This window comes from Hyphomonas sp. UBA3195, assembly GCF_002366485.1.
Taxonomy (GTDB): Bacteria; Pseudomonadota; Alphaproteobacteria; order Caulobacterales; family Hyphomonadaceae; genus Hyphomonas.
Map to the genome: position 1 here is coordinate 1 of NZ_DEXB01000001.1, position 57671 is coordinate 57671.

Below are 57671 nucleotides of genomic sequence, written 5' to 3' on the forward strand. Positions count from 1 at the left end.
TCATAGCGCATGTTCTCTTCCATCTTCAGCTCAATATAAGCATCGATCTGGTCGTCATCGAACACGCCGCCCTTAGTAAGGAATGTACGGTCTGCGTCGAGCGCTGCAAGCGCTTCTCGCAGTGAGCCGCACACTTGCGGGATCGATTTCGCCTCTTCAGGCGGCAGATCGTAAAGGTCTTTATCCATGGCGTCGCCCGGATGGATCTTGTTTTCGATACCATCAAGACCAGCCATGAGCAGGGCGGCGAATGCCAGGTACGGGTTTGCCGTAGGGTCCGGGAAGCGTGTTTCGATACGCTTTGCTTTCGGATTGGAACCGAACGGAATACGGATTGAGGCAGACCGGTTGCGCGCAGAATAGGCGAGCATGACGGGGGCTTCGTAACCGGGGACGAGGCGCTTGTAGCTGTTCGTCGAAGGGTTGGTGAGGGCATTCAGAGCGCGCGCATGCTTGATGATGCCGCCGATGTAATACAGGCACTGCTCAGACAAGCCAGCATATTGGTCACCGGCAAAGAGCGGCTTGCCACCGGACCAGATAGACTGGTGGACGTGCATACCGGACCCGTTGTCGGCAAACATCGGCTTCGGCATGAAGGTTGCCGTCTTGCCGTAAGACGCTGCCACATTGTGGATTACGTATTTATAAAGCTGAAGACGATCTGCCATCGTGGTGAGCGTCGAGAATTTCAGCCCCAGTTCGTGCTGTGCTGGCGCCACTTCGTGGTGATGCTTCTCAGGATCAAGGCCGATGTCGGCCATCACGGAAAGCATTTCAGAGCGCATGTCCTGTTCGGAGTCGACCGGCGGAACAGGGAAATAGCCGCCTTTAGGTCCTGGGCGATGGCCCATATTGCCCATCGGGTACTCTTTGTCGGTGTTCACCGGCAGTTCGGTCGAGTCGAAGCTGTATCCGGTCTTGTGGGGCTCAGTGGACCAGCGAACATCATCGAACACAAAGAACTCAGCTTCGGGGCCAAAGAATACCGTGTCGCCCACGCCGCTCGACTTCACATATGCTTCGGCCTTCTTGGCCGTTGTGCGTGGGTCGCGATTGTAGGCCTGCCCCGTGATCGGGTCGAGGATATCACACATTACAGCCAGCGTGGTTTGCTGGAAGAATGGGTCAATCATGGCCGTGCTGGTGTCAGGCATCAGCACCATATCGGACTCGTTGATGGCCTTCCAGCCAGCGACGGATGAGCCGTCGAACATCTGACCTTCGGTGAAGAAATCATCTTCGACCATGTTCTTGTGAAAAGAAACATGCTGCATCTTCCCGCGAGGGTCGGTGAAGCGAAGGTCGACGTATTGGACGTCCTCATCCTTCATAAGTTTCAACAGGTTATCGGCCATTGGAATTTGCCCTCCAGTAAACAGCTTCTGTAGTTTTTGGTATTCAACGACCTAGCCTTTAAAGGGCTGCGTCGCCGGTTTCGCCCGTGCGGATTCTTACCGCATCAGTGATGTCAGAAATGAAGATTTTGCCGTCACCGATCTTGTCAGTATGAGCAGCTTTCTTGATCGCGTCGACTGCGCCTTCTACCGCACTGTCGGCAAGCACAATTTCAATCTTAAGCTTGGGCAGGAAGTCGACCACGTACTCCGCACCGCGGTAGAGTTCCGTGTGTCCGCGCTGGCGCCCGAAGCCTTTGGCTTCAACAACGGTCATTCCTTGCAGACCAATCTCTTGCAGCGCCTCCTTAACATCATCCAGTTTGAAAGGTTTGATGATCGCCTCAATTTTCTTCATGGCCCGTATCTCCCAGCCGTTTGGTTCGTGTAGTCAACGGGTATGCGCCTTCTGCGATGGAAGCGAGACCCAGTATGAGAGTTAGCATCAGGTTGATAGGGCGTGATCGAATTTTGGACTTTGCTGCCCTTATTTTGTGCGAAACACCTTCTGACCTCTAATGCATATTGCAGATCCGGCAAAGGAATTGCCTGTTCGTACGTCGCTGCAGTTCAAGGCGCGACCTTAGAGTATCGTTGGGTGAATGATTGAATCTGTTGGATATTTGCGCGAAGCAGGTTTGAAACCATCTCGCACCGGTTCCCTTCCTCAAGGGTGATCGGACTTACAATTATTGAAAGTCGGAACAGCCGCTGGCTTTGGAGGATTCATGCTCTATCTCGTCCGTCATGGGGAAGCTGCCGCGAGTTGGGGCAACCATCCCAACCCGGGTTTGAGCGATCTTGGGCACCGTCAGGCCGAATCTGCTGCAACAGAACTTCACGCTCTGGGCGTGAGCCACATTGTCAGCAGCCCGATGCAGAGATGCCGCGAGACGGCGCGCCCGCTGGAGGCACGTCTTGGTCTAACCGCAAGTATCATTGAGGAAGTGTCGGAAATTTCGACCCCGAAAGACATACACGATCGCGTTGAATGGCTGCGCGTTTTCATGGGCGGCACATGGGAAAATGAAGCCAGCACACATCGTGCCTGGCGAGATGCCATGATCGCTCGCCTGGAAGGCCTTCCCGACAATACAGTCGTCTTCACACATTTCGTGGCAATCAATGCAGTCGTCAGCAAGCTTCAGCAACGTGCCGAGACGCTTGTTTTCCGCCCAACCTATTGCTCAGTTACCACTCTGGAACGCAGCGCCGAAGGTCTGAAAATTCAGCAGCTGGGCAGCGAATCCGATACGCGCGTGCTATGAGCCTGCACTATGGGCAGACCTATTCTTACTCCGCAGGAAATGCGGGCCGCAGAAGAAGCACTTTTTTCCAGCGGCACTGACAGCTTCGACCTCATGCAACGCGCTGGAAACGCCGCAGCCGAGTTCGTCCATGCACAATGGCCGGAAGGCCGCATCCAGGTTCTGTGTGGCCCAGGTGGCAATGGCGGAGATGGGTTCATCGCTGCGGCGAAACTGGCAAAGCTTTGGCGAGACGTCGAGGTTTTTTGCCTTGTGGACACGCAATCTCTCAAAGGAGATGCTGCCAAGGCAGCGGCCGAGTGGGAGGGTGAGATCAAGCCACTCAATGCCGCATTGGAGGACCCACACGATATAGTTCTGGATGCTCTGTTTGGTGGCGGCCTTTCCCGACCGCTTGAAGGCGTTCCAGCAAAGCTGGCGGAGCGCGGCGGCCGCGTTGTCTCGATTGATGTGCCTTCTGGTATTCATGGAGAGTCGGCCAAACCACTTGGCGTGTGTTTCCGAGCAGAAGGAACCATCACATTCGCAGCATTGCGGCCGGCACACGTCCTGTTGCCGGGTGCCGCATATTGCGGAGGCATATTCGTCGCAGATATTGGTGTGCCGGTTCAGACCAAACTGCTCGAAAACAGCCCCATATTGTGGGGACGCAATCTACCTCAGCCGGGGCAGGGCAGCCACAAGCATGCCCGAGGTCATTTGGCCGTAGTCAGTGGAAATGTCGCATCGACGGGCGCGGCGCGTTTGGCCAGCCGCGCGGGGCTGAGGGCCGGTGCCGGGCTCGTGACTCTGTTGTCTCCGCCGGATGCTGTTGCGGTAAATGCCAGTCATCTGACTGCTGTCATGCTCAAGGAAGTGTCGGATGCTGAGCAGCTGCGCGAGAGTATTGAATCCGCCAGCACGGTGATCCTCGGGCCTGCCGCGGGCATCACGACCGGCACAAAAAAGAATGTTGAGTGTTTGCTTTCATCGAAATCGAAGGCTGTTCTCGACGCAGATGCCTTGACCGTCTTCGCCGATGATAAAGATGGCTTCTACAGACAGCTGCGGTCAGATGACCTGATTACACCTCATATCGGTGAGTTCAATCGACTCTTTGGTGACCTGCTGGACTCAGAAGTAAACAAGGTCGAAGCGACGCGCAAAGCGTCCCGAATGACTGGCTGCGTCGTCCTGCTGAAAGGCCCAGACACCGTTATTGCCAAACCAGACGGTATGGCCATTGTGAACACACACGCAACGCACTGGCTTGCAACGGCTGGATCTGGCGATGTTTTGGCGGGCATTGCAGGCGGTCTCATGGCGCAGGGTGTTGATACGTTCACCGCGGCGGCCATGGCCAGTTGGCTGCATGGCGAAGCCGGACGCCGCGTTGGGGCAGGGCTGATCGCAGAAGACCTGGAATCTGAACTTCCCGATATCCTGAGCGCCTTGCACGGCGAACAGCAATAAATTCGCAGCCCCTGCGTGGGTTTGGTGTTGAAGCGTGGTCACGGCTCGCGTAGGAAAACCCGTCATGCGGATGTGGCGGAATTGGTAGACGCACTGGATTTAGGTTCCAGCGCTGCAAGGCGTGGAGGTTCGAGTCCTCTCATCCGCACCACCCACTCAAAAATCAAACTCTGACCGTGCGGCAAGAGGCCGTTTGCCCGATGGACAATCCTGTGCTCGCCTGCCAGCAAGGCATTCAGAAAACACGGAGGATTTCCAGACATGTCGATCGTGACAACAGAGAAGCGCGGATCCATCATGATCTTGACGCTGAACCGCCCCGATAGCCTCAATGCGCTGGGAGCGGAGGGCGATGGTTTGGCCATCGCAGCTGCATGTAATGAGATTGTTGCGGACGCTGAAATCCGCTGCGTGATTTTGACGGGCGCTGGCCGGGCATTCTCCGCCGGCGGCGACGTGAAAGCGATGAAAGAGGGCACCGGCGCGTTCGGCGGCGCGCCGCATGACATCCGTGAAGGTTATCGCCGAAACATCCACTTGATTGTGAAATCGCTCTACAATCTTGAAGTACCGATGATCGCGGCCGTAAATGGGGCCGCGATTGGTCTTGGTTGCGACGTCGCCTGCATGGCCGATATTCGCATAGCCTCCGACAAGGCCAAGATGGGCGTCACCTTCCTGAAGCTTGGCCTGATCCCCGGTGATGGCGGCGCATGGCTGCTGCCCCGACTGATCGGATCATCCCGCGCAGCTGAGCTTCTGTTCACGGGCAAAGTCATTGATGCCGCCACAGCAGAAGACTGGGGTCTCGTCTCGAAAGTCGTCCCGGGCGATACACTGATGGACGAAGCCATGGCGCTGGCCGAGCAGATTGCTGCGCAGCCACCTCAAGCCTTGCGCCTAGCAAAAACTCTCATGCGTCATGGCACCAATGCTTCCTACGAAACGATCATGGAAATGTCCGCCGCCTCTCAGGCCCTCATGCACAAGACTGAGGACCATATGGAGGGAGTGGACGCGATCCTTGAAAAAAGGACGCCCGAGTTCAAGGGCCGCTAAGAAACAATTCCGTCTGTATAGAGACTCGCGATGGCGTCGTCCGTCAGGCCCAGTTGATCGAGTACATCCCGAGTGTGCTGACCCAATGCGGGCGAGGGGCCTTTAGGCCCGTCGTCTGCGCCGGGAAAACGAACTGGCGAGGCTGGCGAAGCATAAGTTGAGCCATCGCCCTTCGCGCTCGGTGTCTGAACAATCGCGCCTGCAGCGATGGCTTGCGGATCTTTGGCCACTTCGGCCAAAGTCTGGACAGGCGCCCAGGCGAGGGATTCCGCATCCAGCCGTTTGGCCATCTCGGCCTTGTCGTATTTTGCGAACCCCTCATCTAGAATGTTTACGACTTCGGCCCTGTTCTTCCGGCGCGCCTTGGCGGAAGTGAACCGCTCATCTTCAATCAATTCCTCCCGGTCGATCGCTCGACAGATCGGGGCCCAATCGACTTCACCTTGCCGGGATACGAGACACATCCAGCTGCCATCTCTGGTTTCGAAAAAATTGGTGATGGGGACATTTTGCTCATGGCGGGATTTTGTTGACGCAACCCGGTCAAAAAAGAGCTGGATCGCAAAATCGGAACCGAGTGCGTACAGACCGGCGCGAAAGAGGGAGGCTTCAACCAAACGCCCCTTGCCTGTCCGCCCAGCCTCAACCAGCGCCGCGCAAATTCCGGCTGCAGCCGACATCGAGGTCGTATGGTCTCCGAATGCCGTGCGATTGGCGAACAGATCTTCGCCTTTCGGAACGGTCAGTCTGGCAACGCCCGTGCGGCTCCAGAAGCTCGCAATATCAAAGCCGGGGCGATTCGCATCAGGCCCTTGCAGGCCGTATCCGGTAAGGGAACAGTAGACCAGTTTCGGGTTTAACTCCTTCAGGCTGTCATAATCCAGGCCGGACCGTTCGAGGCCACCGGGGCGGACATTGGTCAGAAACACGTCGGCATCGGCCACGAGCTTGCGTACGAGCTCCTGCCCCTCTGGCTTGGACGTGTCGACCACGATGGATTTCTTGCCGCGATTATCGAAATCGAACACAGGATTGTCGGTTATGTCCGTCCCGATCGTCTTGAAGAAAAGTCGGATCGGGTCACCACCCGGCGGCTCTATCTTGACCACATCGGCGCCCCAATCGCTCAAGATCGATCCTGCGCCTGGCGCTGCCATATAAGTCGCATATTCTACGACCTTGATACCTTCGAGCATGTATCCTCCTGATGTTCTGGTTTTGCCAAAGTTTTGCAGGAAGCGCTTGCCAATGGCCAGCCTGACCAAAGGTCAGCTCTCGAAACCCACGCATACTGTAAGGCCACATGGCGGAGGAAGAGGGATTCGAACCCCCGGAGCCCGCGAAGGCTCAACGGTTTTCAAGACCGCCGCATTCAACCACTCTGCCATTCCTCCGGCGCCCGGTATGTCCAACAGAGGAAGTGGTTTTGCAAGCCCTCATCTGCGAATGCTGACCGCTCGCAAATCGTGAATCGATCACTAAGAGGCATTTGCGGTTTCGTGAGAGAAGGTTCATCCTGCATCCACCTTGGCGTGGTATACAAGCCAGGTACGGCAGAAAAGCCGGACGTTCAGGCGCAAAGCGCCGAATAGAAACTCAGAATGAGGTTACATCGCGAATGCGCGCGCCATCGACCAAAATCACCGATCGCCTTCCCGCCTTTATTGTTGCCACTTTTGCCGCTGCTTTCGTATCAGCGCCCGCATGGGCCGATCCCGCACCAATCGTCTTCAAGTCGCAAGAGCCAAGCGCCCGAATTTCAACAGAACGTCAAAACGTCTTCATTGCACCAAGCCAGGCCCAGCCCAGCCCAGAGAAAGCCAAAGCACGGGTCCAGTTCAGTTATCCGGGAACGTCGCCGAAGCCTGCGCCTGTACAGTCTGCCTCAAACTCCTCAAATTCGGTGCCGAGATTTTCGAACCCGGCAAGCGGGACAAGAGAATATGCCAGCATAAGCGCACCAATAAGTGGCACACCTGCGCCTGTCGCAACACAGCCAACATCCGCAAAACCATTTGATCCGCAAGCCGCCGCTCAACGTATCGCTGCAGAACGAGCACAGTCCGAAGTCCTGACAGAATCTCTGCCAAATCTCGCAGGCGCTCCCGAACCTGTCGCAGAGCAGGGGGCCGGTGCCCCAACGGCAACAGATGCGCGTCGTGTTGCCACCAGCCTGACACCCGCTGCAACGCATTCGGTTCAGCCTGAAACCGTACCCGTCTTCGATGAAACCGGCGCGGCCATCATCTATGGTGACGAATTCCAGGGCCTGCCGACCGCAAATGGCGAAACCTTCGACCAATCTGCGCTTATGGCCGCGCATCCGAACCTGCCTTTGCCGAGCCTGGTTCAGGTCGTGAATCTTGAAACAAACACAGAAATTGTTGTGCGCGTGAATGATCGCGGACCTTTTGAAGATGGCGCCATGTTGCAAGTCTCCGAGCGCGCCGCTGTGGAACTCGGCATGACCGGGGCAGGGCGCGCCAATGTGCGAATTCGTTATCTGGGCCCTGCTCCTGTCATGGCTCCAAAACCGCAACCGATTCTGGTTTCTGACAATAATGAAACGCGCGCGCCCTCAGTCACCACAGCTTCTGCGCCAAGTCCTGTTTACGCCGCGAGCCGGAGCAGCACGCCAAATTATGAGCCTGTTTCGGTCGGGAATTACTTTGTTCAAGTTGGCGCATTCTCGCAAATTTCGAACGCTGAGAGCCTCATTCAGTCCATGCCGACCAATATGAGCGCCCAAATTGATCCGGCACGCGTAAATGGCGCAGACTTTTTCCGGGTGCGCGTTGGCCCCTTCATGAACCGGGATGCTGCTGATCGGATAAACAATGATCTTCACCGCTACGGCATATCCAACGGTCGGGTGGTTTCCCAGAACTGACCTGACGACCGCATAGCCACCATTGACGCTGACCACAAACCGGCCCTTTTTCCTGTATAAACGGGAAAAAGGGCCGTATTGGTTTCGGCCAACCGTTCAGCACATTTCGGAGGCTTACAATGCTGCCAAAAACCCAGATCCTCACCGCCATTCTGATGGCAGTCGCAGCGACGGGTTCGGCCCAGGCACAGATCATGGATACGCCCGCCAGTCATGCTGTGATCATGGATCACGAGACGGGCACAATACTCTTCTCCAAGGATGGCGCGGAACCCATGATCCCCGCCTCCATGACAAAGATGATGACGGCCTACCTCGTGTTCGAACTGATTGATCGGGGGGAGATTTCCCTGACCGACAAATTCACCGTCAGCGAAGACGCGTGGCGCCGAGGTGGTTTCCCGTCTGGTACATCGACAATGGGACTTGCGCCCGGCGATACGCCAACCGTTGAAGAACTTCTGCACGGCGTAATCATCATGTCTGGCAATGACGCCTGTATCGTGTTGGCTCAGGGTATATCGGGATCAGAGGAAGCCTTTGCACGGCGTATGACCTCCCTCGCCCATGAACTCGGCATGAGTTCTGCGAACTTCCAGAACACGACCGGCCTTGAGGCCGTTGGCCACGTTATATCTGCAGAAGACCTCGCCAAGATGGCGAAGCTCACTATCGACAAGTATCCGCAATACTACGACTGGTACGACATGCCGTCATATACGTGGCGCGAATATACGCAGGCAAATCGCAATCCATTGCTCAGTATTGAAGGCACTGATGGCCTCAAGACGGGTCACCTCGAGGTTTCGGGATATGGACTCACCGCCTCCGCCGTTCGTGACGGCGTACGGCGTACAATCGTCATCAACGGTCTTGAGAGCATGGCGGCGCGAGCCCAGGAAGGCGAACGCATGATGCGGATGGCATTCCAGAGCTATGATCTGAAAGTGATCACGCCGGAGAGCGTCGAGCTACCGGAAGTCAAAGTCTGGCTCGGCCAACAACAATTGGTGCCGGTTTCGCTCGCCAGCAAGATGACGATAGCCGGCCACAAGGCTGCGCTTGAGAAAGCGACATCGGAGATAGTTCTTGATGGTGCGCTCGAGGCGCCTATCCGCGCTGGCGACACGGTCGGAAAACTGGTCGTGACTGTAGAAGGTCAGGTTCCAACCGAAGCGCCTATCGTTGCTGAGGCAACGGTCAAGAAGCTCGGCTTCTTCGGCCGAGCAGTCGAAGGTCTCAGCCAGATGATCGGCGGCAATGATGGCTGAGGTCTCGCCCCTCAGATTCATTACGCTCGAAGGCGGTGAAGGTACAGGCAAGTCCACGCTTCAACACGCTTTGGCAGAGCGCTTGCGGGCTGAGGGCTTTGACGTCGTCACAACGCGCGAGCCCGGCGGCACTCCACTGGCAGAAGCTATTCGCGAACTTGCATTGCATCCGCCCGCTGGCGCGGACTGGTCGCCAATGAGCGAAGCCTTGCTGATGAATGCCGCCCGCAGTGACCATTTGGAAAAATTGATACGGCCTGCACTGGCTGAGGGAAAATGGGTGATCTGTGATCGCTTTGCGGACTCCACGAGCGTGTATCAAAGTGTCAAAGGCGGCGTCTCGTCCAATGTCCTCAAATCGATGGAAAGCACCGTCTTGGGAGACACGGTACCAACACTGACGCTCGTTCTTGATGCCCCCCTCGAAACCACCGCAGGCCGCAGATCTGCGCGCAATGGTCCGGACGATGCCTTTGAAAAGCGCGCTACTGACTTTCATCACGCAGTCCGTCAGGGATTTATTTCGCTGTCGCAAGAAGAGCCTCTGCGTTGCAAACTGATAGATGCTTCTCGGGATATCGCCACCGTGTACGCAGCAGCCTGGCGCATCGTGTCTCAAACTTATGCATTGAATGAGATGGCAGGATGAGCATCGCCTGGCCTCTGTATGGGCACGATACGGCTGAGGCTTCGTTTCTGGCATCGGCAACAACCGGCAAGCTACACCATGGCTGGCTGATCGAAGGGCCATCAGGAATCGGTAAGGCCACAATGGCAAACCGGCTCGCCGCTTACATGCTCGGCGCTCGCGGCCGGGAAGCAGCGCCGCTTGATGCAGATTCTTCTGACCCGGTTGCGCGAACCTGTCTTACCGGCGCTCATCCCGATTTGCGCGTGGTACATCGCGAGTTGAACGACAAAGGCAAGCTACGCCAGGATATCTCGGTCGATCAGGTGCGTGAGCTGATCCAGTTCTTTTCCCTCAAGCCCGCACAAGGTGGGTGGCGCGTCGGCATTATCGACTCGCTGGACGAATTGAATCGCAATGGTGCGAATGCCTTGCTCAAGACACTTGAAGAGCCACCGGAGCATAGCATCCTGTTTCTGGTGAATCATGGAACGACACCTATCCTGCCAACCATTCGGTCGCGCTGCAGAGTCCTGCGAGTCTCGGCACTGGGTGATGAAGATACAAAACGCGCATTGGAAACCGCCACCGCGCCGGCTGAAGCCGCGTCTTTGTCCAAGGGGCGACCAGGCTTGGGAGTACAGTTATCTACGCCGGCAGGTCTCGCGGCATCTCACGCGGCCAAGGTCCTTTTGCGCAGCCTGCCGAGACCGAATGACGGGCTAGTGACGGACGCGCTCCAGACAGCAAGTGCTGACGATACCGCCATGCAGGCGTTTCAGGAGGAAATTCTGACATGGCTGGCGCAGCGCGCAGAACAGGAGCCCGCCGCAGCCAAGGCTTGGCTGGAAGTATCCCGGCTCGCTGGCGAAGCGCGCGCCCTGAAGATGGATCCTGCTCAAACGGCATCCAAGCTGATTGCAGGGCTTTATAGCGCTGCAAAGGCGCATTAAGTCGTCAGCTATGTTTGATACGCATGTGAATTTGCACGGCGAGACGTTTGCCGACGATCTGGGCGACGTGCTCACACGGGCTGACGAGGCCGGTGTGAAGCGTATGCTCGCAATCTGTGATCGTCTCGACAATTTCGAGGCAGTCAGGTCGATTGCGCAGGCACATCCGGGCATCTGGTGCTCGATCGGCGTCCATCCTCATCACAGCAAGGATTTCACCGATCTGTCGGTCAATGATCTGGTCAACGGGGCGGCGGATCCCAATGTGGTTGCCATAGGCGAAACCGGCCTCGATTTCCATTATGGCTACAGCGCAGAGGATGCACAGATAAACAGTCTGAGAACGCATGTCGAAGCGGCCAGACAGACGGGCCTGCCGCTCATCCTGCACACACGTGAAGCTGATGAAATGATGGGCGATATCCTTGAAGAGGAGTTCGAAAAGGGAAGTTTCGTCCCGCTGTTGCATTGCTATACGGGTGGCGCGCGGCTGGCCCAGCGCGGCCTCGACCTTGGAGGATTCGTGTCCGTATCAGGCATACTGTCCTTCAAGAGCGCGCGGGAAGTCAGGGAAGTGATTACAGATGTCCCGATGGACCGCCTGATCCTTGAAACTGACTGTCCTTATCTCGCGCCGGTGCCGATGCGCGGCCGACGCAATGAACCCTCCTATCTCATTCACGTTGCTGAAGCGCTCGCGAGCCTAAAGAGTATTCCACTCGACGACGTCCTGAAAACAACGACCGACAACGCCATGCGCTTTTTCTCGAGAATACCGAACTGATGGCGACAGGTATCTTCACACTGCTGGGCACGGGCTCATCCGGCGGCGTTCCACGCGTCGGTGGCGATTGGGGCGCGTGCGATCCAACGGAACCAAAAAATCGCCGCCTGCGATGCTCGGCGCTCGTTCAGTCGTTCGACGCTCATGGCGCATCCACAAATGTCCTGATCGATACGTCGCCAGATCTGCGAGAACAGTTGCTTGCCGAACAGATCGGCCACCTGGACGCGATCCTGTATACGCATGACCATGCCGACCAGAGCCACGGAATTGATGATGTGCGACCGATCTGCATTCGCCAACGCAAGCCAATACCCACTTATCTGAGCGCTGAAACTCGCGGCACTCTGACAGAACGGTTTTCATATTGTTTCGAGGGGAAGGGTGGTTACCCGTCGATCCTGGACCTGCAAGATGAACTTGTGCCGCTCGAGTTGGTTAAGATTTCCGGTGCCGGCGGCGGTATTGAATTCTTGCCACTCGATATGGAGCATGGCCGCATTCGCTGCCTCGGTTTTCGTATAGGTAATCTCGCCTACTGTAATGACGTTAACGGACTACCAGAAGAAACGCTGGAAGCACTGAAGGGGAGTGATACACTCATCATCGACGCATTGCGGTACGCGCCGCACCCATCGCATGCAAATCTTGATCAGGCATTGGAGTGGATCGCGGATATATCGCCGCGCCTGGCAGTACTGACGAACATGCATGTCGACATGGATTACCAAACGCTCTGCAAAGAACTTCCGACCGGCGTGATACCTGGGCATGATGGCTTGCGCCTTGATTTCATTAAATAATACATCAGCATCATTTCCCATAATGATGATTATGCGATTCATGGATTAGCATTCCACGACAACTTGGCGGACCGGCATCAACGTTCATTGGCGCGATGCTCAGAGACGGCGCACATCATGTACTGATCGCCTTCCATGAACGGCTCCCGGAAATTGCACAACACCCTCTATCAAGGTTTTGTTTACACTTCGAACGTGCGGCCAGCTCGGCTACACTCGGAACCCACCGATCCAGGATGCAATCAATTTCTGCTTCTTTATCAGATCGTCGGCCGCTTGCTCCCGCGTCCTGTGCAGGAACAAGATAGAATCGCCGGGCCGGATCTGACCCAGTAGGTGTCGGTCAGACCGGTTAACCTGCAGAATGTGCGGATAACCTCCTGTGGTCTGACAGTCTGGTAATAGTAGGAACCCCCTTCCCTGCGGCGGCAACTGCAATGCGCCAGGGAAAATTCCGGCGCTCGGCAGGTTTTCGATGGAATCTATTTTGGGAAACGCGCCATCCAGCTCGATACCAATTCTGCTAGCTCGGCGTGTTGCCTTGTATTGCTCCGTCCAAAGATGAGTGCAGTCGTCTGTATAGTCAGGCCCTTCGCTCGCCCGCAGAGCAAAACTGTTGCCGAGTGGAAACAGCAGCGTTTCAGGTGTCGTTTCCCGGCGGGGTTTTGTGCGGGGGCTCGTTTCAACCACATCCCCAGACCGGAGCGCCCGGCCATCAAAACCACCCAAGCCTGCAGGAATATAGGTGGACTCGCTCTCCAGGAACTCATCACCCACAACTCCACCAGAGATCGCCAGATAGGTTCGCAGCCCATGGTCCGGACGGCCGACTTCCAGAAAATCGCCCTGCTTGACGAAGAGTGTCTCGTGAAATGAAACCACACGACCATTCAAGCTGGTCGGAGCCACCGCTCCGGTAAGCGCGATTGCTGCGGATGCCTGAAACTCTACCGAGAAGGGTCCATAGGTGATCTCGATTCCGGTCGTGCTCGCGTGATTCCCAACCAGATGGTTTGCGATCGCATGGGAAACGGGGTCAGCAGGCCCGGATGACGGAATACCAGAATAGCGATATCCCGCTCTCTGGTTGCCCTGCAGGGTCGCCTGTGGCCCGGCATTCATGATGCGAAGCGTCACGTCAGACCCACTCTATTTGAACTTCGGCACCCGGCGAGAGGACAAAAGGATCTCGCGCCGTTTTGTCGAAGAGCATCGCATCGGTCCGGCCAATAATTGGCCAGCCCCCTGGCCCGTCCAGAGCATAAATGCCGAGATAGCCTTTGATAAAGCCAATAGAACCGGCTTTGACCCGCTGACGGGGGTGATCCAGCCTACCCCCCAACAGATTTGGATCGACACCCGACAGATACGCAAAACCGGGCGCGAATCCGAGCATGTCGACACTTAAATTCGAGCGAACCAAGATATTTAGAAACTCATTGCTAGAGCAGTTGTTCGCCGCCGCACAGTCCGCAAGGTCGGGCGCATTGGCCTCATCAGACCGTACCAGCAACTTTAAATTCGGCGCGTCGACAACTGCCGCGTTAATGTCAGCCATTACCGCTTGTTTCAACATGGCCAGCGCCTTGGCTGGGCCTAGGGCGGAAGGGTCAAATTGAACCGTTACACTTTCCCGACCGATCACAACCTCATCCCAAATGCGGCTGCCACGCAGGGCGCGTGCAATAGCCTGACGGTCTTCCGTCGCCCGCATGACAAGCCTCAGCGCATCGTCACCGCATGGCACGATAACCGGTGCCTTCACGGCGCGGCCTGTGCCTTGATTTCGATACCCCGTGAGTGAAGCGCTTCTCTGAGTGCGAGTGCGGATTGGACTGCTCCTGCAGTATCTCCGTGAAGACAGATTGTGTCCACTTGGAGAGAAATCACTTGGTTGTCCGCGGCTATGACCGTGCTGTCCTCGATTATGCTTATTACCTGCGCTGCTTGAGCATCCGCCTCGTGGATCACTGCACCTGACTCACCTCGCGCGAGTAGCGAGCCATCGCGGGCGTATGTGCGGTCCGCAAAGCCTTCGGCCAGAAAATCAGTGCCCGTAGCGTGGGCAATCTTGGCCAGCATGGAATCAGGCGGCCCAATTACGGCCCGTATGCGTGCTTCACGTGTGAGGCGCACGATGAATTCTGCAAGCGTGGGATCCCGCGAAGCGTCATTGTACAATGCGCCATGGGGTTTGAGATGGTCGATCGCTATGCCTTGACCTCTCGCAAAACTGCCAAGCGCTCTCACCTGCTGACGGAGCGATGATTCCAGTACATCTTGCGGCATCTTCATGCTTTTGCGCCCGAAGTTTTGCCTGTCCGGATAAGATGGATGCGCACCGACGACCACGTGGCGCGCCTTGGCAGCTTTCAGCGTCGCTCGCATACTATCATCGTCACCAGCGTGGCCGCCGCAGGCGATACTGCACCGGCTGACCACATCAAGGATTGCACGATCCATTGCGCGACCAGTTTCGCCCGGCAATTCCCCGATATCAGAGTTCAGACAAATTGTGCGGCTCATGACCACACATTTAGGGCTCTCAGGATAAGGCGCAAGCCAAGGCCAAAGGTAATTACGACGACTGCCATGCCCAGTAAGTTGGTCAGCCATGAATTGACGTGGTCACCCAACAATCTGCGTCGGTTCATTGCGATAAGCAGGAACACTGCGATAATTGGCAATATCAGCCCATTCGCAATCTGCGCGAAAAGTATGATGCTTATGGGGCGGACGCCTAGCAAAGCGACAGCGGTCCCAACGATTAGAACGGTGAGCGCAATGCCGCGAAACACGCGACCATTACGTGGGAAGCCGCCGAACTCGGACAAGGCATAGGATGTCGCTAACGGCGCGGTAATTGATGACGAAAGTCCGGCGCCGAATAGGCCGACGCCAACCAGATATTTTGCAAACGGCCCGTAGGCTGGCTCGATTGAAGATGCCATATCAGCGGCAGAACTGACAGCTATGCCTGATCCGAACAGGCTAGCCGCTGCGGTCGACAAAACCAGAATGGAGACGATCCCGCCCAAACCGATTGATATAGCCGTGTCCGTTCGCGCCGCTCGCAACGCCGTCGCAGACCTGTCTGGCCACTTGTCACGAACCGTCGAGGCGTGGAGAAACAGATTGTACGGAACGATGGTCGTGCCAATCAAAGCGATGGCTGCCAGCAATCCAGAATCGGGTACGGTCGGCCACAGACCTCCAAACCATGCGGACATATCAGGTCGCGTGATGAGGACACTGCCTGCAAAGGCGACGCTCATGAGCAGAACCAGGCTAATCAGCAGTTTTTCGATATGCCGGTAGTGTCCAAACAGAAGAAATCCGCCAGAAACTGTGCTTAGAACCAATACAATCAGTTTGTGTGAAATGCCGAAGGATCCCACCAGAGCCTCAAGCCCCAACGCTCCACCAGCAAGATTTCCTGCCTCGTAAGCTGAATTACCGACAGCGAGTGCCGAAACGCCAAGAACTATTATGGACCATCTGATGATCGGCCCATTTTCGGGGGCGGTCATGGCGGCTGCCAATCCCTTGCCGGAAACGATGCCAAGTCGGGCCGCCATCTCTTGCAAGATGATTGTGGCAAAGGTGGCGAAGACCAACGCCCAGATGAGGGCATAGCCGAAATTTGCGCCGGCGAGCGTGCAAGCAGTGACCGTGCCAGGTCCAATGAAGCCCGCGGCGACAAGAGCACCCGGACCGATTTTGAGTTTCATGGAACGCCCCCGCGACCGTCGCACGGTGCGACTGGTCCCTAGATATGTATCACACGGCCTTCGGCATCCAGAACGGATTCATGCATGCTCTCCGAAATGGTCGGATGCGGGAAGATTGTGTGAGCGAGATCCTGCTCGGTCAACTCACCCTGGCGCGCGATAACATAGCCCTGGATCAGTTCGGTGACTTCTGCGCCGATCATGTGCGCGCCGAGCAATTCCCCGGTCTTCTTGTCGAAGATGGTTTTTACGAGGCCTTCAGAGGCGCCCATTGCTATGGCCTTGCCATTGCCGATGAAGGGGAAGCGGCCAACCTTGATATCGTAGCCTTTTTCCTTTGCGGCTTTTTCAGTCAGACCGACGCTGGCGACCTGCGGGTGCGCGTAAGTGCAGCCTGGAACGTTCCAGGGATCAAAGGGTTCGGCATGATTGGCCCCGGCGATACCTTCCACACAAACCACACCTTCATGAGAGGCCTTGTGGGCCAACCATGGCGGGCCCGTCAGATCGCCGATTGCGTATAGACCTTTGACCCCGGTACGGCCAAAATTGTCCACGGTCACATGGGTCTTCTCGACCTTTACGCCCAGATCTCCGAGGCCAAGATCTTCAACATTGCCGACAATCCCAACTGCGAGAATCGCCCGGTCGAATTCCTTGTTTTCCTTCTTGCCGGACTTGTCTGTAATTTCTGCTGTAACGGTGGACTTGCCCGCTTTCAGATTTTCGACTTTCGCGCCTGTAACAATGTTCAGGCCTTGCTTCTTGAAGTCCTTTTCCGCGAGTTTCGAAATTTCCTCGTCTTCCACCGGCAGAATGCGATCCATCACTTCAGCGACTGTCACCTCTGCACCCAGTTCATGATAGAAACTAGCGAATTCAATGCCGATCGCACCTGATCCTATGACCAACAGCCGCTTTGGCATGACATCCGGCGTCATGGCTTCACGATAAGTCCAGATCAGTTTCTTGTCTGCAACCAGACCGGCTTGCGGGATGTCCCGCGCCCGCGCGCCCGTCGCCAACATGACGTGCTTGGCTTGGAAGGACGTTTCCTTGCCATCTTTGCCTTTGACGATGACTTTTGGTGCCTGCGTACCTTTTTCGAGACGGGCGGTGCCTTCGATAACGTCGATCTTGTTTTTCTTCATCAGGAATTTGACTCCGGTCGATAGCTGGTTCGCCACGCCGCGTGAACGCTTCACGACAGCATCGAGGTCAAAATCGGCCTTGTCGATTTTCAGACCGAATTCCTTTGCGTTCTTGGCCAGGTGCAGGACTTCCGCCGACCGCAGCAGCGCTTTGGTCGGGATACAGCCCCAGTTCAGACAAATCCCACCGAGGCTTTCACGTTCGACGATGGCCGTCTTCATGCCCAGCTGCGACGCGCGAATGGCCGAAACATACCCGCCGGGCCCGGATCCGATCACGATGAGGTCGTACTGCGTACTCATTGGGTAATTCCTCTCATTTCATCCCATGCCAGAAGCGCCTGGGAGACGCGCAAATCCGCGCTCTCGAACATTTCAGGCGTGCAAATGTATTCCGGTTCTTCCACAGAAATCTTGTTCATCAGAACAACGCTGTCAGCGGCAACATCTTCGCGAAGCTCCCGAGCTAGTCCTTCGTAGCGCAGGTCTTCCATGTACTCCGAAAGCTGGTCTGTAGCCTCCCTGTCGCACAAAAGGCTGATGCCTTTCTGGATCGCAAGCTCGCCAGCGATCATGCGAATATCCGCCTCATTCATGCCCGACGAATTGTCCGTGGAAACGCTTTCCTCGGAGCATCCGGCGAGGAGGGTCAGGCTGACAAGCATCATCCCGAGCCGCGTCATCAGAGCAGCATGGCTTCGGGGGTTTCAACATACCGTTTGAAAGCCTGAAGCCATTTGGCTCCCTCCGCCCCACCAACCACGCGGTGGTCACAGGTGAGCGTTACCGTCATGACGGTACGGGCAACAATATTTCCCTTGGCGTCGACGATAGCGCGCTTTTCACCCGCGCCGACTGACAGGATCATGCCTTCAGGTGGATTGATAATTGAGGCAAAGCTCTTGATTCCGAACATGCCGAGATTGGAAATACTAAATGTGCCGCCGCTATATTCCTGCGGCTTCAGCTTCCGCTCCCGCGCCCGGGTCGCAAGATCCTTCATCTCTTCCGATATCTCTGCCAGGCCTTTGGTCTCCGCGCTGAACACAACTGGCGTGATCAGGCCTCCTTCAATCGCGACAGCAACCGAAACATTGGCATGCTTGTGATAGGCGATACCTTTGTCGGTATAGGATGCATTGCAATCCGGCTCGTCCATCAGAGCCATGGCGGCAGCCTTGATGAGCATATCATTGACCGAAACCTTCACGCCTTCGCGTGCCGCAGCATTGATCGCAGCACGGCTCGCAAGCAGATGATCGAGCTCAAGATCGATATTCAGCGGGAAATGCGGAACCTGCATGAAGCTGGTCGTCAGACGCTTGGCGACAGTCTTGCGCATGCCGTCCAGTGGCACGAGTTCATAACTGTCAGGCGCATAGACCCGATCGTCCAGGACCTGCGGCAGGATTAGGCCATCCGGTTGGGTTGCAGCCCCCGCGCTCGCGCCAGACGGTGCGGCTTTGGCGTTCTCGACGTCGCGCTTGATGATCCGGCCGCGCGGACCAGTCCCCGTCAGTCCCGAAAGGTCTAGACCTTTCATCTCCGCAATCCGGCGTGCCAAGGGGCTGGCCTTGATGCGGCCATCTGATGAGGTTGCGGATGGCAGGGGTGACTTGGAAGGCGTAGCTGCGCTGTCCGCTTTCTTTGCCGGGGCAGTAGTCTCTACCATGGCGGCCGGTTTCGGTTCTTCCGGTTTAGGCGCGGCTTCTGCCTTGTCTTTCGGTGCATTTGACTTGGCGGGCGCTTTGACTGAGGAGGCGTCTTCACCTTCCTCGGCAAGGATGGCGATCACTTCATTGACCTTTACGCCTTCCGCACCGGCCTCAATGAGGATCTTGGCGACAACACCTTCATCCACTGCCTCGACTTCCATCGTAGCTTTGTCGGTCTCAATCTCGGCAATGATGTCACCGGAGGAAACGGTGTCACCTTCCTTTACCAACCATTTTGCAAGCGTACCCTCTTCCATTGTCGGAGACAGGGCGGGCATGGTGATATTGATAGCCATATCAGTCCCCCATCTTTTGGACATCGCCCGGTGATTTCGGGCCGAACTGGATGCGATTCAGGAAGCCGGTCACGATCTCCTTGATGATCTCTTCCTTTTCAGGGCCGTCTGGATGATGATCCTTGAAAGCGTCGGTGACATGCTTGGCGATGTCGCCCAGGATGAAGCCCCACATGGTTGGCTCCGTCGCCGGATCAGCTGCTTCGCCGACACGCAGGCTTACATGGTCTGTATTGTCTGCGATCCAGAACCGGATCATTTCCTGAGCGATGTCAGCGCCCTCAACAGATGGCGGCGATTTGAGTTCTCGTTTCTCAGTCGACATAGCAAACTCTCCGCGCAGCTTCGACAATATCATCGGCATTCGGAAGGCTCATCGCCTCCAGATTGGCCGCATAAGGCAGGGGCACATCCTTTTGATGGACACGGGCAGGTGGTGCGTCGAGATAATCAAACGCTTCGGCCGTCACTGTGGCCGCAATCTCCGCCCCGACGCCGAAGAAACGCCAGCCTTCTTCACAACAGACAATGCGATTGGTTTTCTTCACGCTTTCGATCACTGTTTCTGTGTCGAGCGGACGGATTGTACGCAGGTCTATGACTTCTGCGTCAATGCCTTGCTCTGCAAGCGTCTCGGCGGCCTGCAGCGCAAATCCAACCATTCGGGAATGCGCGACGAGCGTTACGTCTGAGCCGGATCGCTTAATGGCCGCCTTGCCGATAGGCAGGACATGATCGTCGAGATCAGGAACCGGGAAACTGTTTCCGTACAGTAGCTCATGTTCAAGGAATACGACCGGGTTCGGATCGCGGATAGCCGCCTTGAGCAGGCCTTTCGCGTCGGCGGCGTCATATGGCGCAACCACTTTCAGCCCAGGGATCTGGCCATACCATGCCGAATAGTCCTGACTGTGCTGTGCGCCCACGCGCGATGCGGCGCCGTTGGGGCCACGGAATACGATGGGACAGCCCATCTGGCCACCTGACATGTATAGGGTCTTGGCCGCCGAGTTGATGATCTGGTCGATGGCCTGCATGGCGAAATTGAAGGTCATGAATTCGACGATGGGTTTGAGTCCTGCAAAGGCGGCCCCTACCCCAAGCCCGGCAAACCCATGTTCCGTGATCGGTGTATCCACCACACGGCGTGCGCCGAATTCCTGAAGCAGTTCCCGTGTGACCTTATAGGCACCTTGATACTCGGCCACCTCTTCACCCATTACGAAAACGGATTCGTCACGGCGCATCTCTTCAGCCATGGCGTCGCGCAATGCGTCCCGCACCGTCGTGTCGGTAAAGGAAGTGCCTTCGGGGATGCTCGGGTCTGACAAAACGGCAGCCTTCGGAGCCTCGACTTCGTCGCCCGTCTCCTCTGTTTTCATACCCTCACCAGAGTCGGCCGGCTCTTCGGTGGCCTGGCCGCCAGCATCGCCTTTGGCTTCCACCTTGGCGGCATCTTCGCCTTCCTCTGCGAGCACGGCAATGACGGCATTGACCTTTACGCCTTCGGTGCCTTCGGGAATGAGGATCTTGGCCAAAACGCCCTCGTCCACCGCTTCGACTTCCATTGTGGCTTTGTCAGTTTCGATTTCGGCAATGATGTCGCCGGAGGAGACAGTGTCCCCCTCCTGCTTCAACCATTTCGACAATGTGCCCTCTTCCATGGTCGGAGACAGGGCGGGCATGAGAATATCTACGGACATTAATGTGCTCCGGAAAACAGGATGGCGGACAGTCGAGGTGCTTTCTTTCCTGGCATCAGGCGACCTCGACGTCTTTCAGGACGTCAGTCCAGAGTTCGGATGGATCGGGCTCCGGGCTCTCAAGAGAATAGTCGGCGGCTTCCTTGACGATGCCCTTGATCTCTTTGTCGATGTTCTTGAGTTCGTCTTCGCTTGCATGTCCCAGTTCAAGAAGCTGGCCCTTCAGGCCCTCGATTGGATCGTGGTGCGATCGGATGTCGTCGACTTCTTCCCGTTTCCGGTATTTGGCAGGGTCCGACATGGAGTGGCCGCGATACCGATAAGTCTTCATTTCCAGTATGTACGGACCTTTTCCGGAACGAGCATATTTGACGGCTTTTTCGCCTGCTTCGCGCACAGCCATGACATCCATGCCATCGACTTCCTCGCCTTCGATTTCGAATGAAATGCCGCGCTTGTAGAGTTCGGTTTCCGAGGCGTGCCGCGCCACACTTGTGCCCATCGCGTACATGTTATTCTCGATGACATAGACGACTGGCAGATCCCAGAGCGACGCCATGTTGAATGCTTCGTAGACCTGCCCCTGATTGGCGGCGCCGTCCCCGAAATATGCAAGGGCAACGTTGTCCGTTCCGCGATATTTGTTGGCGAATCCAAGGCCGGTGCCAATCGGAACCTGAGCTCCAACGATCCCATGGCCTCCATAGAAATTCTTTTCCTTGGAAAACATGTGCATCGATCCGCCCTTCCCTTTGGAAAGCCCGCCGATGCGACCTGTGAGTTCCGCCATCACACCACGTGGGTCCATGTCGCATGCCAACATGTGACCATGATCGCGATACCCTGTGATGATCTGGTCGCCATCCTTCAAACAGGCTTGCATGCCCGTCACGACCGCTTCCTGGCCAATGTAAAGGTGACAGAAACCAGCAATCTTGCCCATGCCGTAAAGCTGTCCGGCTTTTTCCTCAAACCGGCGTATCAGGAGCATGGCCCGATAATATTTCAGCATCTCCGCCTTGCTGGTCTTTGAAGGTGCCTTTTTGGTACTTCTTGCTTTAGTCGCCATAAGTTCGCTCCAACCCTTTTCCAGACTTATGTATGCGCGATTACGCAACGACAAGTCAGAACAACTATGTCAATTTGCAGAGCTTGGTTCCGAAGAGACGAGAACAATTTCATTCGGATAGACAAAAGCCAGCTTGTCCCGCGCCATGGCTTCCACGAAATCAGGATCCACCGATCCCGGAGTCAGGCGTCTGATATCGACCTGGAGACGATTCAAGTCGCTCTCGAGGTTGGCGAGTTCAGCCTTGCGATCCTCCAACTCCATCTGGGCATCGGACCAACGCCCAAGCCCCTTCTCCCCCGCAAACGCGTGGTAGGCGAAATAAAGCACAAGAAGAGACAGGCCGGCGGCCTCGAGTCGCGATTTCATAACCTCACCTAATCCGGTTATGGTTAAGAGAGCGTGATCGCCGCCGGCCCGATTGACGGGCCCAGACCGCTAGGCAGCGTTGATGCGCGAGCGGCCGGCAAAGATACCAACAGGTCCCAGCTCTTCTTCTATGCGAATCAGCTGGTTGTATTTGGCAATACGGTCGGAACGAGAAAGAGACCCCGTCTTGATCTGTCCGCAATTGGTCGCAACGGCGAGGTCTGCGATCGTTGCGTCCTCTGTCTCGCCAGAACGGTGGGACATGACCGCCGTATAGCCATGAAGATGCGCCAATTCGACCGCGTCGAGCGTTTCGGACAATGTGCCGATCTGATTGACCTTCACCAGAATGGAGTTCGCCGCGCCTTTTTGAAGGCCGATAGACAAACGATCCGGATTGGTTACGAACAGATCGTCGCCCACTAGCTGAACCCTGTCACCGATTGATTCGGTCAAGGCGACCCAGCCATCCCAATCATCTTCGGCCATACCATCTTCAATGGAGATGATGGGATAGCGGGCGCAAAGATCGGCCAGGTAGGCTGCGAATTCGTCGGAGCCGAGGGATTTCCCTTCCCCGGCAAGCTCATATTTGCCGTTCTTGTAGAACTCTGTAGAGGCCGCATCGAGCGCCAATGCCATGTCCTCTCCAGGTTTGTATCCCGCCTTCTCAATAGCCTTCATCACAAAACCGATGGCTTCGTCAGTAGATGCCAGATTGGGTGCAAACCCGCCTTCGTCGCCGACATTGGTATTGTGGCCTGCATCACTCAGGGTTTTCTTCAGCGCATGGAAGACTTCGGCACCCATGCGCACGGATTCAGAGAGGCTCTCTGCGCTGACTGGCATGACCATGAATTCCTGGATGTCGATCGGATTGTCAGCATGCGCGCCGCCATTGATGATGTTCATCATCGGCGTCGGCAGAACGCGGGCATTGGGTCCACCCACATATCGGTAGAGGGGCATAGCCGAGCTCTCGGCAGCAGCTTTTGCAAGTGCCATGGAGACGCCCAGAATCGCATTCGCGCCGAGGCGGGACTTGTTTTCCGTTCCATCCAGATCGATCATCAACATGTCGATCATGCGCTGTTCGGTTGCGTCCAGACCAGCCAGTTCGTTGAAGATTTCACCATTCACGGCGTCAACGGCCTTCAGCACGCCCTTGCCGAGATAACGCGCCTTGTCCCCATCACGCTGTTCATGGGCCTCATACGCACCCGTAGAAGCGCCAGAAGGGACTGCCGCGCGGCCGAGAGAGCCATCTTCCAGCGTCACATCAACTTCGACGGTTGGGTTGCCTCGGCTATCCAGGATTTCCCGGGCATGGATGTCGATGATCTCGCTCATGAGTGGCTGTACCTTTGCGCCTAGAAATAAAAAAAGCGCCCCCTGCTCTGGCAGGAAGCGCTCGCACCCTTAAGGCTGCGCGCTCAAAAGCGCAACAGCGGGTCGTTTAGATATCGTCACGTGGCTCAAGAACCTGACGCCCGCGATACATGCCGGTTTTCAGGTCGATGTGGTGCGGACGGCGCAGTTCACCGGATTCCGCATCTTCGATATATGTGTTCATATCCAGCCGGTCGTGCGAGCGGCGCATGCCGCGGCGCGACTTCGAGATCTTGCTCTTTGGAACTGCCATAACAGGTATCCAGTGGTTTGGCGCGAAATGCGCGTGAATTGGAAAGAGGCCTCATACATAGAGGTCTGTCTCTTTGCAAGACTCCAACGTCACCGCTGGTCGAATTTCTTCAGTCCGGCCTGATGAGCCTATTGGGCCTTTGCTGCCTCGGCCTGGCGCATGATTCGAAGCAGGTTTCCGCCCCAGATATTCTCCAGGTCAGCTTCTGTATAGCCCTCTTCCAGCAGGCGTTCCGTCACCTTTGGCAAGAGAGAGACGTCCTCCATGCCGGCAACGCCGCCGCCGCCATCCCAATCTGCGCCCATACCGACATGTTCCGGTCCAACGATCTCAAGCGCATACAGCATTTGCTCCATGAACACTTCAAACGAGGAAAGCGGCATTGGATAGGCCGAATCGATTTCGCCACGGCGTTCCATGTACTGCTTGCGCTCTTCGTCGGTAAGGTCGAAAGGCGAACGTCCCTCATACGAGGCAGCCAGTTCTTCCAGCGCGGTCGTGCGTTCTGCAGGGGGCTCGAGATTCTCGATATATGATCCAAGGGCATTCATCTGGATAACGCCGCCGTTTTCCGCGACACGCCGCAACAGATCATCCGGAATGTTCCGGGGATGGTCGTACAGGGCTTTCACGCCGGAATGTGACAGCACGATCGGAGTCGTGGAGATTTCCATGATGTCTTCAACGGCCGAGTCGGCGGCATGCGAGCCATCCACCATCATGCCGAGCCGATTGGCCTCCCGGACCAATTCTTCTCCAAGCGGAGTTAGCCCACCGAGGTCCGTCGCTGACAAATCTGTGGCGCTGTCCGCAAATTGGTTGTCCCGAAAATGCACCGGCCCAACGAGTCGCACACCACGTTCATAGAAATCCTCAAGCACGGTCAGGTCAGTGCCGAGCGGGTAGCTGTTCTCGATCGACTGGAAGACGATCCGCTTGCCCTCCGCAACGATGCGCTCAGCATCATCAGCCGTGTAGGCCAGTTCGAATGCGTCCGGATGGGCCTCGACCATTGCGAGGATATCGTCTGATCGTGTGAACGCTGCCTGTTTCGCCGCCTCATACGACGCTTCATCCAAAGGCCCCTGCGGGGTGAATATCACCCAGAACCCGCCATCAAGCCCCCCTCGCTCCATTTTGGGCAGGTCGACTTGAACTTGTCCAATTCGCGAAGGGTTGTCAGCGAGAATATCGAAGTCCGGTTTTGAGAAATTTGCGGGCGTGTCCAGATGCGAATCCATCACAAGAACGCGTTCATGAATTTCGCGCGGTGTGGCCGGTTCTTCCGGTTGGATGTCCGCGCCACAGGCCCCCAGCAGCAGAGCGGGCAGAATATAGGGAAGATGTTTCATGACGCCTCGTTCTTCTTGATGCTTTTTTCGCAAGCGTAAGGACAATGCCACCTGGCGCAAGAAAAATGGTCGTCCCGCAGGACGACCAAGTTCAGCAAGAAGGACGTTGAGCAGACGTCCAGACAAATTGCCCAGGACCTGTGCCCAACAAGACATTCACTAGCAGGGTCAACCTGAACGGCTTGCAGTTCGTCCGGTTGCCTCCCATTCATCTATGAGGCGAACTCGGTCTATTGAATTCCCCAATCTTTGAGGATCTCACCAGAATGTTCCCCCAATCCAGCTGGCCGCCCCTGGATGGCCCCGGGCGTCGCGGAGAATCGCGGTGCGGGCGCAGGCTGAACCACTCCCTCGATCTCCACAAACGTCTGACGGTCCACATTGTGCTTATGGGATGGCGCTTCCGACATGGAGAGGACTGGCGCAAAACAGATGTCAGTGCCTTCCATTATCTCACACCACTCATCGCGCGTTTTGGTCTTGAACACCGCCATGATCTTTTGCTTCAGATCAGGCCACTTCGAGCGGTCCATTTGAGCTTGAAAGCCGGGATCGGTCAGACCCGCTTTTTCCAGTAGCAGAGCGTAAAATTGTGGCTCGATCGATCCGATCGATACCCATTTGCCATCGCTGCACTCATACGTGTCATAGAAATGCGCTCCGCCATCGAGAAGGTTTGCCTCTCTGTCATCAGTCCAGAGACCCATCGCTTTCATTCCGTAGAACATGGTCGCCAGTGAAGCCGCACCATCAGACATCGCCACATCAATAACTTGGCCTTCGCCGCCATTTTTCACATTCACGATGCCAGCCAGCAGGCCCATCGCCAAATAGAGCGCGCCGCCTCCATAGTCGCCAACAAGATTGAGCGGCGGACGCGGGCGACCGTCGCCATCGCCCATCGCATGAAGTGCACCTGTAATGGCGATATAGTTGAGGTCATGTCCCGCAGCATGCGACAGCGCGCCGGTCTGTCCCCATCCCGTCATGCGCCCGTAAACCAGCTTCGGATTGCGGGCGAGCGCGACATCAGGCCCGAGACCGTTGCGCTCCATGACGCCGGGTCGGAAACCCTCGATCAACCCATCAGCTTTCTCGATCAGCTTCAACGCAGTTTCGACATCAGCAGAATCTTTCAGGTTGAGTCCGATGGACCGGCGCCCCCGGCTCATCACATCAGCTGCGCGGCCAGGGCGACCATCACCCTTCCGATCAATCCGAATCACATCTGCGCCAAGATCAGACAACAGCATGCCGCAAAAGGGTCCAGGTCCAATACCTGCGAACTCTACAATCCGAACGCCATTCAACGGTCCTTGAGCCATGACATATCCTACCTTTTATTTTTGTCTCACCGGGTCAATTTAGCGGATCATTAAGCCGGCGCGGCTCAAAAGGAAGGGGTACCGCAACGTCGCCCGACACAATCCTTACGAGCCATATGAACCACCTCGCATACCTTGACCCACCGATAGAAGTATTGGCTGCAGGTGCGCGTCTGGAGATGATCCTGTCACGCCTCCGGTCGGGTCGCATGCGCCCGTTTCGGGCAGACTTACCGATCTCATATTCGTCATCGGAAGCATTGCTCCTGGATACACAAAGCCTCGATGAGAACACGTTGATCCAGTTTATCAAAGACATTGGCCAATCAATTCGGCCAATTCTGATTCTGGGTGACCCGGCTTTGGCTGGATATTTTGCCAATGCTGTCTTCATCCCGCGTGACCGCGATTTATCCGTCCTGAGAGGGAGGCTCGACGCCATCACACGGCGCAGCGCCCGCATGTCGGAATTGCGCTTGCGCCGGGAAACGGCTGCTACTTTCGGAGTGACATTGCCCGAGCCCTCCGCTGAGACGGTGCCGGACCTCCTCTATCTCGGGGATGGGTCTTCACGCTTTCTTGCATTGCAGGCTGCGCTCGGCGAACGCGGAATTACCGTCACGGCTGCCTTCAGTGCCCATACTGCGGCAGACTATGTCAGGCAAAGAGCCTTTGCAGCCATCTTGCTCGATATCCCGTCGGAACCTCGAAGCCTGCATAAGCTCGCCAACTGGGTGACGGCTTCCATTGAGCATTTTGAACATACGCCTCTGCTCGGATTACTCAGTGAAGGCACAGAACCCTCGCATAGTTTGGAAACTATCATTCGATACATGTCTCACGTGTTCGAACCCTGCACGCCCGCCCATGATCTGGCGGCTCATGTCGACGCCTACGGTCGACGTGCCGCAGTGCAATCGCTTAAAGTCAAAGACAACATGTCCATGTCAGCAATTTGCCATTCAGAAACCGGTCTCTTTTCCCAGACCTTTTTTGAGGCGCATCTTCAGAACCAGATCGAGCTTTCAGCAGACCGAGGGGATCCGCTGTCTCTTCTGGTCATTTGCGATCCGCAACATGATCGCCTTGCACATCGCCAGAAAAAACTCGTCGCCAATGTAGTCCTGTCAAACATGCGAGAAACAGACCTACCTGTGACCATCGACCCGGACACGTTTGCCATCAGCTTGTCCGCGACAGGCTACAAAGGTGCTGTCCAAATCTGCGAACGCTTGTTTCGAGAGTTGGAAGCGGTGGCACCAGACCTTGCAGCACGTCTTGGCTGGCGCATTACCGAAAAGCGCGCTTATCATGACGCTCGCAGACTGTTGTCTGAAGCTCGGTCAGGTGTCTACCAAAAAGCCAGAACCGCCTAGGCCGGAACCAGGCCAGCCGCAGCCTCGAGCTCTTTCAGAAAGCTACGAATTCCCGACAAACGCTGTTCGGGTGTGCCGCCAAGTCCTGAGTGAACCAATTTGGAGTCCGGTCTGATCCGCAACTGGGACGGCCGACTGCGTACAACGTCCAGCAAACGCGCAGGATCGAGTGCCGTATCTTCGCGGAAGGCAAAGACCGCGCCCTTCTGCCCGGCATCCAGTTTGGAAATACCCAGAACTTTGCACTGTACCTTTATTGCGGTGACTTCGAGCAACTGCCTCGTTTCATCTGGCAACGGACCAAACCGGTCAATCAGTTCAGCGGCGAAGGATTCGCGCTCCGCAGCCGTCGAAATCTCAGACAGGCGTCGATACAGGGAAAGCCGAATGTTCAGATCTTCTACATAGCTTTCCGGAATCAGCACGGCCGCTCCGGTATTGATCTGCGGCGACCAGTCATCCGCAAAGTCTTCGTCATCTCTGGCTCCGGCCTTAAGCGCATTGACGGCATCTTCCAGCATGGACTGGTAGAGTTCCACGCCAACTTCCTTCACATGACCAGATTGCTGGTCGCCAAGAAGGTTTCCAGATCCGCGCATGTCCAGGTCATGGCTGGCTAGCTGGAAGCCCGCGCCCAGAGAGTCCAGCGACTGCAGGATTTTCAAACGGCGGTCAGCCGTCTCGGTGATCACCTTGTCGCGCGGCGTCGTGAAATAGGCATAGGCGCGCAGCTTCGATCGGCCGACCCGGCCGCGCAACTGATACAGTTGAGCAAGACCGAACATGTCGGCCCGGTGTATGATCAATGTGTTGGCACGTGGTATGTCCAGTCCGCTTTCAACAATCGTCGTCGACAGCAGCACGTCATACTTGCCCTCATAGAAGGCTGTCATGATGTCTTCGAGTTCGCCTGCCGCCATCTGGCCGTGGGCAACGATATAGGAAACCTCAGGCACATTGTCGTGAAGGAAGCGTTCCAGCTTGTCCAGGTCCTGAATGCGCGGCGCCACGAAGAAGGCCTGTCCGCCACGATACTTCTCGCGAAGCAAGGCCTCCCTCAGAGTAACCGTGTCTTCTTCAGTGATGTAAGTCCGCACTGACAGGCGGTCGACCGGCGGCGTAGCGATGATCGACAGATCGCGAATTCCTGTAAGTGCCATTTGCAACGTACGCGGAATAGGCGTGGCCGACAGCGTTAGGACGTGAACGTCGGCTTTCAACTCTTTGAGTCGTTCTTTGTGCTTTACACCGAAGCGCTGCTCTTCATCCACTACCAACAGACCGAGGCGCTTGAACTCAATAGTCTTTGTGAGCACTGCGTGTGTGCCCACCACCACATCTACACTGCCATCAGCAATCCCATCGCGCGTTTCCGCAGCCTCTTTCGCACCGACAAGTCGTGACAATTGGCGAACCTTCAAAGGCCAACCTGCAAAGCGCTCAGCAAATGTCTTGTAGTGCTGACGCGCGAGCAGCGTAGTCGGCGCAATCACCGCGACCTGCTTACCGCTCATCGCTGCAACAAACGCACCGCGCAATGCGACTTCCGTCTTGCCGAAACCGACATCGCCACAAACCAGTCGATCCATAGGCTTGCCTGACGCGAGATCGCCAATGACATCTTCGATCGCATTCAACTGATCATCAGTCTCTTCATAGGGGAAGCGTGCTGCGAATTCTTCATACAGGCCCTGCCCGGCATTGACGGCATCTGCTCGTTTCAACTCGCGGGCGGCGGCGATATGCATTAGCTCAGCTGCCATCTCGAGAATGCGCTTCTTGGCTTTGGCCTTACGCGTTTGCCAGCCTGCCCCACCGAGACGGTCGAGTTGGTTTTCCGAATCTTCGGCTCCGTACCGGCTAATTAGGTCGATATTCTCTACCGGGAGGAATATTGTGTCACCGCCCGCATATTCCAGATGAAGGCAGTCATGCGGCGCGCCGGTAAGGTCCAGCGTCTTGAGGCCTACATAGCGCCCCACCCCGTGATCAATATGCACGATCAGGTCGCCAGGATTGAGTGCGGCGGCATCTGATATAAAGTTCGCTGTCTTCCGCTTGCGCCTAGGCCCGGCCAGCCTGTCGCCCAGAATGTCGGCTTCCGAGATCAAAGCCACGTCCGGCGTCTCGAACCCTGACTCCAGAGGGATTTCCACAACCGTGAAGTCAGTCTTCTTTGCCGCGTCGAGAGAATGCACCAATGCCAAGTCTGTCAGGCCGTGATCCGCCATGACATTGATCAGGCGATCTGCTGAACCAACCGACCATGCCGCAAACACAACCGGGCGACCGTCAGATTGGAGACGCTTGGCATGAGCAATCGCCGCTTCGAATACATTGATATCTGCGTGCAGGCGTTCCGGGGCGAAATCACGGCCAGCACGGCCTCCCAAGTCAAATGCTTCGGCGCTGGGTTCGGATGGATAGAAACGTGCGGTGGCTCGCGAAGCGAGCCCGGCCTCCAATTCCCTTGGAGTCAGGTAAAGCGAATCCGGCGGCAACACTTTCGCCTGTCGTACATCTCCTTCACCCGCCTCCAAACGGGCGGCATGATAGTCTTCAGCTTGCGACAGGCGTTCTGCGGACGCTTCACCGGCGAGATGGCCCATGCCTATAAGCGGGTCTGAGCCCACATAGTCGAATACTGTTTCCAGGTGGTCATGAAACAATGGCAGCCAGCCTTCCACGCCCTGCCGCCGGATGGATGCGCGCGCGGCTTCATAAGCCGGGTCGCCCGAAGGCGGTCCGAACGCGGCCAGGTACTTCTCGCGAAACCGCGCCAGCACATCATCGTCGAACAGGATTTCGCTGACCGGTGCAAAGGCGACGCTTTTCGCATCCCCTGTAGACCGCTGCGTTTCGGTGTCGAAGGTGCGGAGGGTTTCCAATGTGTCGCCGAAAAAGTCGAGACGATACGGTTCAGGAGAGGTCGGCGGGAAAATATCGATGATCCCGCCCCGAATCGCGAACTCCCCATGCTCGCGCACGGTGCTTGATCGCAAATAGCCATTTACGGCAAGATACTCGGTAAGTTCTTTCTGGTTCACGGACTGGCCGAGCGTGACCGCGAATGAAGACCGGCGTAGCACGCTAACAGGAGGCACCCGCTGAACCAGCGACGATGCGGTGGTGACCACCAGGATTGGACCCTGCTCCGGGTCATAGCGAGATAACCGCGCAAGTGCGGCGCATCGGCGAGCGGAGACTCCCGCTGTCGGGCTGACCCGATCATAGGGCAGCGTGTCCCAACTTGGCAGGTCGACCTGCTCCAGACGGGGCTCGGCAAACTGCGCCACCCGCCGCGCTGTGGCCGCTGTCTTGTCATCACGGGCGACATAAACTCCCGCCCCGCCGCGCTTCTGTAATGCGGCACAAAAGGCAATCAGGTCTGCACCAAACGGCGCACCAGAGATGGCGGCCGGACCGCTGAGGGATTTCAATAGCTCTACAGGAGTCATGGGCACGATGTATTCGACAGAAATGGGAAGAAAGGCTGACTTAACCGCCTTGGGCGGCGTATCGGAATGCGATGAGTTGGTCCAGCACGGGACCGCGATGAGTCTCAGGCACAGGCTTTTGGCCAATCAGCCACGCATAGACCTCCCAATCCGGAACTCCGAGCAGACCCTCGAATTCATCAAGTTCTGATTCACCGAACGAACCAATATGCGCATCTGCGAACGAACCCATGAGAAGGTCCATTTCCCGGAATCCGCGTCGCCAGGCCCTGAATTTGAGTTTTCGGCGACGTGCTTCCATTCTTCGGCTCCTTTGATTTGCCAAACCATATAGAACGCGCAGCTGGAATAAACAGCGGCGATTGTGCAGCGCACCGCGCGCGCATAGTCTGGTTGGGATGCGGGACGAACGACTCTTTCCTTTGTTTGAGGGCCTGGACAGTTTGTCTGGTGTCGGCCCGAAGCTGAAGCCTGTGCTGGAGCGCCTGACAGGTGGCGACAGTATTTGGGAATTGTTGCTTCATTTGCCGGAGCGCTGGGTGGATCGTCGGGTAAAAGAATACATTGATGATGCGGTGATCGGCGAGGTCTCGACCCTTCGCGGCGAAGTACATGCTTATAACGCACCCTATTCTGATCGATCTCCGCACAAGATCGTTCTGTACGATGGCACCGGATTTCTCACACTTGCCTTTTTCCGGGCTGACGGCAGATGGCTGCAAGGCCAATTTCCGATCGGCAAGGAGCGTGTCGTGTCTGGAATGGTCGAAGAGTTCAATGGCGAGCGCCAGATGACCCATCCCGATCACATTGTTGATCCCGCCAAAGGCCCAATGCCTCCTGCTGTCGAACCCATCTATGGTCTTACAGCGGGTTTGACGAACAAACGTGTTCACAGCTTCGCCGTTCAAGCGCTGGATCATATCGCCGATGATTTACCGGAATGGGCGGATCCCGACTTGGTCAAGGCGCGAGGTTGGTTGAGCTTCAAAGCGGCCCTGAGCTGCCTTCATGGACCGATAGAGTATGATCCCGAACTGTTTGAAAGGGCGCGCGAGCGATTGGCATATGACGAAGCGCTTGCGCGTGAATCAGCATTTGCGCTGGCTCGCGCAAGCCGCGCCAAAAGAGCGGCGCCCTCTGTCCCGGTGAGTGCTGAATCTCACCGAGCACTCTTGCGCGCGCTCCCCTACAAGCCGACCGGCGCCCAGACGCGTGCATTCAAACAAATCGCCGCCGACATGTCGTCCACCTCCCCCATGCGCAGGATGCTTCAGGGTGATGTTGGCGCGGGCAAAACGCTGGTCAGTGCCATGGCCGCGGTTCAAGCTGCGAGCGCTGGTTTCCAGACGGCATTCATGTCTCCCACGGAAGTCTTGGCCCGTCAGCAATATGAAACCATGGATCGACTTCTGTCACCGCTAGGTTACACCGTCGCCGCGTTGACGGGGCGAGACAAGGCATCGACGCGCGAAAGCATATTGATGGGACTGGCCGACGGGAGCATCCACGTCGTTTCTGGCACCCAAGCCCTCTTCCAGCAGTCCGTCGCATTCCGCAATCTGGGTCTGGTCATCGTCGACGAACAGCACCGCTTTGGCGTGGCTGACCGCATGCGCCTCGCTGGAAAGGCCCTCAGTCCGCATATGCTTGTCATGAGCGCGACACCGATCCCTCGAACCTTGGCACAGGCGGTTCACGGAGATCTTGACGTGTCGATACTGGATGAGAAGCCACCCGGCCGCGTCCCCGTCGAAACCCGTGCGATCCCAGACACACGTCTGGATGAGGTAGTAGATGCCGTGAGTCGGGCGTTGCGTCGGGGCGAGCGCGCTTTCTGGGTATGCCCCAAGGTTGATGTCGACGACGATGACTCCACTGCCGTTGGCCGTCATGCGGCTCTGACCGACCAATTGAATGTGGCTGTGGGGCTTGTCCATGGTCGCCTCAAGCCTGCAGAGAAAGACGCCGCACTGGAAGATTTCCGCGCAGGGCGTACCAGGTTATTGGTCGCAACAACGGTGATCGAAGTAGGCGTCGATGTGCCAGAAGCCACGATCATGGTGATCGAGCGCGCAGAGGGGTTTGGCCTCGCCCAACTCCATCAGTTGCGAGGTCGCGTCGGTCGGGGTGATCGTCCGTCCTATTGCCTGTTGCTCTACAGGCCGCCTTTGGGCGAAACAGCGCATGAGCGGCTCGACACGCTCCGGCGCACAGAGGACGGGTTTGAAATTGCTGAAGCGGATTTCAAACTTCGTGGCCCCGGCGATATGCTGGGCTTGAAACAGGCTGGGGCCACAGATTATCGGGTACTCGATCTAGCGCGACACGCCCCGCTGCTCGAAATCGCAAAAAAGGACGCCGAAGCCATCGTAAGTCGCGATCCCCAGCTTTCTGGTGAACGGGGCCAGGCACTTCGGCTCGTTCGGGAACTCCTTACGCCCCGGATTCAGGCTCCGGCGACGGAGTAGATTGAGTCGATGTTGCATCGCCCTCTTTGATCGGCAGATGCTCGGGAACCACCAGACCGGCCGAAAGGATCATTTTAGCGCCCTCCTCAACCGTCATGTCGAGGCGTACGACTTCGCTCGATTCCACATACATCAAGAAGCCCGACGTGGGATTCGGAGTCGTCGGCACGAATACTCCTATAAATGCGGGCCCAAGAACCGTTTTCAGCTCGCCCTTCGCAGGGCTCGACACGAACCCAAGACACCAGGTGCCCTTCTTCGGGTACTCGATCAGAACACACTCGCTGAACTGTTCGGTATTGTTACTCGCAAAGACTTCAACCAGTTGCTTGAACGCCGAATAGACCGAACGGACGAAGGGAACACGGGTCAGAATGCGATCAGCCAGACTGATGACGGAACGACCGATGAGATTCGTCGCAATGCCGCCCAGCACGGTAAGAAACACGACGAGCACGATCAGTCCGAAACCGGGAACTGCGTAATTGAGATAAGTTTCAGGTTTCAGTGCCGCCGGCAGTAAGGGCACAACGCGCTTGTCGATTTCACTGATCAAGAATTGCAGAATCAGGAATGTCACGACGACTGGCAAGGCGATGAACATGCCTGCAAAGAAGCGTCCCCTGAGCCAGCCGAACAGGCTGACTCGTGGGGGCGGCTCCGTAGGAAGAAGTCCGTAATCTCTCTTTTTCGACTTCGGCATCAATAGTTTCCTTCGGCGTCCGGTCAGGGGTGACTTGGCGTTACGCCTTGGCGGGATGGGTGTTCCGCGCAATTGTGACAAGATGGGTAGCCAAGATCAGATTCTAAAGGGTTTACAGGCATGGGCCGGGCAATTTTACGGCGCTGACGCGACCGTTGAACGGCTGGTTCGCCTGTCAGGAGGTGCCAGTCAAGAGACCTGGAGCCTGGATGTTGAACAGGGCGGCAAAGTTGTCGACCTGATTTTGCGCCGCGTACCGGGCGGTGTCAGCGCTGCCCGCAATTCCGAAGCCATCGGCTTGGGCACTGAGGCGAAGTTGCTCTCCTGTGCTGAGGGAGAGGTTCCTGCTCCGAAAGTGGTTCAGGTATTCGAGCCTGACAGCGATATTGGCGAAGCGTTCCTGATGAACCGTATTCCGGGACAGACCATCGCCCGCAAGATTCTGCGAGATGACATCTACTCGGCCGCTCGCGGAAGACTGACAGAACAGTGTGGCCAAGCGCTCGCCGCCATTCACCAAATTCCTCCGGAAGCTTTGCCGGATTTGCCCAAGAGTGGCGGCCTGGACCAACTTGCGAAATATGAAACCATCTATCGCGACTTCAACATTCCTCGCCCGGTATTCGAGCTTGCCATTGCCTGGCTGAAATCGAATCGACCGGACGCGGTCCCCCCGGTTCTCGTACATGGCGATTTCCGACTTGGAAATCTGATCGTCGATGAGACGGGGCTTGCCGCCGTACTGGATTGGGAACTCGCTCATCTTGGTGATCCCCGCGAAGACATTGCCTGGCTCTGCGTCAATTCATGGCGCTTTGGTTATTCAAAGAACCGCGTTGGCGGTTTTGGAGACCTGGAAGAGCTGTTGAAGACTTATCAGACTGCGGGCGGTCGTACTTTTTCCACCGAGGAGATCGACTGGTGGGAAATCCTCGGAAGTCTGAAATGGGGCATCATGTGCATGATCATGTACGAAGCCTTCCGGTCTGGCGCCGATCCAAGCGTGGAACGTGCGGCCATTGGGCGACGCGTGTCCGAAACCGAGATTGATCTGATCAATCTGCTCGAGAAAAGGGCCTGATTCATGCACGACGCGCCTTCCCAGAAAGAGATGATCACGGCGGTGAAAGCCTTTATTGACGAAACCGCCATGCCTTCATTGACGGGGCATGCCGCCTTTCACGCGCGGGTCGCCTCGAATGTTCTCGCGACTGTTCTCAGAGAATTGGATATCCGGCCAAGCGCTGAAGCAGCCGAGCGGCAACGACTTGCGGCTCTACTCGATGCAGACGCCACCGCATCCGCTCGCGACCTGAATGAACAGCTTTGCACCCTGCTGCAACGCGGCGACATGGATCTGACCACACCTGGTTTGTTGGAACACCTCAAAACCACCACATTTGACCAGTTGTCTGTCGATCAACCGGGCTATTCTGGCCTGCAGACCGACTGACCTGTTTCACACAGAACAAACTTCATATCAGGAATAGCAGATGAAACGTTTCACTGTATTGATCGCAATTGCGGCAGTGCTGGCCATTGGCGCTGGTCCTTGGGTTTGGAACACCTTCATCTCGCCGCGCCCTCAACTCGAACTGGATCCTCTGAAATATGCAGAAGATTCAAGCTGGTCTGCCCTCCCGGTGGAGGAGACGGCCCCTGTCTGGGTGGATGGTTGGGGTGTCGACGTGTTCCTCGTCAGTGAAGATTCGGCCCTCAAGGGCACCACGCAATCGGAATTGCAGAAACGTGAACTCAGAGGGCGTCGTCAGGCCCAGTCACTGAAAGACCCCCTCGGATTGATTGGTGAGGTCTATGCCCCCCTCTATCGAGACAATGCGACCCATGACGACCTGACCCGCGCTTTCGAGTCCTATCTCCGACGCGACAATCGTGGTCGTGCCTTGGTCATTGCTCATGACCGCCCATTGCCGGAATCTATCCTTGCCCGCCTGGAACAAGACTCGTCCCTGCGGGAACGCTTCGGCGGCTTTCTGTCCATTTCAGACACCAAGGATGGCATTCCCCCGTTGGCTGTTTCAGGCGAACCTGCATCTGTCGATGAACCGCTTCCCTATTGCAGCGATCGCCTGAACGATGCGGCGAGCTGCCAAATTGTCGTGCCGGCGCACAAGAAAAAAGGTCTCTGGATTTTGACAAGCGAAGGCACACCCGGCGGTGACCTCATTGCATCATTTCCAACCTGGCTCGACGAGAATGTCGGCAAGATGGCAGAGCCTCTCGGTGACTTCGAGGAGGTCGAGATCGTCGACATTCGCCGTCCCGGTGAGACCGATGATGAACGCGATGGTGAAGAGAACTAGGCTTCAGGCTTTACAGGAACAGCCTTCTTGAAGGCTGACAATGCCAGGCACTTCTCCGCCATTGCCATCAAGGCCGGATATGCTGACAAATTCATGTCGTATCGCTGGGCATTGTAAATCTGCGGAATGAGTGTGATTTCCGCGAGCCCGGGAGTTTCGCCAAAGAGAAAGGCTTTCGGCGTCCGCTTTGCGACCTGCAATTCCAGGGCATCGAAGCCCCGCCGGATCCAGTCATGATACCATGCGCGTACACCCGCATCATCAGCGCCATAATTGACCCTCAACTCTTTTAACACCGACAAGTTGTTCAATGGGTGGATGTCGCAGGCAATCGTGTCGGCAAATGCGCGGACCTCGAGACGCTCGATCGGATCTGTCGGCAGAAGGGATGGTCCCGGCAATGCTTCTTCGATCCACTCCAGTATTGCCATGGACTGGCCGATGATTTGCCCATTGACCTCAATGGCCGGCACGCGCATTTGCGGATTCACTCCATGATAAGCGTCACCAAGCTGCTCATCTGCACCCGGAGCGATGTTGACCTGAATGGTCTCGTATGAGGCGCCCTTCAGATTCAGCGCAATTCGCAGCCGATAGGACGCCGAAGACCGCCAATACTCATAAACTCGGATCACTAGCAGAGCCCTTCCAGATCAAGCACACCCAACAAGGCCTCCCGGGCTTCTCGACACTCATTTGCGAACAAGGGATCGGCCAGATCCGCAGGGGCCAAACGGTCCCGAAAAGTTCGTCGGACAACCTCCTGCAACTCGTCGATGGTTTCCTCATCCATCAACACGCCCTGGTGACAGGCATCGATCTCATCATCGGTCATGACAACCCGAAGTCTGAGACAGGCTGGACCGCCGCCATTCCGCATGGATTGTCGGACGTCGGCGTAGATAACCTTCCCGATTGGTCCATTGCTTTCGACAAGGCGTTCGCAATAGGCGCGCGTCGATTCAGTATTTTCCGTTTCTGTAGGCGCGACCAGCACGAGGCGATCTTCTTCGGGCATCTTCAAGAGCTGAGAATTGAATAGATAGGCGCGAATGGCGTCCTGAATGGGTACTTCTGCAAGTGGAACCATCACGGGCTTGAAGTCAAACAGGCCGGAAGACGCGCGTCGAATAGCATCCAGCGCGCCATTTCTGTCCTCGAATGCAAGTTCATGGAAGAACAGTGTATCCAACGCACCGACCGATACGACATCATTGTGGAACGCTCCGGCGTCGATTGCCGCACGGGACTGCCGAATGAAGACACAACGATTGGATTTGAGCCCGTGCCCACGGGCGACCGATACACTCGCCAACTTTGACTGACGCGATGGGAACCCGATCGTACTTTCACCTGCTTCGCGGCCATAGACGAAAAGTTCTACCCCCTCTTCCCCATGAGACGAACATAGGCGGACATGGTTGGCTGCGCCTTCATCCGAAAAATCTGGATGCATGGGAAGCGCACCATGGACCGCAAACTTCTCATCATTTGAAAAGATCGAGATCAGACTCGCGGTCGCGTCCGGATGTTCATGCGCGCGGTGCAGCATGGTCGACAAGTTCGCCGTCGTCAGATGCAATCGGCCGTCTCTCGTATCTGCCGAAGGCGAGACAGTTGCGGCATTGGCGGACCACATGCTCGAGGCTGAATACGCTGCCTTCAGCAGTCCGGGCGCCGTTCTCGAAGCCGCTTCAATGATCTGAGCATCCGTTCCTCCGAAGCCCGCCGAGACGAGAAGATCAAAGTTCGGTCGTGGCAGAGGCGGAAGCACACCCTGAACAAGACCGTGTGCGATCAGCATCCGCATCTTTTCCAGACCCTGCAAGGCGGCCTCTCGCGGATTGGCTATATCACCCGCATTCGCCGCGCTCGCAAGATTTCCGTCAGACAGACCTCCGTAATTATGACTGGGTCCGATCAGTCCGTCGAAGTTTACTTCGTGCGCCACGCTCACAATCCTTCGTTCTGTTCTACTTTGGGAAACCTTGCGCGGTCATCCGCGTGGCAGTCTGAGATACCTGGCTGGCTTGTGGCCAGGCACTGTAATCTGCAGCATAGTAGGCACCCGGACGGAAATTTCCTGAGAGACCGGGCCCACCAAAAGGCATCGCGCCGCTGGCACCGGCAGTCGGGCGATTCCGATTGAGTATACCTGCCCGCATTTCCAAATGCGCCTGGATCCACAGCGCATCATCGTCGCTGATTAATCCGCCTGACAGGCCGTAGCGTGTTGCATTTGCACGTTCCAGAGCACTATTGAAGTCGGGTACACGAATAATCTGCATCAATGGACCAAATAATTCTTCATCCGGGATGTCCGTGGCATTCGTGACGTCAATCACACCTGCAGTCACAAAACCGCCGCCCCGATCCATCCGTTTCAGGCGGCGCAGGCTTTTCCCACCTTTCTTGGACAGCATCATCTGGAATTCGACTGCATTTGTGGCAGCTTGCTCGGAAACGAGTGGCCCCATGAAGATATCGTCTTCATCCCACGCTCCGATTTTTAACCCCTTGGCACGGGCTACAATGGCCTCAATCACAGCGTCCCCGAACGCCCCTTCCGGCAAGATCACCCGGCGCGCACAGGAACACCGCTGTCCAGTCGTAAGAAAAGCAGACTGAGCCGCGATGTCAGCGGCGGCGTCCACGTCTGCGGGGTCCCATATGATCAAGGGATTATTCCCACCCATCTCAAGCGCAAGAATGACTTCAGGGCGACCCGCAAAATGTTTGTGAAAGAACACGCCTGTATTGGCAGAACCCGTAAACAACAATCCGTTGATATCAGCGTTCAACAACGCTCCGCCCGTCTCACGACCACCCTGAACTATGTTTAGTACGCCAGCGGGCAGTCCTGCCGCAGCAAATGCATCCGCCATGATGGCGGCGACGCTGGGCGCAAGTTCGGACGGTTTGAACACGCAAGTGTTGCCAGCCAAAAGCGCGGGCACAATATGTCCATTCGGCAAATGCCCGGGGAAATTGAATGGACCGTATACTGCCATTACCCCGTGCGCCCGGTGAGTCAGGTGCATGGAGCCAAATGCTGCTTCCTGGACTTTCCCGCCTGCGCGCTCCACCTGAGCTGCAATCGAAACAGCCACCTTGGCTTTCATAGTCGCAGCTTCACCGCGCGACTCCCAGAGGGCTTTACCCATATCCTTGCTGATGGCCTCGGCAATCGCATCGGTGCGCTTGCCAATCTCGTCCGCATAAGCCTCAAGGATTGCTGTGCGCTCGCTTTGCGGCATTCTAGACCATCCGTGAAATGCACGGCGTGCGCTTTCTACGGCATCATGTACGTCACCGGCCGTCGCGGAAGCACCTTCCCAAGCCACATCACCAGTTGCTGGACAGTAATTCTGGAATACGTCTCCGCTTCCACGCCTCCAGCTCCCGTCAATCCAGACGGCGTCGTTCATCACTAACTCCTCACCCAGATTCGGGTTCTTGCTCCAGGCTTGATCTGAAGCTTTTCAAAAGTGTCTGCAGTCGTGACCGCAGTCTGATCGTCGCGCATTGCAATGGCAGCCTGGCACACGCGAAAGTCGGGCAACTCGTCGGTCGAAACCAGTCCTTGCTTGAATTCTGGTGCCCCTGCATCATTTAACACCTCCAGACGCACCTCCTGGCTCTCACGTATCGTCCGCAAGTGTCGCTTCTGCGTGGCGACCAATGGTCCACCATCAAATATGTCTACGGTGCGGTCGAATTCGAAGCCTTCCCACTGCAAGAGCTTGTACGCACCTACGCCTTCAGAATGGCACCGCCCAATTACCTCACGTGCCTCTGGCGGCAACAGGTCCACGTAAATTGGGTATTTCGGCATCAAGTCACAGATGAACTGATTGTCCGTGGTCGCAGACAAGCGGTCAGCCTCGTCAAAGTCCATACGAAAGAAATGACGACCAAGGCACTCCCAGAAAGGCGAAACACCATTCTGATCAATCACGCCGCGGAGTTCCGCGAGCACATTGGTCCCGAAACGCGCGGGGTCGGTTGCCATCAACAAATAGCGTGATTGCGCAGCAAGACGACCTGCCCCACCCCCGCGATGATTTGCTTTCAGAAATAGCGTACCAACTTCCGTATACCCAACATATTCATTTGTCAGCACCAGTGCATCCATGTCGAACCGCATATTGCCAGCAGCTTGGCTGGCTTGAGACAGTGTGATGATCCGATAGTTGAAGAAAGGCTGGTCAATTCCTGTCCCAGCTTTTACCGCTGAACATCCGACCACCTCGCCCGTGTCGGCATCCTCCATCATCAGGAGGTACTTTCCATACTCGATCCGGTCCAGACGACCTGCAAACGCCTTCTCGGACTTTGAGAGTCTCTTTTCCAGAATACTCTCGTCGACTGGTAGGCTGGTAAACCCTGGGCCTGACAGTTCAGCAAGTTCCATCAGAGCTGGCAGATCCTCCAGCTTCGACGGGCGCATGACATAGGGTGTAGACATTTTACTGACCCATGAGTGATTTGATCCGGCGTGCATCCAGACGGCCATCTGCGAGTCGATTCAACAAAAGCGCTGACAGCGTCGCCCGCTCAGCAAAACTATCCGTTACCACATATTCTTCATTGGAATGAATGCGACCACCGCGAACTCCGAGAGTATCGACATTTGGGACGCCAGCAGCAAAGATATTGTTGCCCTCGCACACGCCCCCCGTATCGACAAATTCCAGTTCGAGGCCGATTGCCTGCCCAGTCGCATGTACCGCATCGAACAGAGCCTGCTGCGCGGCATTTCTGGGTTTTGGAGGACGGTAAAAGCCCCCGTGAAGATGACCGCTGATGCCATCGCGCGCGATCGCACGTTCAAACAGCCTGCGAACTTCAGACGTCGCCCACTCAGCACTCTCTGCATCCGGCGCGCGCGCGCCAAACCGAACGACTGCGAGATCTGGCACGATATTGACGGCGGACCCACCGTCAATTGAGCCGACATTCAGGGTAACACCGTCGCGTGTGCCATTCATCGCCTCCAGCCCGAGCACCAATTCGGCTGCTGCCTCTATCGCGCTGCGCCCCTCTTCTTTCGCGCGGCCAGCATGCGCCGCTTTACCGTGCAGCACGATGTCAAAAACAGCCGACCCCTTGCGGCCACCCGACATGGCGCCGGTCTCCATGGCGGGTTCATACGTCATACCGATCATCGCACCGGACTTGGCGGCCCGGGTCAAATATTCAGCACTCGCAAAATTTCCGATTTCTTCATCCGGCGTCAGAACGATCTTGTATCCTAGTCGGTCTCGCAAAGATCCGGCTTCAAACGCTTTCAGCGCTTCCAACATCACGCACAGGCCACCCTTCATGTCCGCCATGCCGGGACCATTGAGACGCCCGTCCCCCAAGTCGGTCACCCCCTCGAAAGTGCCTTCCGGAAACACCGTGTCATAGTGCCCGGACATAATGACCTGTACGTCAGCTTCTGGCCGCGCGGTGACTTCAATGACAGGTCCTGTCATTTGAACTTCCGTCTTGCCGCTATCGGCCACGGCTTCGAAACCCTCAGTTTCGATGACATCAATATGGGCCTGCAGTTCTGAAAATGCTCCGGCCAGAACAGGCGCGAAGCTTTTAAGACCTGCTGTGTTCCAGCTACCCGTATTGATGTCAGACCAACTACAGGTGCGCTGCACCATGTCTTCGCTCGCGCTATTGAGACGCTCACGCGCGGCTTCATCTTCGCGGCTGAGTGATTGCAATGTATCCATGGTCTCTTGGTTTCACAGGAAACTAGGCCCGGCAAGTGGGATCAACACGGCCCCATACAAAAACGGCCCGGCAGATAACTGCCGGGCCGTTTGATGAAAGTGTCAGTGACTACTGAACAGTGATCACAACTTCCGAACGACGGTTCAGAGGCTCACGAACACCATCGCGGGTCGCTTTTGCAAGATCCGTTTCGCCCTTGGCTTCTTCGGTGATGATCGACGAATCGATACCACGGGAAGCGAGCGCACTTGCCACGATGTCAGCACGACGCTGGGACAGGCGCTGGTTGTATGCGCTTGCACCGGACGTATCCGTGTGGCCTGCGATCGAAACAGTGTTCGGTGCACAACCGGCTTCGCCATTAATGTTAGCGACCGCTTGGTCGATAACGGCAGCCGCCTGGCTCGTCAGATCCGCACGATCCCACTCGAAATACACCACGAATTCCTGGTTGAGGCTGGAGCACACAACTTCAGGGGCATCCGTCGTCGTCGTCGGTGGTGGCGGCGGTGGCGGAGGCGGTGGTGGAGGTGGTGGTGGCGGAGGTGGTGGTGGTGGCGGAGGCGGAGGCGGAGGCGGTGGTGGTGGCGGTGCACCAAATGCGAAACGCATGCCTACAGTTGCCAGGTGAGCCTCGTAATCGGCATCATAGTTCGGGCCGCCATGAACGCCACCGAAGTCAAGACCTTCAGCAACTTTGTAGCGATAGCCTAGATCCAGCGTCAGCTGATCAGATACTTTGTAACCGAGGCCAAGCAGACCCTGGTAAGCAAAGCCCGTGTCGCTGTCGGAGAAACCGTTAGCAGCGGAAACGTCGGTACCGTTGGTGAAAACAAGGTTATTCGCTTTGGCATTCGCGCGCAGGACACCAAGACCCAAGCCGACATAGGGCTGGATCTCGCCTTCGCGGTTGAAGTCGTAAATGCCGTTCAGCATGAGTTCCATTGTCTGCAGGTTACCAGCTGTGGCTGGAACCGCACCGGATGGAGCGCCATTGTAGGAAGCAGCCGGAACGCTCAGGTCGTCATCGCCATAGCCGCCGACACCTTCAAGGCGGAAGCCGTTGTCGAAGCCGTAACCAAGACCGAGATCGAAACCGATGGTTTCATCAGCGTCGGACGTACCGCCCATCGTACCGACGACATCGCGGTCGGCAGGATCATGGTCGAATTGGCCCGAAAATCCGTAAGTTGCGTCGGCGCGGGCGTACCACCCGTCCTCAGCATGTGCGACAAAGCCGGCAGACGCAAATGCGGCCGCGGCTGTCGCGCACATAAGAGTTTTCTTCATACTCAATCCCCTTTTGTGTGCCGAATGACGGGATTGTCCTCGGCCGCAGGTTCATACGGGTTAAACCACGTATGGTTCCTGAATAAACTCATTTATCAGATACTTCGAGCCCTATTAGAGTCGCGTATCAGTTGAATAGCGGCATTTTTTATAACCGCGACCCAATTGCAACAGATTGTTGCCGACTCGTCAAACTTTTGGAACTTGCAAATTGCCAATGTTTTCAATGGTCGGGAACAATTGACAAGAAAAAAATGGTACCGCCTCCCCGGCTCGAACGGGGGACCCCTAGATCCACAATCTAGTGCTCTAACCAACTGAGCTAAGGCGGCACGATGAGCGGGAAATACCGCTCAATTCGTTTTGTTTCAAGCAAAACCCGGTAGCGAACTGCGCTCTACCTGATTCGTCTGACAAATCAGACTTTAGCGACTTGCTCGAACTCGAGATCGACCGGTGTTCCGCGGCCAAAAATGGAAACCGTGACCTTGAGGCGACCGTTTTCCTCATCGATTTCTTCAACAGAACCTTCAAAGCCCTGAAACGGACCATCGTTGACCTGAACCTGTTCGCCGATTTCGAAGGAAATCTGCGGACGCGGACGCTCGGCAGCTGAGTCGGTAGAGGAACCAAGAATGCGATCAACTTCACGCTGGCGAACTGGAAGGGGTTTCTTGCCACCTTCTGCTCCGAGGAAGCCCGACACTTTCGGCGTGTCTTTTACGAGGTGATAGACATCATCCGTCATGACGGCCTTCATAAGGACATAGCCCGGGAAGTACCGGCGCTCGACGGTCTTCTTCTTACCGCGCGCGACTTCGACGACTTCTTCGGTCGGCACCTGCATGTCTTCAATCAGGTCTGCCAGTCCTTTGCGTTCCGCTTGTTCGAGAATGGTCGAAGCGACCTTCTTCTCGAAGTTGGAATAAGCATGGACAATGTACCATTTGGCTTCAGCCATGAGGCCTACGCGCTCCCTAATGAAATGTTGACGGGCCGTTCTGGTCTCAGAGGCCCGTTATCGCCTTAACGGCCAAATTGATGACGAAATCGGCTAAGAACAGAAAAAGGGCGATCAGGATAGACATGATAACGACAAAAATCGTCGCCTGGATCGTTTCCTGACGGGACGTCCACGTCACCTTGTTCCCTTCGGCACGAACCTGCCGAAAGAAGGTAATAGGACCTACGCGTTTCTTTTTCACCTTATCGGCCATTCCGACTCTCTCTTGAAAAGCGGGGAGTTAGCGGTTTTGAGCCGCCACGTCCACGGTTAAGTACACTGCTGGCATTGTCTAGGCTAGGTGGTGTCTTGTGCAGGTCCTGCAAGGGAACGCTTGAGCTCAAAGCGGTTTGCCAAATTCGCGAGGCGGCAAACCCGGAACATCCACCCGAATCGCAAACAGGCTGCCTGATAAGGGTCGGGCATCCAGCTGCGGAAAGGACAAGCCGGATCGCGCGGTCGTTATGAACAGCGTCTTCAAGTCGTCATCTCCAAACGCCACGCTGGTTGGGCGTGTTGCTGCAAGAACGATAATCCGGTCAATCTCTCCATCCGGGGTCAGTCGAATGACTCGAGATGCATCCCACAGGCAGGTCCAAAGACAGCCTTCCGAATCAATGGCCGAACCATCTGGATAGCCCGCTAGCTCGAAAGTATCAGATAAAACCTTTCGCCCGGACAGCTTGCCGGTCTCTAGATCATGATCAAAAGACAGAATTTCCTGTTCTGCAGAATCGCATGTGTAGAACTTCCGTCCGTCTGGAGAAAATTGGAACGTATTGGTAATTAGGACCGATGGCAGGCGTAGCGCGTCAACTGACCCATCCAGGCTGAATTTGTAGTAGCCACCCTTCGGTTCCTTTTCGGATTCGTCCATTGTACCGAACCATAGGGACCCGTCCGGCGCGATGCCGCCGTCATTCGTACGATTTGTTTTCGGCTCCTCAGCCAGCACGGCAAGTCGATCATAGGCTTCGGTCGACGGGTCGTAGACTCCGATTTCCCGGTCACCGGCCATAAGTATGCTACCATCATACAGAGCAAGCGTACTGGCTTTTATGGGCAAGTCATAGCGTCGTGTATTGCCGGTTCTTGGATTGAATCTGTGCAATTTCGCCCGCTTGATATCCACCCACCACAGGAAGCCTTCCGATGGGCTCCAGAGCGGCCCCTCACCTAGCGTGCATCCTGTCGGCGCAACACATTCGGGCGTCATGAACATCAGGCATCCTCGTTTTGGCAGATTACGCAAGTCCGACTCATCGTAGCGACTCGTTCGTCGACAAACCAGAAAGCTTTGCAATCGGCGGCGCACCTTGGTCTAAGGCATCCTTGGCAGACCGAACCGGAGCCCAAGCGCCAGGCGCATGCGATGCCACACTGATGTACCCGCCCATTCAGGTCACGCGACATCGACAAATTGTCAATCAATCAGTCGATTCCGCAGGAGAGTCAGGCTAGTCGGTTTCGATGACCGACGACATCAATTCCTATTCGCCTGCTAGCGAAGCCATGGCTCGCTTGATCGACATCATGGCGAAACTTCGAGACAAGAACACGGGCTGTGCGTGGGATGTTGCGCAGAACTTCTCGACGATTGCACCTTATACGATTGAGGAAGCCTACGAGGTGGCCGATGCAATTCAGCGCGCCGATATGGATGAACTGAAGGAAGAACTGGGTGACCTGCTCTTTCAGGTCGTTTTCCACAGTCAGATGGCCAGAGAAGCTGGCGCCTTCGAGATCACGGATGTGGTCGAGGCGATCAATGCAAAAATGATTCGCCGCCATCCGCACGTGTTTGGCGATGAAAGCTCAAGAACGGAGGATCAACAGGTCGCCGCGTGGGAAGTGATCAAGGCGCAAGAACGCGCTGCCAAAGGACAACCCGAAGCCCCCGCCAGCGCGTTGGATGGCGTTGCGCTCGCCCTGCCAGCTCTGCTACGCGCCGAGAAACTCCAGAAGCGGGCAGCGCGAGTAGGTTTTGACTGGACCGAGGCTGATGACATCTTCGATAAGCTGGCTGAGGAAACCGGCGAGGTACGTGAAGCCATCGAAACCGGCGACCCGGACAAGATAGAAGACGAACTGGGCGATCTACTGTTCGTTGCGGCCAATCTCAGCCGTCGCCTCAATGTGGATCCGGAACAGGCCTTGCGACGCGCCAATGCCAAATTTGAACGCCGCTTCCGCGCCATGGAAGGACTCGCTGAACAGGATGGTCAGGACTTTGCAGCGCTCGATATCGACGCGCAGGAATCTCTATGGCAGCGCGTGAAACAGCAGGAGCGCGTCAGGCAGGATTAAAGTCTGGAAATTCGGAATAGAATTGACCCAGCCTGTCATTGGGCAGGCGCGCTGTCATCACAACGTTCCCGCTGTCCAATGTCGTCTCCGAAAGGACTTCCCCGTTGCGGTGCAACCAGGCCCGGGCCCGCCCGTCCTTTGTCCCCAGCTCCAACTCGATCTCGGTCGCGCCCTTCAACAGAACGGCCTCAATGAGATTGAGCAATTCGTTGATCCCTGTTCCCGTCAACGCCGAAACAAGCACAGCCGGTGTATCGAGTGGCCCACGCGCAGAGAAGGCGAGCGCCTCGGCACGATCATCCGGAAGCAGGTCGGCCTTGTTCCAGACCTCAATCATGGGCGGCAATGGCAGGCCGGTCTCGGCCTCCAATTGCTCCAGCACGATCATCACATCTTCGGCCTGTTCCAGATCTGCCCGGCTCGATCGGTCGCGCACATGGACCAGGAGATCTGCCTGCATGGCCTCTTCCAGCGTCGCCTGGAAACTGTCGATCAGATGGGTCGGCAAATCTGTGATGAACCCGACCGTGTCGATCAAGGCCGCTTCGCCGAGGGTCGGCAGGTCAAACCTGCGGATCGTGGGGTCGAGCGTCGCGAACGGCATGTCCCGCGCGAAGACGTCAGCGCCGGACATCTGGTTGAACAGGGTCGACTTGCCGGCATTGGTGTAGCCCACCAGCGCAATCACGGGCTTTCCGCTCCGCTTGCGCCCTGCCCTTTGCACGGCGCGCGTGCGCTTCACATCGTCCAGATCACGGCGCAGCCGCAGGATCTTGTCGTCCAGCATCCGCCGGTCTGCTTCGAGCTGGCTTTCACCGGGGCCAGACAGGAAGCCGCCACCGCCCCTCTGGCGCTCAAGGTGGGTCCAGGTCCGCACCAGTCGCGACCGCTCGTAAAGGAGACGGGCCAATTCGACCTGAAGACGGCCCTCCTTGGTCCGGGCGCGCAAGCCAAATATTTCGAGGATCAAGCCCGTCCGGTCGATGACCTTCACTTCAAGCTTTCGCTCGAGGTTGCGTTGCTGAACCGGTGTCAGGTCACCGTCAACGACGGCTACGGTGCAATCATTCTGGCGGAGGTCTTCGGCCAATCGATCAAGAATACCTCCCGACAGCAAGACCGATGAGTTTACCTTGCGAACATGTTCAGCACGCAGGAAGGCCAAATTACAGCCAAGCGCTTCCACGAGGCCTGCCGTTTCTTGCAGACGGTCTTCGGTGGGTCTGTTTGCAGGTGTAAACCAAGGGATAATCACGCCAGCCACCTCGGGCACTGGCGTGCGATCAATCATCCTGTCAGTCAAAATGGCCTAGTCCGCATCCATTTCCTCATCAAACAACTGCACCGGGGCGCTTGGAGCAATTGTAGAGATGGCGTGCTTGTAAACAAGCTGTGGTGGGCGTCCGTCACCGCGAAGCAGAACACAGAAATTGTCAAACCAAGTCACCACACCCTGAAGTTTAACGCCATTGACCAGGAAGACTGTCAGGGGAGTCCGGGACTTCCGGACGGCATTCAGGAAGGTGTCTTGCAAATTCTGTTTTTTGTCGGCGGACATGACGGGAATCCAATCTGGCCTGTTCTTGTTATGTGTCGCGCTAACGGGATTACAGCTTCAGTGCAAGTGCGAACAGCCGTTACCCCCTCCAAAAGCTGAGGGAAAGGGCTGGAATCAGGGCTAAAACCTCCAATCGCCCGAGAATCATTGAAAAAATGATCAATGCTTGCGCAGGCCCAGTTAAGTCCACCGGATAGCTCCCCAGTACGGCTGCTGAATTGGTCAGACCGCCAATAGAGAGACGTATAGCCGGGATGAAATCCAGCCCCAGAAAGGCAAATCCGGACATGAGCAGGAATATCGAGAGTACGTAACCGATCAGATAAACCCAGACCCCTATCACGCTTCGTTCGTTCAATTCTCGATCCCGGAAACGAAATCCCAAGACCGACTGCCGATATCCGAGTTGACGGAATTCCTGACCAGCCCTTCGGGCCAGCACAATGAAACGCGCAATTTTGACTCCGCCCGCTGCAGACAGCGCCGACCCGCCGATCAAGGCCGGCAAAACCAGCACAGGAAGAGGAATGCGGTTGTAATCTGCAGGGTCAGACAGAGAGAGGCCGGACGTCGACAAGGCTGACAAAGCCCAAGACAGTCCCTCCGTTACGTTGAGATCGGACGCCACCGCAAAACCGACAAATACGAATAGCAATCCTACGAAAAGTGTAACTTCAGGGTCCGTAACCGCTTTGAGCGGCTTCCGGTCCTTCAGCGGCAACCAGATCGCCAGGCCCATGGCTCCAACTAGTAGACCAATGCCCAAAACGATAGATGGTCCTGTGTCCAGTGGTGCGCGCATGATGCCTTGTGGGTGCACCAGGCCAGTTGTCAGCGCACTCACCGAGTCGCCCAAGGCGCGTTCGGCCGGAACCCCCATGAAGACCAAAGCGGAGAACAGGGCGAGTATTGAAATTACCATCAATATGCTGACCACGCGGGCGACGCGCGGGACAGCATTGAAGAAGCTTGTTTCCGGCACGGTAAACAAGACGGTTCGATGAATGCCCGGACCGCCGAGATTGAGCGCAGCCAACACGCTGGCAGCTACCGTTATGGTGGCGAGTCCCCCCAATAGGTGCAGCATGCCGCGCCAGACAACCAGGCTGATTGGCCACTCATTGTTCTGGACAGAAATGACCGATTGCCCGGTGGTCGTAAGACAAGCAGTCGCCTCATGTATCGCGCTGAGAACGCTATCGTTTTCGACCCCCAGCACAAACGGCAAGCTAGTCGCCACCGGCGTGATAAACCACCACAGAATAACCGTTCCCAACGCATCGGAGGGTCGGGCCTTCCTATCCGGTTTGGGTGTGAGCAGCAGAACGCTGCTTGATACAACGACAATACACAGGACCATCGTGCCGAAGGCAAAGGTCTGGCTATCTTCACCCGCTGCAATCGCCATGAAGATTGACGGAATGCTGGCTGCAGCGACGATCAGCAGTAAGAAAGCAAGAACGCGGACGACAGAAGCGTAGTACATGATTTAGAAAAAGTCCGGACTGACCCGGAAGTACTTTTCAACCTTTCGAACCATCTCTTCCTGATAAAATATGATCAGATGATCTTCGGCTTGGACTGTAACATCAGGTCCGGCAATGAATACTTCCTTGCCGCGTATGACAGCAGCAGCGGTCATGCCTTCCGGCAAATCATCATAGCCAAGCGGCTTGCCGATCAGCGACGACGACTCGAGCGTTATTCCCTCTGCAACTTCCGCTTTGCCATCTTCAATGGACTGAAGCCCAAGAATACGCCCCCGACGCATGCGCAGCAGGATCTGTGAGACCGTGAGGGCCCGCGGATCGAGAACAGCATCCACTCGCAGATCACGTGCCAGCCCAGCCAGCTCAGTCGCATTCACGAGTGCCAGAGTACGTTTTGCGCCCGCACGTTTGGCCAAATTGGAAATCAGCAAATTGGCCTTGTCGTCATTGGTAATCGCAACCACGAAGTCGGCTTTCGGCGCACCAGCTTCCGCAAGGATATCAGGGTTCAGCCCATCGCCCTGAATGACGATCGTTCGCTTGACCTCGGACACGACTTCATTGGCCCGTTCCACATTGTGCTCAATGAGGCGGATGCGGTTCTTGCCTTCGCGCTCCAACGTGGTGGCAACATAGAGACCAACATTGCCCCCGCCAACAATCACGACATGCCCGGACTGTTCCGATTCCCGGTTGAAGATAGACGTCAGTCGGTCGGCATGTTCATCCAGAACAGCAACATAGGCACGATCTCCCACTTTCAGCACATCAGTTGCGCGAGGCGCGCGAACCGAGTCGCCCCGCCCTATCCCGACAATTCTGGCCGACAGGTCGGGAAAAAGGCCCCGCAGCTGATCTACAGGTGTGTCCAATAGAGGGTTGCTGTCATCGATTTCCAGACCAAGCAGGCGTACTTTACCCTTGCCAAAGGTCGCACTCATCACTGCGCCCGGCGTGCGGAAACGCTGAAGGATTGCTTCACCGACTTCAACTTCGGGCGAAATGACCATATCGATCGGGAGGCCTTCCCGCGAAAAGACATTCTTCCACGCCGGATCGATATAGGATTGCTCTCGCACGCGCGCGATCTTGTATGGAACGGAAAAAAGCGTGTGGGCGATTTGGCAAATCACCATGTTGATTTCGTCGAAATGCGTCACCGCGATAATCATTTCGCAGTCAGCAGCGCCCGCCTTTTTCAACACATCGGGATGCGCGGCGTGGCCCGTGAAGCCACGTACGTCCAAGTCCGTAGACACCTGGTCCACCAAGTCCGGATTTTCATCGATGATCGTGATATCATGCTTTTCGCGAGCCAAGCGCCGAGCAATTCCGTGCCCCACGCGGCCCGCACCGCAAATCAGAACATGCATGGTCTACAGCCCCTCAACGGCCTCAGCCGTCCTGACGAGTAAGATTCGAGTTTACGCCTAAAGCCTTTAATTTTCTGTGCAAGGCCGAACGCTCCATACCGATGAACTCGGCAGTACGAGAAATATTGCCATTGAATCGGGTGATCTGAAGCGCAAGATACTCTCGCTCAAACTGTTCTCGCGCATCACGCAGAGACAATCCGACAAGCTCTGCCGATCCGCTTTTGCCAACATCCCCCGGAATACCGGACGATTCGCGCGGCAGCTCATCAACACTTACCGGACGGCTGGAGTCAGATGGTGACAGGATCAGGATTCTTTCCACCACATTACGCAACTGCCGGATATTGCCAGGCCAATCCATCGATTGAAGAACGGCCATGGCCTCCGCTGAAAACGTACGAGGCGTCAGGCCAGAAGAATCAGCGATCCGGTTGGTAAAGTATGTGACGAGGTCCCCAATATCGTCTCGCCGCTCTGCAAGCGACGGCACCCGCAACGGCACGACACTCAACCGATAGAACAGATCTTCACGAAAGCGGCCTTCCGAGATTTCATGACGAATATCCTTGGTGGTGGCCGACATGACGCGAACATCTACGGTCACGTCCGACTTCCCGCCTACCCGTTGAAAGCGCTGCTCTGTCAGGACCCGCAAAATCTTGTTCTGGGTCCCCAGTGGCATGTCAGCCACCTCATCAAGCAACAGTGTGCCGGTATGAGCTTTTTCAAAGAGGCCAATTCGGGTTGTCCGACCCTGGGAGTCCTCTTCGCCAAACAGGGCGCTCTCCATCTGGTCCGGCGCTATGGTGGCCGCGTTCACAACAATGAAGGGGCCATTTTCGCGCAAGGAATTACGATGGATGAGCCGCGCGGCAAGTTCCTTGCCGGACCCGGCTGGCCCGGAGATCATCACTCTGGAATTCGTTGGCGCTACCTTCTCAATCGAAGCTCGTAATGCCGAAGCCGCCTGACTGTCTCCGATCCATTCTTCATTGTCACCGGCTCTGTTCTTCAGCGCAGCATTCTCGTATTTCAGCGCCGCGGACTCGATTGCGCGCTCCACCATGTGCAATAGACGATCAGTCTTGAACGGCTTCTCGATGAAGTCATAGGCTCCACGCCGGATCGCCGCGACGGCTGTTTCGATGTTGCCGTGACCGCTTATTACGATGACTGGAAGAATTGGATCAATCGACTTCAGGTATTTGAGGAGCGACAGCCCATCCATTCCACTGCCCTGAAGCCAGACATCCAACACCACGAGCCGTGGCGTTCGTGCACGAACTTCCTCAAGAGCGCGTTCGGCGGTGTCGGCCGTACGGGCTGAATAGCCTTCATCTCCCAGCACACCCGCAATCAGTTCACGGATATCTGGTTCGTCATCAACCACAAGAATGTCCAAGGCCATAACTCAGGCTCCTCTACACTAGTCCGGCACGTGCCGGTGATTCATCTGTTTCTTCTTCGGGCGTCACTTCAAAAGCGTCGTGCACCCGCATCGCATTGTGTGGCAGCCAAACGCGCACTCGCGCCCCGCGCATCCCATCAAGCCTGTTCTGAAGCGAGATAGACCCACCATGATCAACTATGATCCGATTGACGATGGCCAGACCAAGTCCGGTCCCCTTTTCGCGCGTCGTGACGTATGGCTCCAGCAAGCGGTCGCGTGCGTCCTCTGGAAATCCGGGACCATTGTCTTCGATGGTAATATCAACGCCCTTGTCGGTATCCGAGAGCACAACTCGAATTTGGCCACGCACCTCAGCCTCTTCCGGCATGCCCTCGATCGCCTCTGCAGCGTTCTTGAGCAGATTGCCCAGCGCCTGACCGATCAGGCGTTCGTCGCCAAGATAGGGGACCTTTTCAAGCTCTGATTCAAACTCCACGACAATATCCGGCGTAACCATGCCTTGAGAAAAGCTGGTCGCTTTCAACAGGGACGTCATATCGAACTGGCTGGCATTCGGCTTCGGCATGCGAGCGAATGAAGAAAACTCCTCAACCATTCGGCCAATATCGCCAACCTGACGCAGAATTGTTTCGATGCACCGGTCAAATACGCCGTCAGTGTCATCAATCTTGTCGGCATAACGCCTCCTCAGGCGTTCCGTGGACAGCATAATAGGCGTCAGTGGATTGCGAATCTCATGCGCGATGCGACGGGCGACATCTCGCCAAGCCAACTGTCGCTGCGCATTCACAAGCCGCGTTGTATCATCGAAGGTCAAAACGCAGCCGCCGGCCGGATCTGGCGCTGTCTTGAGCCTGAAGTGTCGTATGGCACCGTTGCGATTGATGTCGATAGACGCATCGACCGGAGAGTTCTGCTGTAATGTATCGTGAGCATATCGAACGAAGTCAGGTGCGACAGCGCCCAGGCTCTCACCGTCTTCAATCGCATCAATCCCGAGCAGATCTCCGGCGGACCTGTTGGCAAGCGTGACAACCATATTGCCATCCATACGGATAACGCCCGCGCTGACTTCCGCTAGCAATGTCTCGACAAAGCGCCGACGGTCTTCTTCCACTTCGCGCGCCTGGATGAGCGCATTTCGCTGTTCTGACAATTGCTCTGTCATCGCATTGAACGACTGGCTCAGAGCATAGACCTCGTCCTTAGCACCCGTCACAGGAACGCGAACAGTGAGATCTCCGTCGCGAACGGTGTGAGCTGCAATTGCAAGGCGACCAATGGGGCCGGTCACCCGACCAGCTGCTTCGAGGCCCAGTCGACCAGCGAGCAGCAGAACCAGCGCCGCGATTTGCGCATAGCCAATGGCGAAAATCGTCTGCAACCGACCACCCTGCCGCTTGGCATTATTGTATTGAATGATCTCGGCTTCGGCTTCGCGGAGACGCACGGCAGCGTTCCGATCAAAATTCTTCACCGCATAGATGTATCCATCCAGCGGTTCCGTAATATGGATCAGGGCTGTTGCGATGCCTCGATTTTCATAAAGCGTGGTCGCAATCTCGCCCCGGTCCGCCTCTTCAAAGGCAGGCGCCGGGGGCGGAATCAGGATCGCATCCTGCACGCTCTCCTGAGCAATCAGTTCGACACCATCGGCCCCCAAAATGGCGATGGTAAGGAAATCGCGAAAGGCGAGTTCCGAACGCAAGCCTTCCGAGAATGCGAGGGACGCTTCAGATGACAGGTTTCTGGCGGCTTCTGCGTCTGTGAGATTCGCCTCAACTTCACGCGCGAAGTTTTCAACATCAAGCGCGGCGAGGCGCACATCCACGTCAAACGTAGTCTCGAAATTATCGACATAGGTACGAAAGATTTCGGCGTTCTTTTCCATGACGGAATCGACGCGCTCTCCAAGCCAGTTATCCAGGCCTTGGGTAAAAATGGCTCCCAGAAAAACCGCGACGATGGCCGATGGAACAAGCGCGGAGAAACCGAACAGCATGACGAAACGGCGGGCCAGCCTGCCGCGTCCTTCACTCTCGCTGTTTGACTGGATCGTCAGGTACTCACGAACAATGATGGTCGCGAGCACAATAATGACGACAAAGTTCAGTCCGAGCAGCCAAGGTGTGGCGCCGGCGGTCGGATTGTCAGGATCGACTCCAGAGATGGCAATGAAGGTCGCAAACACGGCGACGAGAGCCGCAATGATAAAGAGACCTTCAAAGAGTGCCCAACTGGCCTTGGTGGCTTGCTGGCTCAGTACATTCGACAACGATACACCGCTCTACACATGGCCGCCCCGGCCCAGTTGCGCTTAAGTCACACTTTCGTGCCTCAAAAGCAACAGTGGTGCAGTAAAGCCACAGTCGTCGATGTAGTCAATCACTCTTCTGCAATACCCAATGCATTGATCTTGGCTCGCAATGTGTTGCGGTTCATGCCCAGCAATTGTGCCGCCTTGACCTTGTTGCCCGCAGTCACTGAGAGAGCCAACCGGATCAGAGGCCGCTCAACCTGATCTATGACGTTGGAATACACGCTTGAATCCTCATGGTCACCGCTCGCTATGAGGTCGCCCATCACATAGCGGTGCAACAGGGTTTCGATGTCTTTTTCAAAGCCGGCACTCGATCCCTTCTGCTCGCTTGCGCCGGCGCGCAGCTCCCGCTCCACATCGCGCAATGTGATCGTCTCGTCGGGACAAAGCACCGCCAGCCGCAAGACGAGGTTTTCAAGTTCACGCACATTGCCCGGCCAATCATAGGCGGTGAGCAGATCAAGCGCTGATTTGTCGAGCGTCTTTGCGGCCAGACCCTGTCGCTGCGCCCGGATGAGAAAAGCACGAGCGAGTTCAGGAATGTCCTCCTTGCGAAGCCGCAGGGGCGGCATGGTCAGCCGCACCACGTTCAATCGATAATAGAGGTCCTCGCGGAACTTACCGTCATCAACCAGCCTACCGAGGTTTCTGCGGGTGGATGCAATGATCCGCGCGCCACTTGAATCTCGCATCAACTTCACAAGCTGCGTCTGCGCTTCAGCGGGAAGATCACCAATCTCGTCCAGATAAAGTGTGCCGCCTTTCTGGTGGACAGCGCCTTGTTCGCCATTGTGGCCAAATAGCTGACGATTGATTTCCGAAGCAGGTAGTGCCGCAAGATCCAAAGCGACGAAGTTTCCATTTTTCGCGTCACCAAGTTGATGGATTGCACGCGCCGCCAGCTCTTTGCCGGTCCCGCTCTCTCCCTCAATCAGCACAGTCAGATCGGTGTTCATCACTTTCGCGATGATCCGATAGACTTCCTGCATCGCGTCAGACCGCCCAATCAACGGTAGACCGGCGTCGCTGATGGCCTTTTGAGATTCAGGATTGATCGCGCGGGCCGATACTTTCGGTTGTGATTTCAAGGCGCGCTGGACAAGCCCGGACAGCGTGTCGATGTCGAATGGCTTGGGCAGATAGTCAAACGCACCATGCTGCGCAGCTGAGGCTGCCGTCAGGATTGTATTCTGGCCACTCATGACGATGAAGGGCAGATCAGGCCTGGCGAGCTTCAGCGAAGGGAGCAGGTCAAAAATGGAGGCGTCCCCAAGGAACACATCCGAGACGACCACGTCGCCCTCCCCGTTACGCACCCAGCGCTCCAAGGCCTCAGGGGAACTCGTCGCGCGGACCTCATAGCCCGCAGCCACGAGGGTCTGGTTCACAATCAATCGAATGCTTGCATCATCTTCTGCAAGCAGAACGGTTTTCTCAGCCATCGGTCTTTTCCCCAGTACCAAGCGGTAACAACACTGAAAAGCGCGTCGAGCCCGGCACGCTGTCTACACGAATCTGGCCGCCATGAGCGGTCACGACTTCCTTTACAATCGACAGTCCAAGCCCACGGGCCCCAGACTTGCTGCTTTGGAAAACTTCAAAAATGGTACTCTGGCGATTGCGGGCTATGCCCTTGCCGGTGTCTTCTACCGAAACCAGCATTGCGCGGCGAAGACCTGCACCCAGTCGCGCCTGGCGGAAAGAAAGACCGGCGGCATAGGAGGTTCTTACCGTCACCTTGCCCGACGTGTCGCCGTCCATCGCGGCTTCCGCAGCATTGCGGATGAGATTTTGGAAAGCCTGCTGCAGATGATCAGAATCCCCGATCACTGGTGGAAGCGATGGATCAAAGTCCCGTTTGAATTCCACCTTGCTCCCCATCGCGGCACGTTCCGAGGCCAAAACGCGCTCCAGGAGAGCGTGGATATTGAAAGGCTCCATGTGCGGCGCTGAAAACAGCTCGAACGCCGAAAGGCGGTTCACCAGTCGCTCGATG

The 57671-nt window shown here is 56.4% G+C and carries 53 protein-coding genes and 3 tRNA genes (1 of these 56 running past the window's edge); 16 read left to right on the plus strand and 40 right to left on the minus strand.

All coding sequences use genetic code 11. The annotated features are described in order from the left end of the window. Both glnA and B2344_RS00010 read right to left on the minus strand, forming a co-directional pair. A partial coding sequence (gene glnA, locus B2344_RS00005; RefSeq protein ID WP_290484384.1) for a type I glutamate--ammonia ligase occupies positions 1-1358 on the minus strand: 1358 nt, incomplete at its 3' end. Positions 1359-1416: 58 nt separating this feature from the next. Beyond that, positions 1417-1755 carry a P-II family nitrogen regulator gene (locus tag B2344_RS00010; protein ID WP_027837435.1) on the minus strand — a complete coding sequence of 113 codons (339 nt, stop codon included), beginning with the start codon at positions 1753-1755 and terminating at the stop codon, positions 1417-1419. Positions 1756-2125: 370 nt separating this feature from the next. Here B2344_RS00010 and B2344_RS00015 point away from each other — a divergent pair, with 370 nt between their 5' ends. From B2344_RS00015 to B2344_RS00030, 4 genes are all read left to right on the plus strand, one after another. Further along, positions 2126-2665, plus strand: a complete 540-nt coding sequence (locus B2344_RS00015; protein WP_290483488.1) for a histidine phosphatase family protein — start codon at positions 2126-2128, stop codon at positions 2663-2665. 9 nt (positions 2666-2674) lie between these two features. Further along, a complete protein-coding gene (locus B2344_RS00020; RefSeq protein ID WP_290484385.1) occupies positions 2675-4117 on the plus strand; it encodes an NAD(P)H-hydrate dehydratase in 1443 nt (480 codons plus the stop codon). A 66-nt stretch (positions 4118-4183) separates the two neighbouring features. Then, positions 4184-4268, plus strand: a tRNA-Leu gene (locus B2344_RS00025). 110 nt (positions 4269-4378) lie between these two features. Then, the gene (locus B2344_RS00030; RefSeq protein ID WP_206990469.1) at positions 4379-5176 is read left to right on the plus strand and encodes a crotonase/enoyl-CoA hydratase family protein; all 798 of its coding nucleotides are present in this window, start codon (positions 4379-4381) and stop codon (positions 5174-5176) included. On the opposite strand, the gene B2344_RS00035 is transcribed toward B2344_RS00030, so the two are convergent. Together B2344_RS00035 and B2344_RS00040 are read right to left on the minus strand one after the other, a co-directional pair. Then, the gene (locus B2344_RS00035; protein WP_290478811.1) at positions 5173-6372 is read right to left on the minus strand and encodes a CaiB/BaiF CoA transferase family protein; all 1200 of its coding nucleotides are present in this window, start codon (positions 6370-6372) and stop codon (positions 5173-5175) included. The two genes, B2344_RS00030 and B2344_RS00035, sit on opposite strands and share 4 nt — an antisense overlap. A 108-nt stretch (positions 6373-6480) precedes the next feature. Continuing rightward, positions 6481-6570 (minus strand) — tRNA-Ser (locus B2344_RS00040). A 224-nt stretch (positions 6571-6794) separates the two neighbouring features. Here B2344_RS00040 and B2344_RS00045 point away from each other — a divergent pair. The 6 genes from B2344_RS00045 to B2344_RS00070 all read left to right on the plus strand — a co-directional run bounded on the left by B2344_RS00045 (position 6795) and on the right by B2344_RS00070 (position 12505). Continuing rightward, positions 6795-8066 carry a septal ring lytic transglycosylase RlpA family protein gene (locus B2344_RS00045; RefSeq protein ID WP_290483485.1) on the plus strand — a complete coding sequence of 424 codons (1272 nt, stop codon included), beginning with the start codon at positions 6795-6797 and terminating at the stop codon, positions 8064-8066. Between the two features lie 119 nt (positions 8067-8185). Then, positions 8186-9337: a D-alanyl-D-alanine carboxypeptidase family protein gene (locus B2344_RS00050; RefSeq protein WP_290484386.1), complete on the plus strand. Its 1152-nt coding sequence runs from the start codon at positions 8186-8188 to the stop codon at positions 9335-9337. Further along, the gene (gene tmk / locus B2344_RS00055; protein WP_206993212.1) at positions 9330-9986 is read left to right on the plus strand and encodes a dTMP kinase; all 657 of its coding nucleotides are present in this window, start codon (positions 9330-9332) and stop codon (positions 9984-9986) included. Before B2344_RS00050 ends, tmk begins: the two co-directional genes overlap by 8 nt. Then, positions 9983-10918, plus strand: a complete 936-nt coding sequence (locus B2344_RS00060; protein WP_290484387.1) for a DNA polymerase III subunit delta' — start codon at positions 9983-9985, stop codon at positions 10916-10918. Before tmk ends, B2344_RS00060 begins: the two co-directional genes overlap by 4 nt. Before the next feature lie 10 nt (positions 10919-10928). Further along, positions 10929-11702 (plus strand): TatD family hydrolase, encoded by a 774-nt coding sequence (locus tag B2344_RS00065; protein ID WP_290484388.1) that lies wholly within the window; start codon positions 10929-10931, stop codon positions 11700-11702. After that, complete coding sequence (locus B2344_RS00070; protein WP_290483482.1) at positions 11702-12505, plus strand: MBL fold metallo-hydrolase; 804 nt, start codon at positions 11702-11704, stop codon at positions 12503-12505. Before B2344_RS00065 ends, B2344_RS00070 begins: the two co-directional genes overlap by 1 nt. Positions 12506-12715: 210 nt before the next feature. On the opposite strand, the gene B2344_RS00075 is transcribed toward B2344_RS00070, so the two are convergent. The 15 genes from B2344_RS00075 to B2344_RS00145 all read right to left on the minus strand — a co-directional run bounded on the left by B2344_RS00075 (position 12716) and on the right by B2344_RS00145 (position 26858). Beyond that, positions 12716-13642 (minus strand): biotin-dependent carboxyltransferase family protein, encoded by a 927-nt coding sequence (locus B2344_RS00075; RefSeq protein ID WP_290484389.1) that lies wholly within the window; start codon positions 13640-13642, stop codon positions 12716-12718. 1 nt (position 13643) lies between these two features. After that, positions 13644-14270, minus strand: a complete 627-nt coding sequence (locus B2344_RS00080; RefSeq protein ID WP_206990462.1) for a 5-oxoprolinase subunit B family protein — start codon at positions 14268-14270, stop codon at positions 13644-13646. Beyond that, the gene (gene pxpA / locus B2344_RS00085) at positions 14267-15031 is read right to left on the minus strand and encodes a 5-oxoprolinase subunit PxpA (protein WP_206990461.1); all 765 of its coding nucleotides are present in this window, start codon (positions 15029-15031) and stop codon (positions 14267-14269) included. Before pxpA ends, B2344_RS00080 begins: the two co-directional genes overlap by 4 nt. After that, positions 15028-16236 (minus strand): Nramp family divalent metal transporter, encoded by a 1209-nt coding sequence (locus tag B2344_RS00090; RefSeq protein WP_290484390.1) that lies wholly within the window; start codon positions 16234-16236, stop codon positions 15028-15030. The genes pxpA and B2344_RS00090 overlap by 4 nt, the downstream gene beginning before the upstream one ends. A 38-nt stretch (positions 16237-16274) precedes the next feature. Then, positions 16275-17690, minus strand: a complete 1416-nt coding sequence (gene lpdA, locus B2344_RS00095) for a dihydrolipoyl dehydrogenase (RefSeq protein WP_290484391.1) — start codon at positions 17688-17690, stop codon at positions 16275-16277. Further along, positions 17687-18070, minus strand: a complete 384-nt coding sequence (locus B2344_RS00100; protein ID WP_290484392.1) for a hypothetical protein — start codon at positions 18068-18070, stop codon at positions 17687-17689. Before B2344_RS00100 ends, lpdA begins: the two co-directional genes overlap by 4 nt. Beyond that, complete coding sequence (locus B2344_RS00105; RefSeq protein ID WP_290483478.1) at positions 18070-19398, minus strand: pyruvate dehydrogenase complex dihydrolipoamide acetyltransferase; 1329 nt, start codon at positions 19396-19398, stop codon at positions 18070-18072. The genes B2344_RS00100 and B2344_RS00105 overlap by 1 nt, the downstream gene beginning before the upstream one ends. 1 nt (position 19399) lies before the next feature. Then, positions 19400-19723: a DUF5076 domain-containing protein gene (locus tag B2344_RS00110; RefSeq protein ID WP_206990456.1), complete on the minus strand. Its 324-nt coding sequence runs from the start codon at positions 19721-19723 to the stop codon at positions 19400-19402. Beyond that, the gene (locus B2344_RS00115; protein WP_290483477.1) at positions 19713-21101 is read right to left on the minus strand and encodes a pyruvate dehydrogenase complex E1 component subunit beta; all 1389 of its coding nucleotides are present in this window, start codon (positions 21099-21101) and stop codon (positions 19713-19715) included. Before B2344_RS00115 ends, B2344_RS00110 begins: the two co-directional genes overlap by 11 nt. A gap of 55 nt (positions 21102-21156) precedes the next feature. Continuing rightward, entirely contained in the window at positions 21157-22170 is a 1014-nt protein-coding gene (pdhA, locus tag B2344_RS00120; protein WP_034812406.1) for a pyruvate dehydrogenase (acetyl-transferring) E1 component subunit alpha, read from the minus strand. Positions 22171-22239: 69 nt separating this feature from the next. After that, positions 22240-22539, minus strand: a complete 300-nt coding sequence (locus B2344_RS00125; protein ID WP_290483476.1) for an FtsB family cell division protein — start codon at positions 22537-22539, stop codon at positions 22240-22242. A 69-nt stretch (positions 22540-22608) separates the two neighbouring features. After that, complete coding sequence (gene eno, locus B2344_RS00130) at positions 22609-23889, minus strand: phosphopyruvate hydratase (protein WP_290478822.1); 1281 nt, start codon at positions 23887-23889, stop codon at positions 22609-22611. Between the two features lie 106 nt (positions 23890-23995). Further along, the gene (gene rpmF, locus B2344_RS00135; protein WP_034812412.1) at positions 23996-24181 is read right to left on the minus strand and encodes a 50S ribosomal protein L32; all 186 of its coding nucleotides are present in this window, start codon (positions 24179-24181) and stop codon (positions 23996-23998) included. 128 nt (positions 24182-24309) lie between these two features. After that, positions 24310-25533, minus strand: coding sequence for a dipeptidase (locus B2344_RS00140; protein ID WP_290483475.1), 1224 nt, complete (start codon positions 25531-25533; stop codon positions 24310-24312). Between the two features lie 230 nt (positions 25534-25763). Next, the gene (locus B2344_RS00145) at positions 25764-26858 is read right to left on the minus strand and encodes a CaiB/BaiF CoA transferase family protein (RefSeq protein WP_290484393.1); all 1095 of its coding nucleotides are present in this window, start codon (positions 26856-26858) and stop codon (positions 25764-25766) included. A gap of 116 nt (positions 26859-26974) precedes the next feature. Between B2344_RS00145 and B2344_RS00150 the strand changes: the two genes are divergently transcribed. After that, complete coding sequence (locus B2344_RS00150; protein ID WP_290484394.1) at positions 26975-28234, plus strand: hypothetical protein; 1260 nt, start codon at positions 26975-26977, stop codon at positions 28232-28234. On the opposite strand, the gene mfd is transcribed toward B2344_RS00150, so the two are convergent. Next, entirely contained in the window at positions 28231-31692 is a 3462-nt protein-coding gene (mfd, locus tag B2344_RS00155) for a transcription-repair coupling factor (protein ID WP_290484395.1), read from the minus strand. The genes B2344_RS00150 and mfd overlap by 4 nt on opposite strands. A gap of 40 nt (positions 31693-31732) precedes the next feature. Further along, the gene (locus B2344_RS00160) at positions 31733-31936 is read right to left on the minus strand and encodes a succinate dehydrogenase assembly factor 2 (protein WP_414651608.1); all 204 of its coding nucleotides are present in this window, start codon (positions 31934-31936) and stop codon (positions 31733-31735) included. A gap of 154 nt (positions 31937-32090) precedes the next feature. Between B2344_RS00160 and recG the strand changes: the two genes are divergently transcribed. After that, complete coding sequence (gene recG, locus B2344_RS00165) at positions 32091-34163, plus strand: ATP-dependent DNA helicase RecG (RefSeq protein WP_290484396.1); 2073 nt, start codon at positions 32091-32093, stop codon at positions 34161-34163. On the opposite strand, the gene B2344_RS00170 is transcribed toward recG, so the two are convergent. Continuing rightward, on the minus strand, positions 34129-34866 hold the full coding sequence (locus B2344_RS00170; RefSeq protein WP_290484397.1) for a DUF502 domain-containing protein: 738 nt from the start codon (positions 34864-34866) through the stop codon (positions 34129-34131). The two genes, recG and B2344_RS00170, sit on opposite strands and share 35 nt — an antisense overlap. A gap of 82 nt (positions 34867-34948) precedes the next feature. Here B2344_RS00170 and B2344_RS00175 point away from each other — a divergent pair, with 82 nt between their 5' ends. From B2344_RS00175 to B2344_RS00185, 3 genes are read left to right on the plus strand one after another with little or no spacing between them, the layout of a single operon-like run. Continuing rightward, positions 34949-35947, plus strand: coding sequence for a phosphotransferase family protein (locus tag B2344_RS00175; RefSeq protein ID WP_290484398.1), 999 nt, complete (start codon positions 34949-34951; stop codon positions 35945-35947). Positions 35948-35950: 3 nt separating this feature from the next. Then, a complete protein-coding gene (locus B2344_RS00180) occupies positions 35951-36319 on the plus strand; it encodes a DUF6285 domain-containing protein (protein WP_290482732.1) in 369 nt (122 codons plus the stop codon). A gap of 40 nt (positions 36320-36359) precedes the next feature. Beyond that, a complete protein-coding gene (locus B2344_RS00185; RefSeq protein ID WP_290482733.1) occupies positions 36360-37190 on the plus strand; it encodes a hypothetical protein in 831 nt (276 codons plus the stop codon). On the opposite strand, the gene maiA is transcribed toward B2344_RS00185, so the two are convergent. The 10 genes from maiA to B2344_RS00235 form a co-directional block, all read right to left on the minus strand. Continuing rightward, the gene (gene maiA / locus B2344_RS00190; protein WP_290482734.1) at positions 37187-37825 is read right to left on the minus strand and encodes a maleylacetoacetate isomerase; all 639 of its coding nucleotides are present in this window, start codon (positions 37823-37825) and stop codon (positions 37187-37189) included. The genes B2344_RS00185 and maiA overlap by 4 nt on opposite strands. After that, on the minus strand, positions 37825-39147 hold the full coding sequence (locus tag B2344_RS00195) for an N-succinylarginine dihydrolase (RefSeq protein WP_349679766.1): 1323 nt from the start codon (positions 39145-39147) through the stop codon (positions 37825-37827). The genes maiA and B2344_RS00195 overlap by 1 nt, the downstream gene beginning before the upstream one ends. A 16-nt stretch (positions 39148-39163) precedes the next feature. Continuing rightward, positions 39164-40618 carry a succinylglutamate-semialdehyde dehydrogenase gene (gene astD, locus B2344_RS00200; RefSeq protein WP_290484400.1) on the minus strand — a complete coding sequence of 485 codons (1455 nt, stop codon included), beginning with the start codon at positions 40616-40618 and terminating at the stop codon, positions 39164-39166. Positions 40619-40620: 2 nt separating this feature from the next. Further along, positions 40621-41658: an arginine N-succinyltransferase gene (locus B2344_RS00205; protein ID WP_290482738.1), complete on the minus strand. Its 1038-nt coding sequence runs from the start codon at positions 41656-41658 to the stop codon at positions 40621-40623. 1 nt (position 41659) lies between these two features. Next, a complete protein-coding gene (locus tag B2344_RS00210) occupies positions 41660-42919 on the minus strand; it encodes a hydrolase (protein WP_290482739.1) in 1260 nt (419 codons plus the stop codon). A 109-nt stretch (positions 42920-43028) separates the two neighbouring features. Next, the gene (locus B2344_RS00215) at positions 43029-44210 is read right to left on the minus strand and encodes an OmpA family protein (RefSeq protein ID WP_290484401.1); all 1182 of its coding nucleotides are present in this window, start codon (positions 44208-44210) and stop codon (positions 43029-43031) included. A 255-nt stretch (positions 44211-44465) separates the two neighbouring features. Next, positions 44466-44542 (minus strand) — tRNA-His (locus B2344_RS00220). 86 nt (positions 44543-44628) lie between these two features. After that, on the minus strand, positions 44629-45171 hold the full coding sequence (nusG, locus tag B2344_RS00225; RefSeq protein WP_034812852.1) for a transcription termination/antitermination protein NusG: 543 nt from the start codon (positions 45169-45171) through the stop codon (positions 44629-44631). Positions 45172-45217: 46 nt separating this feature from the next. Beyond that, positions 45218-45427: a preprotein translocase subunit SecE gene (gene secE, locus B2344_RS00230; protein ID WP_034812848.1), complete on the minus strand. Its 210-nt coding sequence runs from the start codon at positions 45425-45427 to the stop codon at positions 45218-45220. Positions 45428-45553: 126 nt separating this feature from the next. Further along, entirely contained in the window at positions 45554-46429 is an 876-nt protein-coding gene (locus tag B2344_RS00235) for an SMP-30/gluconolactonase/LRE family protein (protein WP_206990439.1), read from the minus strand. Between the two features lie 254 nt (positions 46430-46683). Here B2344_RS00235 and mazG point away from each other — a divergent pair, with 254 nt between their 5' ends. Next, on the plus strand, positions 46684-47520 hold the full coding sequence (gene mazG / locus B2344_RS00240) for a nucleoside triphosphate pyrophosphohydrolase (RefSeq protein WP_290484402.1): 837 nt from the start codon (positions 46684-46686) through the stop codon (positions 47518-47520). Here the strand turns inward: mazG and hflX are convergent. From hflX to B2344_RS00280, 8 genes are all read right to left on the minus strand, one after another. After that, positions 47507-48811 (minus strand): GTPase HflX, encoded by a 1305-nt coding sequence (gene hflX / locus B2344_RS00245; protein WP_290484403.1) that lies wholly within the window; start codon positions 48809-48811, stop codon positions 47507-47509. The genes mazG and hflX overlap by 14 nt on opposite strands. 18 nt (positions 48812-48829) lie before the next feature. Next, a complete protein-coding gene (gene hfq / locus B2344_RS00250; RefSeq protein WP_034812840.1) occupies positions 48830-49078 on the minus strand; it encodes an RNA chaperone Hfq in 249 nt (82 codons plus the stop codon). Between the two features lie 79 nt (positions 49079-49157). Next, positions 49158-50564 carry a potassium transporter TrkG gene (locus B2344_RS00255; protein ID WP_290484404.1) on the minus strand — a complete coding sequence of 469 codons (1407 nt, stop codon included), beginning with the start codon at positions 50562-50564 and terminating at the stop codon, positions 49158-49160. 3 nt (positions 50565-50567) lie between these two features. After that, positions 50568-51941, minus strand: coding sequence for a Trk system potassium transporter TrkA (trkA, locus tag B2344_RS00260; protein ID WP_290478840.1), 1374 nt, complete (start codon positions 51939-51941; stop codon positions 50568-50570). Between the two features lie 22 nt (positions 51942-51963). Further along, positions 51964-53352: a sigma-54-dependent transcriptional regulator gene (locus B2344_RS00265; RefSeq protein ID WP_206990434.1), complete on the minus strand. Its 1389-nt coding sequence runs from the start codon at positions 53350-53352 to the stop codon at positions 51964-51966. Between the two features lie 13 nt (positions 53353-53365). Further along, on the minus strand, positions 53366-55630 hold the full coding sequence (locus B2344_RS00270; protein WP_206990433.1) for a sensor histidine kinase: 2265 nt from the start codon (positions 55628-55630) through the stop codon (positions 53366-53368). 110 nt (positions 55631-55740) lie between these two features. After that, positions 55741-57117 carry a sigma 54-interacting transcriptional regulator gene (locus B2344_RS00275; protein WP_206990432.1) on the minus strand — a complete coding sequence of 459 codons (1377 nt, stop codon included), beginning with the start codon at positions 57115-57117 and terminating at the stop codon, positions 55741-55743. Beyond that, positions 57110-57671: the 3' portion of a two-component system sensor histidine kinase NtrB gene (locus B2344_RS00280; protein WP_290484405.1), read on the minus strand. 512 nt of this gene lie beyond the right edge of the window; only the last 562 of its 1074 coding nucleotides appear in the window; its start codon lies off the right edge, out of view; it ends in the stop codon at positions 57110-57112. The genes B2344_RS00275 and B2344_RS00280 overlap by 8 nt, the downstream gene beginning before the upstream one ends.

Excerpts from the sequence above, each read along its gene's own strand:
- B2344_RS00185 (WP_290482733.1), top strand. The coding sequence starts at position 36,360 with ATGAAACGTTTCACTGTATTGATCGCAATTGCGGCAGTGCTGGCCATT.
- B2344_RS00150 (WP_290484394.1), top strand. The coding sequence starts at position 26,975 with ATGAACCACCTCGCATACCTTGACCCACCGATAGAAGTATTGGCTGCA.
- B2344_RS00070 (WP_290483482.1), top strand. The coding sequence starts at position 11,702 with ATGGCGACAGGTATCTTCACACTGCTGGGCACGGGCTCATCCGGCGGC.
- rpmF (WP_034812412.1), bottom strand. The coding sequence starts at position 24,181 with ATGGCAGTTCCAAAGAGCAAGATCTCGAAGTCGCGCCGCGGCATGCGC.
- B2344_RS00215 (WP_290484401.1), bottom strand. The coding sequence starts at position 44,210 with ATGAAGAAAACTCTTATGTGCGCGACAGCCGCGGCCGCATTTGCGTCT.
- B2344_RS00180 (WP_290482732.1), top strand. The coding sequence starts at position 35,951 with ATGCACGACGCGCCTTCCCAGAAAGAGATGATCACGGCGGTGAAAGCC.
- B2344_RS00205 (WP_290482738.1), bottom strand. The coding sequence starts at position 41,658 with ATGTCTACACCCTATGTCATGCGCCCGTCGAAGCTGGAGGATCTGCCA.
- astD (WP_290484400.1), bottom strand. The coding sequence starts at position 40,618 with ATGAACGACGCCGTCTGGATTGACGGGAGCTGGAGGCGTGGAAGCGGA.
- B2344_RS00010 (WP_027837435.1), bottom strand. The coding sequence starts at position 1,755 with ATGAAGAAAATTGAGGCGATCATCAAACCTTTCAAACTGGATGATGTT.
- B2344_RS00170 (WP_290484397.1), bottom strand. The coding sequence starts at position 34,866 with ATGCCGAAGTCGAAAAAGAGAGATTACGGACTTCTTCCTACGGAGCCG.
- hflX (WP_290484403.1), bottom strand. The coding sequence starts at position 48,811 with ATGATTGATCGCACGCCAGTGCCCGAGGTGGCTGGCGTGATTATCCCT.
- lpdA (WP_290484391.1), bottom strand. The coding sequence starts at position 17,690 with ATGAGTACGCAGTACGACCTCATCGTGATCGGATCCGGGCCCGGCGGG.
- pxpA (WP_206990461.1), bottom strand. The coding sequence starts at position 15,031 with ATGAGCCGCACAATTTGTCTGAACTCTGATATCGGGGAATTGCCGGGC.
- B2344_RS00210 (WP_290482739.1), bottom strand. The coding sequence starts at position 42,919 with ATGGATACATTGCAATCACTCAGCCGCGAAGATGAAGCCGCGCGTGAG.
- B2344_RS00105 (WP_290483478.1), bottom strand. The coding sequence starts at position 19,398 with ATGGCTATCAATATCACCATGCCCGCCCTGTCTCCGACAATGGAAGAG.
- B2344_RS00030 (WP_206990469.1), top strand. The coding sequence starts at position 4,379 with ATGTCGATCGTGACAACAGAGAAGCGCGGATCCATCATGATCTTGACG.
- B2344_RS00020 (WP_290484385.1), top strand. The coding sequence starts at position 2,675 with ATGGGCAGACCTATTCTTACTCCGCAGGAAATGCGGGCCGCAGAAGAA.
- B2344_RS00275 (WP_206990432.1), bottom strand. The coding sequence starts at position 57,117 with ATGGCTGAGAAAACCGTTCTGCTTGCAGAAGATGATGCAAGCATTCGA.
- mazG (WP_290484402.1), top strand. The coding sequence starts at position 46,684 with ATGACCGACGACATCAATTCCTATTCGCCTGCTAGCGAAGCCATGGCT.
- secE (WP_034812848.1), bottom strand. The coding sequence starts at position 45,427 with ATGGCCGATAAGGTGAAAAAGAAACGCGTAGGTCCTATTACCTTCTTT.
- B2344_RS00235 (WP_206990439.1), bottom strand. The coding sequence starts at position 46,429 with ATGACGCCCGAATGTGTTGCGCCGACAGGATGCACGCTAGGTGAGGGG.
- B2344_RS00015 (WP_290483488.1), top strand. The coding sequence starts at position 2,126 with ATGCTCTATCTCGTCCGTCATGGGGAAGCTGCCGCGAGTTGGGGCAAC.
- B2344_RS00100 (WP_290484392.1), bottom strand. The coding sequence starts at position 18,070 with ATGACGCGGCTCGGGATGATGCTTGTCAGCCTGACCCTCCTCGCCGGA.
- B2344_RS00175 (WP_290484398.1), top strand. The coding sequence starts at position 34,949 with ATGGGTAGCCAAGATCAGATTCTAAAGGGTTTACAGGCATGGGCCGGG.
- B2344_RS00265 (WP_206990434.1), bottom strand. The coding sequence starts at position 53,352 with ATGGCCTTGGACATTCTTGTGGTTGATGACGAACCAGATATCCGTGAA.
- B2344_RS00110 (WP_206990456.1), bottom strand. The coding sequence starts at position 19,723 with ATGTCGACTGAGAAACGAGAACTCAAATCGCCGCCATCTGTTGAGGGC.
- recG (WP_290484396.1), top strand. The coding sequence starts at position 32,091 with ATGCGGGACGAACGACTCTTTCCTTTGTTTGAGGGCCTGGACAGTTTG.
- B2344_RS00255 (WP_290484404.1), bottom strand. The coding sequence starts at position 50,564 with ATGTACTACGCTTCTGTCGTCCGCGTTCTTGCTTTCTTACTGCTGATC.
- B2344_RS00125 (WP_290483476.1), bottom strand. The coding sequence starts at position 22,539 with ATGAAATCGCGACTCGAGGCCGCCGGCCTGTCTCTTCTTGTGCTTTAT.
- B2344_RS00035 (WP_290478811.1), bottom strand. The coding sequence starts at position 6,372 with ATGCTCGAAGGTATCAAGGTCGTAGAATATGCGACTTATATGGCAGCG.
- B2344_RS00160 (WP_414651608.1), bottom strand. The coding sequence starts at position 31,936 with ATGGACCTTCTCATGGGTTCGTTCGCAGATGCGCATATTGGTTCGTTC.
- pdhA (WP_034812406.1), bottom strand. The coding sequence starts at position 22,170 with ATGGCGACTAAAGCAAGAAGTACCAAAAAGGCACCTTCAAAGACCAGC.
- B2344_RS00115 (WP_290483477.1), bottom strand. The coding sequence starts at position 21,101 with ATGTCCGTAGATATTCTCATGCCCGCCCTGTCTCCGACCATGGAAGAG.
- tmk (WP_206993212.1), top strand. The coding sequence starts at position 9,330 with ATGGCTGAGGTCTCGCCCCTCAGATTCATTACGCTCGAAGGCGGTGAA.
- B2344_RS00140 (WP_290483475.1), bottom strand. The coding sequence starts at position 25,533 with ATGAAACATCTTCCCTATATTCTGCCCGCTCTGCTGCTGGGGGCCTGT.
- eno (WP_290478822.1), bottom strand. The coding sequence starts at position 23,889 with ATGAGCGAGATCATCGACATCCATGCCCGGGAAATCCTGGATAGCCGA.
- B2344_RS00045 (WP_290483485.1), top strand. The coding sequence starts at position 6,795 with ATGCGCGCGCCATCGACCAAAATCACCGATCGCCTTCCCGCCTTTATT.
- B2344_RS00090 (WP_290484390.1), bottom strand. The coding sequence starts at position 16,236 with ATGAAACTCAAAATCGGTCCGGGTGCTCTTGTCGCCGCGGGCTTCATT.
- mfd (WP_290484395.1), bottom strand. The coding sequence starts at position 31,692 with ATGACTCCTGTAGAGCTATTGAAATCCCTCAGCGGTCCGGCCGCCATC.
- B2344_RS00145 (WP_290484393.1), bottom strand. The coding sequence starts at position 26,858 with ATGGCTCAAGGACCGTTGAATGGCGTTCGGATTGTAGAGTTCGCAGGT.
- B2344_RS00065 (WP_290484388.1), top strand. The coding sequence starts at position 10,929 with ATGTTTGATACGCATGTGAATTTGCACGGCGAGACGTTTGCCGACGAT.
- trkA (WP_290478840.1), bottom strand. The coding sequence starts at position 51,941 with ATGCATGTTCTGATTTGCGGTGCGGGCCGCGTGGGGCACGGAATTGCT.
- hfq (WP_034812840.1), bottom strand. The coding sequence starts at position 49,078 with ATGTCCGCCGACAAAAAACAGAATTTGCAAGACACCTTCCTGAATGCC.
- B2344_RS00050 (WP_290484386.1), top strand. The coding sequence starts at position 8,186 with ATGCTGCCAAAAACCCAGATCCTCACCGCCATTCTGATGGCAGTCGCA.
- B2344_RS00060 (WP_290484387.1), top strand. The coding sequence starts at position 9,983 with ATGAGCATCGCCTGGCCTCTGTATGGGCACGATACGGCTGAGGCTTCG.
- nusG (WP_034812852.1), bottom strand. The coding sequence starts at position 45,171 with ATGGCTGAAGCCAAATGGTACATTGTCCATGCTTATTCCAACTTCGAG.